Origin of the sequence: Diaphorobacter caeni (genome assembly GCF_015354245.1) — a bacterium.
Taxonomy (GTDB): Bacteria; Pseudomonadota; Gammaproteobacteria; order Burkholderiales; family Burkholderiaceae_C; genus Diaphorobacter_A; species Diaphorobacter_A caeni.
In genome coordinates, this window is record NZ_JADKYZ010000003.1 from 1 (window position 1) to 56771 (window position 56771).

General features: G+C 61.2%; 53 protein-coding genes (1 of these 53 running past the window's edge). 38 read left to right on the top strand and 15 right to left on the bottom strand.

Annotated features, from left to right (window positions below):
- The first annotated feature begins 139 nt into the window (after positions 1 to 139).
- The 10 genes from ISG32_RS07755 to ISG32_RS07800 all read left to right on the top strand — a co-directional run bounded on the left by ISG32_RS07755 (position 140) and on the right by ISG32_RS07800 (position 9166).
- Entirely contained in the window at positions 140 to 418 is a 279-nt protein-coding gene (locus ISG32_RS07755; protein WP_194770470.1) for a uridylate kinase, read from the top strand.
- Positions 419 to 698: 280 nt separating this feature from the next.
- The gene (locus tag ISG32_RS07760) at positions 699 to 1511 is read left to right on the top strand and encodes a GTPase (RefSeq protein ID WP_194770471.1); all 813 of its coding nucleotides are present in this window, start codon (positions 699 to 701) and stop codon (positions 1509 to 1511) included.
- Between the two features lie 379 nt (positions 1512 to 1890).
- Complete coding sequence (locus tag ISG32_RS07765; protein ID WP_194770472.1) at positions 1891 to 2805, top strand: DUF3577 domain-containing protein; 915 nt, start codon at positions 1891 to 1893, stop codon at positions 2803 to 2805.
- 54 nt (positions 2806 to 2859) lie between these two features.
- Complete coding sequence (locus tag ISG32_RS07770; protein WP_194770473.1) at positions 2860 to 3558, top strand: DUF3275 family protein; 699 nt, start codon at positions 2860 to 2862, stop codon at positions 3556 to 3558.
- A 94-nt stretch (positions 3559 to 3652) separates the two neighbouring features.
- Positions 3653 to 4060 carry a hypothetical protein gene (locus ISG32_RS07775; RefSeq protein WP_012205969.1) on the top strand — a complete coding sequence of 136 codons (408 nt, stop codon included), beginning with the start codon at positions 3653 to 3655 and terminating at the stop codon, positions 4058 to 4060.
- Between the two features lie 84 nt (positions 4061 to 4144).
- Positions 4145 to 4795 carry a hypothetical protein gene (locus ISG32_RS07780; protein ID WP_194770474.1) on the top strand — a complete coding sequence of 217 codons (651 nt, stop codon included), beginning with the start codon at positions 4145 to 4147 and terminating at the stop codon, positions 4793 to 4795.
- 40 nt (positions 4796 to 4835) lie between these two features.
- Positions 4836 to 5981 (top strand): DUF6094 domain-containing protein, encoded by a 1146-nt coding sequence (locus ISG32_RS07785; protein ID WP_323745921.1) that lies wholly within the window; start codon positions 4836 to 4838, stop codon positions 5979 to 5981.
- A gap of 100 nt (positions 5982 to 6081) precedes the next feature.
- Positions 6082 to 6393 (top strand): hypothetical protein, encoded by a 312-nt coding sequence (locus tag ISG32_RS07790; RefSeq protein WP_106685122.1) that lies wholly within the window; start codon positions 6082 to 6084, stop codon positions 6391 to 6393.
- Between the two features lie 69 nt (positions 6394 to 6462).
- Entirely contained in the window at positions 6463 to 6768 is a 306-nt protein-coding gene (locus ISG32_RS07795; protein WP_194770476.1) for a hypothetical protein, read from the top strand.
- A gap of 118 nt (positions 6769 to 6886) precedes the next feature.
- The gene (locus ISG32_RS07800) at positions 6887 to 9166 is read left to right on the top strand and encodes a helicase-related protein (protein WP_194770477.1); all 2280 of its coding nucleotides are present in this window, start codon (positions 6887 to 6889) and stop codon (positions 9164 to 9166) included.
- A gap of 102 nt (positions 9167 to 9268) precedes the next feature.
- Here ISG32_RS07800 and ISG32_RS07805 read toward each other — a convergent pair whose 3' ends face one another.
- The 3 genes from ISG32_RS07805 to ISG32_RS07815 are packed head-to-tail and all read right to left on the bottom strand — an operon-like array spanning position 9269 to position 13852.
- Positions 9269 to 11233 (bottom strand): hypothetical protein, encoded by a 1965-nt coding sequence (locus tag ISG32_RS07805; protein ID WP_194770478.1) that lies wholly within the window; start codon positions 11231 to 11233, stop codon positions 9269 to 9271.
- 7 nt (positions 11234 to 11240) lie between these two features.
- Positions 11241 to 13208 (bottom strand): large ATP-binding protein, encoded by a 1968-nt coding sequence (locus ISG32_RS07810; RefSeq protein WP_194770479.1) that lies wholly within the window; start codon positions 13206 to 13208, stop codon positions 11241 to 11243.
- A 14-nt stretch (positions 13209 to 13222) separates the two neighbouring features.
- Positions 13223 to 13852 (bottom strand): hypothetical protein, encoded by a 630-nt coding sequence (locus tag ISG32_RS07815; protein WP_194770480.1) that lies wholly within the window; start codon positions 13850 to 13852, stop codon positions 13223 to 13225.
- Positions 13853 to 14181: 329 nt separating this feature from the next.
- Here ISG32_RS07815 and pilL2 point away from each other — a divergent pair, with 329 nt between their 5' ends.
- Genes pilL2 through ISG32_RS07850 form a run of 7 tightly spaced genes read left to right on the top strand, consistent with a single transcriptional unit; the run spans position 14182 to position 20183 of the window.
- A complete protein-coding gene (pilL2, locus tag ISG32_RS07820; protein WP_194770481.1) occupies positions 14182 to 14748 on the top strand; it encodes a PFGI-1 class ICE element type IV pilus protein PilL2 in 567 nt (188 codons plus the stop codon).
- Entirely contained in the window at positions 14745 to 15386 is a 642-nt protein-coding gene (locus ISG32_RS07825; RefSeq protein ID WP_194770482.1) for a hypothetical protein, read from the top strand. Before pilL2 ends, ISG32_RS07825 begins: the two co-directional genes overlap by 4 nt.
- Before the next feature lie 14 nt (positions 15387 to 15400).
- Positions 15401 to 16126, top strand: coding sequence for a TIGR03759 family integrating conjugative element protein (locus ISG32_RS07830; protein ID WP_194770483.1), 726 nt, complete (start codon positions 15401 to 15403; stop codon positions 16124 to 16126).
- On the top strand, positions 16108 to 16698 hold the full coding sequence (locus ISG32_RS07835; RefSeq protein ID WP_194770484.1) for a transglycosylase SLT domain-containing protein: 591 nt from the start codon (positions 16108 to 16110) through the stop codon (positions 16696 to 16698). The genes ISG32_RS07830 and ISG32_RS07835 overlap by 19 nt, the downstream gene beginning before the upstream one ends.
- Entirely contained in the window at positions 16695 to 17234 is a 540-nt protein-coding gene (locus ISG32_RS07840; protein WP_194770485.1) for an integrating conjugative element protein, read from the top strand. The genes ISG32_RS07835 and ISG32_RS07840 overlap by 4 nt, the downstream gene beginning before the upstream one ends.
- A 4-nt stretch (positions 17235 to 17238) precedes the next feature.
- Positions 17239 to 19425, top strand: a complete 2187-nt coding sequence (gene traD, locus ISG32_RS07845; RefSeq protein ID WP_194770486.1) for a type IV conjugative transfer system coupling protein TraD — start codon at positions 17239 to 17241, stop codon at positions 19423 to 19425.
- The gene (locus ISG32_RS07850) at positions 19422 to 20183 is read left to right on the top strand and encodes a TIGR03747 family integrating conjugative element membrane protein (RefSeq protein ID WP_194770487.1); all 762 of its coding nucleotides are present in this window, start codon (positions 19422 to 19424) and stop codon (positions 20181 to 20183) included. Before traD ends, ISG32_RS07850 begins: the two co-directional genes overlap by 4 nt.
- Positions 20184 to 20254: 71 nt before the next feature.
- Here the strand turns inward: ISG32_RS07850 and ISG32_RS07855 are convergent, their stop codons facing one another.
- Positions 20255 to 23581, bottom strand: a complete 3327-nt coding sequence (locus tag ISG32_RS07855) for a DEAD/DEAH box helicase (RefSeq protein WP_194770488.1) — start codon at positions 23579 to 23581, stop codon at positions 20255 to 20257.
- Positions 23582 to 23590: 9 nt separating this feature from the next.
- Positions 23591 to 24364, bottom strand: coding sequence for a hypothetical protein (locus tag ISG32_RS07860; RefSeq protein WP_194770489.1), 774 nt, complete (start codon positions 24362 to 24364; stop codon positions 23591 to 23593).
- Between the two features lie 240 nt (positions 24365 to 24604).
- On the opposite strand from ISG32_RS07860, the gene ISG32_RS07865 reads away from it, so the two are divergent.
- The 20 genes from ISG32_RS07865 (at position 24605) to ISG32_RS07960 (ending at position 42161) form a co-directional block, all read left to right on the top strand.
- The gene (locus tag ISG32_RS07865) at positions 24605 to 24991 is read left to right on the top strand and encodes an integrative conjugative element protein, RAQPRD family (protein ID WP_194770490.1); all 387 of its coding nucleotides are present in this window, start codon (positions 24605 to 24607) and stop codon (positions 24989 to 24991) included.
- Positions 24988 to 25221, top strand: a complete 234-nt coding sequence (locus ISG32_RS07870; RefSeq protein WP_194770491.1) for a TIGR03758 family integrating conjugative element protein — start codon at positions 24988 to 24990, stop codon at positions 25219 to 25221. Before ISG32_RS07865 ends, ISG32_RS07870 begins: the two co-directional genes overlap by 4 nt.
- Positions 25222 to 25237: 16 nt before the next feature.
- On the top strand, positions 25238 to 25597 hold the full coding sequence (locus tag ISG32_RS07875; protein ID WP_071038049.1) for a TIGR03745 family integrating conjugative element membrane protein: 360 nt from the start codon (positions 25238 to 25240) through the stop codon (positions 25595 to 25597).
- Between the two features lie 13 nt (positions 25598 to 25610).
- Positions 25611 to 26009 carry a TIGR03750 family conjugal transfer protein gene (locus ISG32_RS07880; protein WP_194770492.1) on the top strand — a complete coding sequence of 133 codons (399 nt, stop codon included), beginning with the start codon at positions 25611 to 25613 and terminating at the stop codon, positions 26007 to 26009.
- Positions 26006 to 26695 (top strand): PFL_4703 family integrating conjugative element protein, encoded by a 690-nt coding sequence (locus ISG32_RS07885; RefSeq protein ID WP_194770493.1) that lies wholly within the window; start codon positions 26006 to 26008, stop codon positions 26693 to 26695. The genes ISG32_RS07880 and ISG32_RS07885 overlap by 4 nt, the downstream gene beginning before the upstream one ends.
- Entirely contained in the window at positions 26692 to 27624 is a 933-nt protein-coding gene (locus ISG32_RS07890) for a TIGR03749 family integrating conjugative element protein (protein WP_194770494.1), read from the top strand. The genes ISG32_RS07885 and ISG32_RS07890 overlap by 4 nt, the downstream gene beginning before the upstream one ends.
- On the top strand, positions 27614 to 29041 hold the full coding sequence (locus ISG32_RS07895) for a TIGR03752 family integrating conjugative element protein (RefSeq protein WP_194770495.1): 1428 nt from the start codon (positions 27614 to 27616) through the stop codon (positions 29039 to 29041). The genes ISG32_RS07890 and ISG32_RS07895 overlap by 11 nt, the downstream gene beginning before the upstream one ends.
- Positions 29022 to 29471: a TIGR03751 family conjugal transfer lipoprotein gene (locus ISG32_RS07900; RefSeq protein WP_194770496.1), complete on the top strand. Its 450-nt coding sequence runs from the start codon at positions 29022 to 29024 to the stop codon at positions 29469 to 29471. The genes ISG32_RS07895 and ISG32_RS07900 overlap by 20 nt, the downstream gene beginning before the upstream one ends.
- On the top strand, positions 29471 to 32347 hold the full coding sequence (locus tag ISG32_RS07905) for a conjugative transfer ATPase (RefSeq protein ID WP_194770497.1): 2877 nt from the start codon (positions 29471 to 29473) through the stop codon (positions 32345 to 32347). Before ISG32_RS07900 ends, ISG32_RS07905 begins: the two co-directional genes overlap by 1 nt.
- 15 nt (positions 32348 to 32362) lie before the next feature.
- On the top strand, positions 32363 to 33148 hold the full coding sequence (locus tag ISG32_RS07910) for a DsbA family protein (RefSeq protein WP_194770498.1): 786 nt from the start codon (positions 32363 to 32365) through the stop codon (positions 33146 to 33148).
- Between the two features lie 181 nt (positions 33149 to 33329).
- Positions 33330 to 33824, top strand: a complete 495-nt coding sequence (radC, locus tag ISG32_RS07915; protein ID WP_194770499.1) for a RadC family protein — start codon at positions 33330 to 33332, stop codon at positions 33822 to 33824.
- Between the two features lie 162 nt (positions 33825 to 33986).
- On the top strand, positions 33987 to 34433 hold the full coding sequence (locus tag ISG32_RS07920) for a TIGR03757 family integrating conjugative element protein (protein ID WP_194770500.1): 447 nt from the start codon (positions 33987 to 33989) through the stop codon (positions 34431 to 34433).
- Complete coding sequence (locus ISG32_RS07925; RefSeq protein WP_194770501.1) at positions 34430 to 35377, top strand: TIGR03756 family integrating conjugative element protein; 948 nt, start codon at positions 34430 to 34432, stop codon at positions 35375 to 35377. The genes ISG32_RS07920 and ISG32_RS07925 overlap by 4 nt, the downstream gene beginning before the upstream one ends.
- Before the next feature lie 10 nt (positions 35378 to 35387).
- A complete protein-coding gene (locus ISG32_RS07930; protein ID WP_194770502.1) occupies positions 35388 to 36782 on the top strand; it encodes an integrating conjugative element protein in 1395 nt (464 codons plus the stop codon).
- Positions 36779 to 37147, top strand: coding sequence for a hypothetical protein (locus ISG32_RS07935; protein ID WP_194770503.1), 369 nt, complete (start codon positions 36779 to 36781; stop codon positions 37145 to 37147). The genes ISG32_RS07930 and ISG32_RS07935 overlap by 4 nt, the downstream gene beginning before the upstream one ends.
- A gap of 15 nt (positions 37148 to 37162) precedes the next feature.
- Positions 37163 to 38671 (top strand): conjugal transfer protein TraG N-terminal domain-containing protein, encoded by a 1509-nt coding sequence (locus ISG32_RS07940; RefSeq protein ID WP_181127536.1) that lies wholly within the window; start codon positions 37163 to 37165, stop codon positions 38669 to 38671.
- Between the two features lie 151 nt (positions 38672 to 38822).
- Positions 38823 to 38996, top strand: a complete 174-nt coding sequence (locus tag ISG32_RS07945; protein WP_181127537.1) for a hypothetical protein — start codon at positions 38823 to 38825, stop codon at positions 38994 to 38996.
- Positions 38997 to 39016: 20 nt separating this feature from the next.
- On the top strand, positions 39017 to 40228 hold the full coding sequence (locus tag ISG32_RS07950) for a leucine-rich repeat domain-containing protein (protein ID WP_181127538.1): 1212 nt from the start codon (positions 39017 to 39019) through the stop codon (positions 40226 to 40228).
- On the top strand, positions 40225 to 41130 hold the full coding sequence (locus tag ISG32_RS07955) for a JmjC domain-containing protein (protein WP_181127539.1): 906 nt from the start codon (positions 40225 to 40227) through the stop codon (positions 41128 to 41130). Before ISG32_RS07950 ends, ISG32_RS07955 begins: the two co-directional genes overlap by 4 nt.
- On the top strand, positions 41127 to 42161 hold the full coding sequence (locus tag ISG32_RS07960) for a radical SAM/SPASM domain-containing protein (protein ID WP_194770504.1): 1035 nt from the start codon (positions 41127 to 41129) through the stop codon (positions 42159 to 42161). Before ISG32_RS07955 ends, ISG32_RS07960 begins: the two co-directional genes overlap by 4 nt.
- Positions 42162 to 42260: 99 nt before the next feature.
- Here the strand turns inward: ISG32_RS07960 and ISG32_RS07965 are convergent, their stop codons facing one another.
- The 8 genes from ISG32_RS07965 to ISG32_RS08000 are packed head-to-tail and all read right to left on the bottom strand — an operon-like array spanning position 42261 to position 53406.
- Positions 42261 to 42896, bottom strand: coding sequence for a 4Fe-4S single cluster domain-containing protein (locus tag ISG32_RS07965; RefSeq protein ID WP_228529678.1), 636 nt, complete (start codon positions 42894 to 42896; stop codon positions 42261 to 42263).
- Positions 42850 to 44712 carry an AAA family ATPase gene (locus ISG32_RS07970; protein ID WP_194770505.1) on the bottom strand — a complete coding sequence of 621 codons (1863 nt, stop codon included), beginning with the start codon at positions 44710 to 44712 and terminating at the stop codon, positions 42850 to 42852. Before ISG32_RS07970 ends, ISG32_RS07965 begins: the two co-directional genes overlap by 47 nt.
- A complete protein-coding gene (locus ISG32_RS07975) occupies positions 44709 to 45854 on the bottom strand; it encodes a coiled-coil domain-containing protein (RefSeq protein WP_181127542.1) in 1146 nt (381 codons plus the stop codon). The genes ISG32_RS07970 and ISG32_RS07975 overlap by 4 nt, the downstream gene beginning before the upstream one ends.
- A 4-nt stretch (positions 45855 to 45858) precedes the next feature.
- Positions 45859 to 48258 (bottom strand): PIN domain-containing protein, encoded by a 2400-nt coding sequence (locus ISG32_RS07980; protein ID WP_194770506.1) that lies wholly within the window; start codon positions 48256 to 48258, stop codon positions 45859 to 45861.
- Entirely contained in the window at positions 48255 to 52214 is a 3960-nt protein-coding gene (locus tag ISG32_RS07985; RefSeq protein ID WP_194770507.1) for a DEAD/DEAH box helicase, read from the bottom strand. The genes ISG32_RS07980 and ISG32_RS07985 overlap by 4 nt, the downstream gene beginning before the upstream one ends.
- 18 nt (positions 52215 to 52232) lie before the next feature.
- A complete protein-coding gene (locus tag ISG32_RS07990) occupies positions 52233 to 52604 on the bottom strand; it encodes a DUF3742 family protein (RefSeq protein ID WP_181127545.1) in 372 nt (123 codons plus the stop codon).
- A 26-nt stretch (positions 52605 to 52630) separates the two neighbouring features.
- On the bottom strand, positions 52631 to 53089 hold the full coding sequence (locus ISG32_RS07995) for a type II toxin-antitoxin system YhaV family toxin (protein ID WP_181127546.1): 459 nt from the start codon (positions 53087 to 53089) through the stop codon (positions 52631 to 52633).
- Positions 53089 to 53406, bottom strand: a complete 318-nt coding sequence (locus ISG32_RS08000; protein ID WP_071038033.1) for a type II toxin-antitoxin system PrlF family antitoxin — start codon at positions 53404 to 53406, stop codon at positions 53089 to 53091. The genes ISG32_RS07995 and ISG32_RS08000 overlap by 1 nt, the downstream gene beginning before the upstream one ends.
- Positions 53407 to 53721: 315 nt before the next feature.
- Between ISG32_RS08000 and mobH the strand changes: the two genes are divergently transcribed.
- Positions 53722 to 55572, top strand: a complete 1851-nt coding sequence (gene mobH, locus ISG32_RS08005; RefSeq protein ID WP_181127548.1) for a MobH family relaxase — start codon at positions 53722 to 53724, stop codon at positions 55570 to 55572.
- Between the two features lie 32 nt (positions 55573 to 55604).
- Here the strand turns inward: mobH and ISG32_RS08010 are convergent, their stop codons facing one another.
- Both ISG32_RS08010 and ISG32_RS08015 read right to left on the bottom strand, forming a co-directional pair.
- Entirely contained in the window at positions 55605 to 56699 is a 1095-nt protein-coding gene (locus tag ISG32_RS08010; protein WP_181127549.1) for a hypothetical protein, read from the bottom strand.
- Positions 56699 to 56771 carry the 3' portion of a hypothetical protein gene (locus tag ISG32_RS08015; RefSeq protein ID WP_181127550.1) on the bottom strand. Its footprint extends 647 nt past the window's final position, so only the last 73 of its 720 coding nucleotides appear in the window; its start codon lies off the right edge, out of view — the gene reads right to left on this strand; the stop codon is at positions 56699 to 56701. Before ISG32_RS08015 ends, ISG32_RS08010 begins: the two co-directional genes overlap by 1 nt.

Here is a 56771-nt window from a genome sequence, read left to right on the forward strand (position 1 = left end):
ACGCCACGAATCGCAGATTTGAAAGTGAACAGGAAAGTCAATGAAATCAACGATCTACCAACACCACCTCCGCGCCAGTGCTAGCTTTTCGTACCGTCACTTATTGCACTGAAAACGAGGAGACCCCTAGGAGCACTTTATGTTCCCCGACCTCATCTCGCCCGCACGCGACTTCGAGCATCAGCTTGGAGCCTGCGTCAATGCCATGGGCCAGGACGATGCCATCGGCCAGATCCTGGTATTCGAGCGCCTGAGCGGCACGCTGCACATGCGCCATATCGCCAGCGCCGATCTGGCCGACACCGACATTGATGCCTACGAAATGCTCGTCTTCGACGGCGGCAACACCGGCGGCGACACGTGGAAGCACGTGTTCTTTCCACGTCAGCGTGAACACTACTTCGTGTACCAAGCCTGACCACCCAGCCCCTTTCGAGGGGCCTTTTCTTGTCGCGGCGCAGGAAAGCGGGTCCGGCGCGGTGCGGTTTCCTGCGCGCAGGCCACTCACTCCAGGGCCATCCTTGCCTCATGTTCGTCGGCGTTGCCGACACATGCCCAGGCAGCCAAGCCCTTCAAGGCTGCAAGCGCGGGAAACCGTGCTGGTTGTTTCTTCCTACGGACGCATCGCGCCCATTCACCCACAAGGGACCTATCCCTTGCGGGCGGGGAATCCCTTGTTCTTCCTCAAGGAGATTCACATGGATCGCTCTCTCATCAAGACCCTGATGCCTTCGCTGGTCGCAGGCCATGTGCCGCGCAACGTGCGGTCGTTCAAGTACCGCGTGTTCGATGATCAGCCACAGTCCTCGACACTGGGCTTTGTCATCGATCCCCAGCCCTTCGACGGCAAGGTGGTCGCAGCCAGCGAAGACGCCATCGTCGTCAAGCTCAAGCCCAGCGAGTTCGCGGTACTCGATCCCAACCTGGTGACCACCGTTCCCAGCGAGGGCACCAAGGTGCATGTCCAACCCTATGCCCGTCGTCGTTTCGACGGTCTGCGTGCGGACACGCCAGAAGAACGCACCGAGATGATGTCCGACGGCACTCCCTACACCGTCAAGACACACATCCTCGGCTCCGCGCCGGCCAAGCTGCCCATTCCCGAGCCGCAGTGCATGGAACTGGGTCATCTCATCGAGCAGTTGGAGGAAATGCCGGCGCCCGACGGGTTCCGGCGCATCACCCACATGCTGGTCGATGCGGGCGCCCACGACTTCACCTGGGTCGATCCGAAGCCGTCCAGGATCATCGAAACGCCTCCGGCGATCAGTTTCACGGTTTCGACCGCGAAGTTCGCCGGCCAGGTGACGATCCTCTACCAGCGCGGCAGCGATACCTATGCGGTGGAGCTGTGCCGCGACGGCGAGTTGGTCGATCGGCACGACGAGGTGTATTTCGACATGCTCGGCGAAGTGCTGGAGCGGCTCATCGACGACGGGCGCTGGCGTCTGATCGAGGTGAGCGTGATCGGCGCGGAGACGTCCCGACGGCGCCGCGCTGTACCGGCGTGACACCACGAAAAGAACTAGGCGACATGCCCCCCACAGGCTCTCCCTCCATTCGGAAGGAGGGCCTTTTTTCTGCCGCGTGAGATTTCATCAAAGGGAATCGCCCGGATGCCGATTGATGGCTGTCTCGCGCGCGAGGCCCGGCCATGCTGAGCCCATGCTTGCTGACGTTGTCAGCGACATGCCAGGCAACCATCGGTCTTCGAGGTTGCGGCGCAGTTCCCACTGCGTGACCGAGCCAGCTCGCACCGCATCCATCCGCGGGCGGCCACCAGTCTCTGGTGGTGGATGCTTTCGCCTTATCAACCCATCGCGGGGTTACGCACCTTTCCCCGCAGCGTGGGGCCGGTGTGTCTCCGCTTCATCCCTATGGAGATTCACCATGAGCACCACGTCCAACGAGAAATCGTATTTCGACCTCCACACCTCGGGCATCGGTTACATCCAGCGTGCCCGTGAAGTGCCTGTCCGGGGCGGCCGCCGTGCGCAGCCCTTCCTGGCATGCACCATCGCCGCGCTGGTCGGTTCCGCAAAGGACCCCAGCTATCGCTATTTCGACGTCAAGGTCTCGGGTGCCGAGGCCAAGAGGCTGGTCGAGCGCTACATCGGCGTTGACGATCCCAAGCAGCGCCCACTGGTGCGCTTTCGCCTCGGCGACCTGTGGGGCGATGCCTACATCCGCGACAAGGGTGAGCAGAAAGGCCAAGCCGCCGCGTCCCTCAAGGCGCGACTGCTCAAGGCCGAGCCGCTTGACCGGGCCGAACTGGCTTCGATCAGGCAGCACGAGCTGATCACCCGCGGCATCGGCTACCTCAGCCGTCCGAAGGACGTCACGCCCAAAGATGGCGACCCGTTCCTCTCTTGCACCGTCGCCGCGCTGGCCGGGCCTGTCGATGAACCGGAGTATCGGTACTTCGACACCATCGTTACCACCCCTGAAGCCGAGCATCTGGTTCGCCGGTGCGTGCAGGCCATCGAAGGGGACTGCAAGGTGCTGATCGCCTTCCGTCTCAACGACATGAAGATCGATCCGTACATCCGCACCAAGGGTGAGCGCGCTGGGGAACCGGCCGCAAGCTTGGAATCGACACTGATCCACATTGGCCTGATCAAGATCGACGGCAACAAGGTCTATCCGACGAGCCCCGCGCAAGCCGATACGCCGCCGGCCCAGGACGCTCCCGCGCCCGAAGCCGAGGACGCCGACACCGCTGCAGATCAGCCTACCGAGCCCGCCGAGCGCGAGCCCGAAAGCGAAGTCGAGGAGCAGGAGCCGGCATTGGCTGCTTCGTTCTGATCGGCAAGGCCCTCGCGGGCCTTGTCGTTTTCCCAATCGCTAAGGAGAACCATCATGGCTGCCACATCGGCATCCGAGAAATCGGTTTCGCCCATTATCGTCCCCGGTCAGCTCACGCTGCGCACCATCCGCGGCAAGAACGGCCCCTTCACGGTCGGTCGCCTCGCCACGCACCTCGGTACGTTCGAGGTCAAGGACCCGGAGTTGGAGCAATACCCCGAAGGCAAGTACGACGGGGAATTCATCATCAGGTACATCTTCCCGAAGTCCTACCCGGTCGGTGGCGGCATGCGCTTCGAGATCCGCGCCAGCCTGGACGGAATGACGCTCTACGACATCGACAAACTGAGCCGTGACGAGGCGCGCAGCTTCGCCACCCAGGACCTCGATCCACTTGATGAAGAGCTGGGCGCACAGCCTGCAACAACACCGGCAACACCGGCCAAGCCCAGCAAAACCTCCAGGCCCGCCAAGCCCGCACCCGTACAGGCATCCACAGACCCGCTGGTCGATACCACGCCCTTCGGCGTGGATGCGCCGACGCCCGCTGCGGCAACTGCTCCCTGCAGTACCGAAGATGGCGACGCCGCGCTGTTCAGCTTGCTCTGGCCGCTGGGCGAGTCCGTGAAACTGGATTCGACCATCGACCGCCGCACCCTGCGCGCGCAGATCGTCCGCCTGGGCGAACTGGGCTACGCGCTGGACTTCAAGACGCAGGAGTGGAGCAGCCAGGCCGAACTGCAACCTGCGTAGTACTGGGCACCGCATCTGCGGTGTGCTTCATCCACCCGCCGGGGGTCTTCCCCACCGGGGAGGCTTCTGGCTCAATTTTTCCAGGAGGCCTCTCATGGGCTGGTATTTCTCACCCCAATCGCGGTCTGAACTGATCGCGGAGTTGATCGCACCGCAAGAGACCGAACGCGCCAGCGTGAAGGTCATCGCCCACGCGCTGCGTGGCAACGTCCTCTGGTCTGTTGTGCAAGTGACGGCCAAGGCCGAAGGCGTACACCGTGATCTCGCACCGGGCCAGTCCCTGTGCACCATCCGCTGCGATCTGCTGGAACGCAGCGGCGGCCAGTGGGGCTATAAGCCACTGGACGAATCCATGCACCCGTACTACTACTCGTGCCCGCTGTCCTATCTGAACCTCGCACCGGAGCAATCCGCCGACTGGCGTGCAGGCGTTCGCGCCTACCACGCGCGGCGGCGCACATCCAAGGAAGCCACAGCTCCAGCTACGGCGCTGACGGTCTGAGTCAGGGACGCCTTTTTTCCACCCCAAGGGGCAGTGCTTGCCCCCTGCGGGCGGTGCTGTTCCCGTTCATCCGAGGACACCACCATGCCCGCAAACACTTCTTCCACCACGCTGTACCGCATCGACGAATGCCCGGACGTGATGGCCGACGCTTGCGTCGGCGATGACCAGGGCAACCTGATCTTCCTGTCGATCTGGGCGCGGGACACCGCCGTCCAGCAGTTCCTGGCTCGCCTGACCCTCGGGCGCGACGAGCAGGGACTGGAGCAGTTCCACCTCATCACCGACCAGGGTGGCAGCGTTCCGGTGTTCGTCGGCAACGTCGATCGCCTGGAAAAGCGCATGACCCGCGCCTACCGGCGAACGCTGTTCGGTTCGCTGTCCAACGTGTGGCTGTTCGATCGGCGCTGCGTCAAGCCCGACAAGGCCAACGCCAGCGCACTGGGATTGCTGCCCCGCGATAGCGACCACCGATTTGACCGCCTGTGGCCGTTGGTGCAGGACACCTGCCCACTGCCACTGCTCGACCACTGGCGCGAAACCGTGCTGGAACTGCTGCAAAGCCGCGAGATGCTGACCCGTTTGCCATTCGCCCTCGGGCCTTTGGTGGGCCATCGGCTCGCCATCGACGTGCCGGCGCTGACCCAGGCGCTCGGCTCGCTGATCCGCAGTGACGTGCTCACCGCCTACCCATACCCGGCCAAGATTTGGACGCCGGAAACGGTAGCGGCTTGAACCACCTGCGCAGGTACGCCAAGGCCCGCCTGCGCCATTTATCCCCGCCAACCAGGAGACTTCCATGGCTCTCATGTTCCCGCGGCTCGCCCGCAATTTCGTGAAGAACGGGTACTTCCCGACCGACGAACCGACGCTCGAAAGAGCACTCAATGCACTGATGCCCAGTGCGCCTGAATCCAATGGACCGATGTGCATCCTCGATCCCTGCGCCGGCGAAGGCGTGGCGATTGCCGAAGCGGCTCATGCCCTCGGGCGCGAGCAGGCCAAAGCGTTCGCCGTCGAGTTCGACGCAGAGCGGGCGCGCCATGCCCGCAGCCTGGTCGATCACTGCCTGCACGCGGATCTGATGGACACGATGATTTCCAAGCAGTCCTTCGGGCTGCTCTGGCTCAATCCGCCATATGGCGACCTGTCCAAGGACGTCAACGGCAACATTGGCTATCAGGGTCAGGGCCGTGCCCGCCTCGAAAAACTGTTCTACCAGCGCACGCTGCCCATGTTGCAGTACGGCGGCGTGCTGGTCTTCATCGTTCCCGGCTACGTGCTCGACGCCGAGCTGGTCGGCTGGCTGACGCGCCACTACACCGACCTGCGCATCTACCGAGCGGTGGAAACGCAGTTCAAGCAGGTGGTGATCTTCGGACGCCGGGTGCGCCAGCGCGAGCAGACGCCCGATGGCGTCAAGGCCGTGCGCAATCTGCTGCTGCAGGTTGGGCTTGGCGAAGTCGAAGCCGAGGAGCTGCCGAGCGAATGGCCGTTCCTGCCGTACATCGTCCCCACCAGCCCGGCAGAGCCGGGGCATTTCTTCCGCGTGACGATGGAGCCGGAGCAGTTCGCCGATGAGGTTGGCAGGCTGCAAGGCCTCTGGCCGTCGCGGGATACGCAGTTGGGAGCCGCGCAGCAGACGCTGCGTCCTCCGGCGCGAGCCTTGTCCCACTGGCATCTCGCCCTCGCTCTGGCCGCGGGCGCGATCTCGGGAGTCGTGCAATCCAAGACGGGGCGCGTACTCGTCGTCAAAGGTGACACCCACAAGGACAAGACGCTCCAGCGGGAATTCACCGAACGCGAAGACGGCTCGATTGCCGAGACGCGCATCCTCACCGACAAGTTCGTTCCCGTCATCCGCGCCTGGGACATGACGCCTGGCTCCCCGACACGGGGCGAGGTGTTGACCATTCGCTGATTGTTTTTCACCGCCGACGGTTCACCGTCGATTTTTCCACCCACCGGGGTCCAGTCGCCCCGATGGGGTGCCGTGGCCCCTCCATATCCAGGAGCCTTCCATGGCAGCCCAAGCACTTTCCATCAGCCAGACACCGAGCCTGCGCTTCTCGCCAGGCCAGGTGGTCATGACCTGCGGCGTCGATGACCTGCTCCAACAGGGCCAGCTCAACCCGACTCCCTACCTGCGCCGCCACCTCGGTGGCGACTGGGGCGACCTCGACGACAGTGACAGGCGGCAGAACGATGCCGCGCTGAAGTCCGGTGAGGATCGCCTGTTTTCTTCTTACCAGGTCGCACCCGGCCTGAAGCTCTGGATCATCACCGAATGGGATCGCAGCGTCACCACGCTGCTGCTGCCCAGCGAGTACTGATCTTCTCCAACGAGGGGCCACCGACACCCCGCAAGGGTGCTGTAGCCCCTTCACTCTGAAGGAAGCCACATGACCTCCAACCAACATGACAAGCATCGCCGCAAACGGCTGTTCGAGATCGGTGCACTGGAGTTCAGCGAAGGCGTCGAACGCCTGATGAACGAAGGCCGGCTCGATCCCATGCCGCTTTTCGAACGCCACATGCGTGGCGACTGGGGCGACGTCGCGGACTACCAATGGCAGCAGAACAACGCTGCGTTGGAGTCTGGCGAACGCATCGACTCGTTTTACGTCGTCACCCGTGACCTGAGCATCCGCATCTTCACCGAAGCAGATCGCAACGCGACCCACATCGTGCTGCCGTCCGAGTACTGACCCTGAGTTGTCACCGCAGGCCACAAGCGCCTGCAGGTTCGCCGTCTCTCTTCCCACCACGGGGCATGCCATCGCCCCGCTGGGGTGGTGCATGCCCCATTTTCTTTGGAGCATCACCATGTCCCTCGATCTCGAAACCACCGCCGCCGAAGCCACGTCCGTACAGGGCGAACTGCTCGACGCGGAATCTTCCCCTCTGACCCTGAGCCTTCAGGATTTCGTCGGCGAGTTCGGCGACGAACTGCTCGACTCCCTCAACCGCGCCAACCCGCCGGTCTATGCCGGCCAGCCGCAGGCGCATCGCCAACTCGTCGTCGCCAGCCTCAAGCGCAAACTGTTCCAGGCCCAGGCCGAAGTCGTCCATGCCGCTGCCGAGCTGCTGGTCGATCGTGGCGAACGCGCCGCGATCGTCAATGGCGAGATGGGCTGCGGCAAGACGACCGTCGGCATCGCCACGGCCGCCGTCCTCAACGCCGAAGGCTACCGTCGTACCCTGGTTCTCTCGCCGCCGCACCTTGTTTACAAGTGGCGCCGCGAGATCCAGGAGACGGTGGCGGGCGCCAAAGTGTGGGTGCTCAATGGCCCCGACACCTTGGTCAAGCTCATCAAGCTGCGCGAGCAGTTGGGTGTGCAGCCCACGGGCCAGGAGTTCTTCGTCCTGGGCCGCGTCAGGATGCGGATGGGGTTCCACTGGAAGCCCGTCTTCACCCAGCGGCGCACCCGCCACGGTGACGTGGCAGCGTGCCCGGACTGCGGCACGGTCATCACCGACCTCGACGGCGAGCCGGTCAACCCGGTCGCGCTCGAAGCCGAGGAGTCCCGCCGCAAGTGCAGCCATTGCGCCGCACCCCTGTGGACGCTGATCCGCCCGCGCAGCCTGTCTGGCAGTGATCAGTCGTCGGCCGTGCTGAAAGCCCTGAAGCGCATCCCCACCATCGGGGCAGTCACCGCGCAAAAGCTGATGCAGAAGTTCGGCGATGGCTTCCTGGCCTCGATGCTGGGCGACAACATCCATGAGTTCATCAACCTGATGGATGGCAACGGCGAGCTGGTGTTTTCCGACCGTCAGGCCACGCGCATGGAACGTGCGATGGCCAACATGGAGTTCGGCTTTGGCGAGGGCGGCTATCAGCCGTCCGAGTTCATCAAACGCTACCTGCCGCAAGGCACGTTCGACCTGCTCATCGCCGACGAGGCGCACGAGTACAAGAACGGGGGCAGTGCCCAGGGCCAGGCCATGGGCGTGTTGGCGGCGAAGGCTCGCAAGACCTTGCTGCTGACCGGCACGTTGATGGGTGGCTACGGCGACGACCTGTTCTACCTGTTGTTCCGAGCCCTTCCCGGGCGGATGCTCGAAGACGGCTATCGCCCGACCACGAGCGGCAGCATGACGTCGGCCGCGATGGCGTTCATGCGGGACCACGGTGTCCTCAAGGACATCTACTCCGAGAGCACCGGCACGGCGCACAAGACGGCCAAGGGCACCAAGGTATCGGTGCGCACGGTCAAGGCTCCCGGCTTCGGGCCGAAAGGGGTCTTGCGGTGCATCCTGCCATTCACCATCTTCCTCAAGCTCAAGGACATTGGCGGCAACGTCCTGCCGCCGTATGACGAGGAGTTTCGTGAAGTCCAGATGGACGTGGCGCAAGCCGCGGCCTATCGCGACCTGGCGGGCCGGCTGACCGCGGAGCTGAAGCAAGCTCTGGCGCGACGTGATACGACCTTGCTGGGCGTGGTGCTCAACGTACTGCTGGCCTGGCCGGATTGCTGCTTCCGGTCGGAAACCGTGGTGCATCCGCGCACGCGCAACACCTTGGCGTTCGTCCCGGCTCAGTTCAACGAGTTCGAGGTGACGCCGAAAGAGCGCGAGCTGATCGACATCTGCAAAGAGGAGAAGGCACAGGGCCGCAAGGTGCTGGCCTACACGGTCTATACCGGCACACGCGACACCACGTCGCGTTTGAAGGTGCTGCTGGAGCAGGAAGGCTTCAAGGTGGCGGTGCTGCGCGCAAGCGTGGATGCCAGCCGCCGCGAAGACTGGATCGCCGAGCAACTGGATCGTGGCATCGACGTGCTCGTCACCAATCCCGAGCTGGTCAAGACGGGATTGGACTTGCTGGAGTTTCCGACGATCGTGTTCATGCAGAGTGGCTACAACGTGTATTCGCTCCAGCAGGCGGCACGCCGCTCCTGGCGCATCGGGCAGACGTTGCCGGTGCGCGTGATCTACCTCGGCTACGCCGGTTCTTCGCAGATGACCTGCTTGGAACTGATGGCCAAGAAGATCATGGTCTCGCAGTCCACCTCGGGCGACGTGCCCGAATCGGGACTGGATGTCCTGAACCAGGATGGTGATTCCGTCGAGGTCGCACTGGCCCGGCAACTGGTCGCCGCCTGATTTCCTCCCGCCTTGCAGCCATGCCCACGTTTGTCGTGGGCATGGCTGTGTTTTTACTAACTAATAACATTTCCACGGAATCCAGCAAGCGCAGAGCAGCTGCTATCGGTTGGTTCTGGCAAGCTTTGTAAGATCGCTCGGTCTCTTGCGCCGACCTGGAACCTTGACAATTAAGATAAATCGAGATTGATTCTCACCTAGGCGACGGACACTGCGGACCTCAAACAAGCTCGTCAGATGCGGGGTGCCTTCGCGGTTGGGTGTCGCCAAGTCGAGCACCAACAGCACGCCCAATCGGATGCTGACGTTCTGGTAATCCGCTGTTTGTGCTGCGTACGAATTGAAAAGCGCATCAAAAGAGCAGTCCCTTTCCTCGCGTTTCACCTCGACAACGAGACGTTCTGGGCCAGATTTCAGGCGTATATCGGCTCTGCCACTCGCGATGTTTGTCGGTTCGAGGTCGCTCCCTGCAGCAAACGTTGCCACCCAGCGAAAAAAATCCTGCTGTAGTTCGTCCTCGTGAGGCAGTGCGCCGTCATCGCGTTCGAAGAGATAAGCTCCAGTTGGGTCGTCGCCCTTAGTCAATTCCAAGCGATTGAACATAAAACGGACCAACCAGAGAAGCACAGTATCGAAGAGACGTGCCCCGTTCGTGTTCGCGCTGTAGTCGTTGTGTCCCCGAACTTCGTTACAGCAGCGTTCGATGACATCGGCTTCGGCACTTGTCATGTTGGCAAGTTGCAGAGACATGGCGTTTGCGACTACACCGAGAAGGACATTCCTCTGTTCTTCCGGAATGTTGGACCCTGTGATGATGGCGGCGAGCGAGGTCCGTTCACTCGCCGCCTCAGGAGGGTTTTCCGGACTGCCTGACTGTTCAATGAAAGCATCAATCTGTGCAATCAGATCTTGCGCTTCCGCGGTCCATTCGTGGGTCGCGTTTTGCTGGAGCCACGTGCGAACTTGATGCGCCTGTCCGGCCCGCGTGGCGACACTTGCGCGTATTCGAGGCCTGACCATCGCTTCGACACCACCATGCTGATCTCGACGCAAGATCGATCGACCTGCGCTGTACACAGACAGGAGACTTTCCTCGATGACAACTGCCGGTTCCCACCAACTCGGCTCGTCAAGTGCGCCTGCCAGTCCCGCAACGGCACTGGCCAACGCGCTCCAACACACCGCCTCGGTCTGTCTGGCCCCCAGCCACGGTGGGCCGGAGCTTCCGGACCAGGCGTGCAGCTCGAACGCGTGCTCCTGAACGCGGGTGCTCACGGCACTGAGCGATGCGCTTGCGGCACCGCTGTGGAAGCTCAGGAGTAGGTCGAGGCCATCGAGGTACAAGCTGGCTTGAGGACGGTAATCAGATACTCCGTCGGACTCACCAAACCAGTCTCTGGCGTCACGGAAGGCCGAGACTGCTGCGTTGCTGTCCGCTTTATCCATGGCTTCAGCAAGAGCCGCCATCCCCAACTCGAATGCTGCCTCGGGCCGGACCGCTTCGAGTTGAGCCAGTTTGTGCAAAACCTCGACCAGCTCCTTGTCGCGCCAGTGCGAAAAAGCGACGCCGACAATCTTGGCGGCCCGTCGCAGGAACTCTGTGTCGTCGCCTGGTGCAAGACCAAGGAAGAAGTCCAGTAAGCGAAGCTGCCAGCGTCTGTTGTCGCCGGCCCAGCGAAACGCACCATCAAGCGCCGCGCCGCGCGATAGCCCAGAGAGCGAATGGTCGTCAGTTGCTGCCTTTGCCAGGAAGAGCATGAAGCAACACTCATCTCCATCGTCCGGCAGCGGTCGATGATGTTCGAGGATATCGACCGTCTCAAGAAGTACGAAATCTGTTGTCGCAACCTCCAGCAGATCGCGCAGGACACCCTTGTGCACGTCTCTATCAGCTGCCTTGGCATCGCTCCACCCTGACAAAAGCGGATGAAGCAGCTCGGGCATTATGGGCGTACTACCGAGCGATCGTGCAACCGGCGCTAGCTTCGTGATCCCGCCAAGATCTTCCAACTGCCAGTCTCGCCCACTCTTCACAACCTCTATGAGTTCGGCTTCGATCGGGTGCATGCGGCGGTTACCATAGGAAGGCATTACCGGCAACCTCACGGCGGTTCGCTTCCGGTATGTGATCGGTTATCGCCTTGGATGAGATACCGGCAACAAACACCTGAAAATGCGGAAGCTTGGCGGAAACGGTCTGAAGCCCGGAAACAAGGTGATCCACGTCGACGGGGGATACCTCTTGAGCAGCAGGGGAATCAATCATGAGCAATCCCGGGTGCCGGCCAATACCGCGAGCTTCGGCAATTTCAATCATCGCAAGAACTGCAGCCACCTTCAGACGCAGCTTCTCGCCTTCCGTCACCTTGCTGTAGCTCGTGGGCACTCCCCCTTTGACCAACGACAGAGCTGCGTTTCCTTTCAGTGATGCGTCCGACAAGTTCTCCATCCCGAAGGCCTTGGCATATTCGACCAAGCGTGCAGAAACATCGGTGAGCAATCCGTCACGAACGGCCTTAACACGAGCCTCTGTTTCCGCCACGACAGCAGACAGAATTTTCAGTTCGTCGCTTCGGTCGTCAGCTTGGGCAACTGGGCTAATTGAGGCCTCTTCCAGCCGACCTTCCAGAGCCGCCACGGCCATTGCGGCCTCTTGCCGCCGCACTGCGGAACCTAGCTCCTTGGAAGCCGACTCAAGGCGGCTTTGTAGGAGATCAATTTTTCCTCGAAGAGCGACCAATTCATTTTCCGCTTTTTCCTTCTTGGCCGAAGCGCTAACTACTGCAGCCTCGGATGCCGCAACCCGCTCCTGCAGTTCAGTCTTGATCGCCTCGCCGTCTTCGGAGTCCGTGATTGATTCACCGCAAACAGAGCATGAGTGGGTGGAGCTTTCAAGCTCCTTCTTCGCCTTGGAAATCGTATGATCGCAGCGAGGGCAGCACTTCGGCTCCAGGCGACGAAACACTGCCGTCGCGGACATGGCATCCATGTGTGTCTGGAGGTCCCGCCGATCTTCCTGGTAGACGGTGGTTAGTTGGCGGAGCGAGGCAACGGCGCGTTCCGCATATTCGATCACGGCTCGCTCTTGGCGCCGAACATCAGTCAGTTCGGTCGCATCGGCATCAATAGCGTTGCGCACGGCCTCATCGCTTGGAATCTTCGCTAGCTCGGCACGCTTCTCTGCCAGTTGGGCGCTAATGCTTGCAATACGCGCTTTGGTCGCTTCATGTCCCTGTTGATTTTTTTTCGCAGAAATTTGAACAGCTTGTTCAACGATCTGGTGCGCGGTCTTTGCAGCAGCGAGTGTTGAAACCCACGGGACGCCGAGGTACATCTGCATCAACCGCGATGTGATGCCCGTAGTGACCGGCATGTCACCAAGGAGTACCTCGTAGTTTGTGCCAATGAACATGGCACCTGAAAACGCTACCCAGCTATGTGTTACCGACTGACCCTCGTCTTCTTTTCCCTGTCGCCAAGTCGATATCGGATCCATCGCGAACGTGCGCATGAAGAAATCCGCCATGACTGCTTCGAATTCACCATCGTTGGCAAAGTTGGCAAGAACGGTTCTTCCCGGCTCTCCTCCGTTAGGGTTAGCCGCGCGAATGCGGTACAGACTGCCGATAGGCTCGCCCTGAGTCTTGGCAACGATCTCGTATTCGTCTGAATCAAGGAAGAATCCCAGCCGTACGGCATGGACCCATCGCCGCACATCATCTTGCAGGTTGCTTGACGGTCTTCCTCTTATCATCCATCGAACGATTTCGATGATGGTTGATTTGCCCCGCAGGTTGTGCTCAGAAAGCTTGGCCCACAGTCCGTGATCGAGGGCCGTCCATGAAAACGCGAAGGCGCCAGCATTCGCGACGCCGTCTTTCTCGCCAGAAAACTCGATCTCTCGCAGAACAAGCCTGCGAGGTTGGGCTAGTACAGGTGAAGGTTGAATTCGGTGGGCGGAAAGGACACCCTCAACTGCGGCAGTTTCCACTTCTGCTCGAGTTGCTATCGCGTGCAGCCATTCCTCCTTGGGTTGCGCCATCTTTTTCCCCCTCGCTACACGAACTGCAGCTGTATTAGACGAACTCGTACATCTTCTGTGATGGCCGGAATAACCCCGCCCAACTTGGTTTCCGCATAGCTCGCACGCTGATATTGTTTTTGTTTCAAAGCTGTTCCGCCCATAGGGCCCGCAACCTTGGCGACCAACGCTGCTCTATCCGCATACCATTGAAGAATGGGCTCCTGCGACACTGCAGTCGAGCAGGTGTCATAGCCAGCCTTCGTAAGAACAAAGTCTGTCTCCAAGACCTTATTGTTGGCTCCCTTGGTGCCAGTGATGCGAATGAGATCCCGAGACCTCAGCAGCGAGAGCGCATCATCCAGGCGTTCATAGGCGCCAAAGAAGTAGCGGACCATAGGAACACGGCGAAGGTCAGGCTCCTCATCGGCCAAGATCGCCTGCGCTGCTTTGTAGTAGCTCTTGTCCTTTGTCTCTGCGAACAAATCGAGCAACTCCGCTGCAAGATAATCTGGGTTTCGCATCCAAAAGTCGAACGCTTGTAGACGTGCTTCGCCTTTGAAGATGAGAGCATGCTCTGCCGTCGGTGGCTCGACAGGACTACCTCCTGCCCTTAAGACGAACAAGATTCGCAGTGCATCGCGATGAGGTGACCGAATCGTCATGCCGGTTTGTTTCTCCTAGAACCTAACTTAGCAGTCGGCCAAACTCCATCGACCCACAACAGCAGGCGGGCAGTGGCTCTGTGGGCATATATCCTGACTCTCGATCCTGATCGACTCCATGGCAAAGCAAGGCCAATCAAGATACACACCAAGTCAATGTAACACAAAGTAAGTCTGGCCAGGCTTGATGGAGACGCTCTCCGCCTCCGATATGCCGCACCCCGCGCTACCCCGAGGCAAAAAAGGGGCACCCCCCAGTTCGCATTCCTGACTGACCGCGCAGCCGCGCGCCGCCAAGGTATCGGCATCGCAACAGAAGAGCCGATGCCATGCCTGCAATCCATGTATCCCGGTGTCTGGTCGGTGCCGGCCTCCTGGCCGCAGCTTTGGCCAGCGGCTGCGCGACCACGCCACCGCCGCTGGCCGACAGCACCGTCGAGGAGGTCCCACCCGCGCCCGAGGCTGCAGCGCTCGAGTTCATTCCCGTCGTGCGCTATGGCCGCTACACCCTGGTGGAGCTGGCGCCGATGGCGGCGCAGCGCGATCTGCTGGTGCAGACCATCGACGTGTCCATGCCCGAGGAGGTCCGCGCCACGGTCGGCGACGGGCTGCGGCATGTGCTCAAACGCAGCGGCTACCAGCTTTGCGAGACCGCGCATGCGGTGATCGAGCTGTACGCGCTGCCGCTGCCGGCGGCGCACTTGCATCTCGGCCCCATGACCTTGCGCGATGCGCTGCTCACCCTGGCCGGTCCGGCCTGGGAACTGCACGCCGATGACCGGACGCGGCAGATCTGCTTCGAGCGCCCTGGTCGCGACAGCAGTGCCAAGCCGGTGCCCGAACCGCCTGCTGCCGAGTCCGTGCAGACGTTCCCGCTTGCGGGAGGCCAGCCATGAACGCTGCGCCATCTCCCCGTCGCCCGACCGCCGCCGTGGTGTTGCAAAGCCTGCTCTGGCTTTGGCTGCTGGGTCTCAGTGTCTTCGCGATCCTGGGCCACCAGACGATGACCGATCAGGCCGACCAGCAGCAGCTCGATGTCCGGTTGCAGCGCCTCGAAGCCCAGGTGACCGGGCTGGCCGAGACCACGCGGGCCTTGCAGCAGCCCGCAGCCGCCACCGCCGCAGGCCTGCAAGACGCTCGGCAGGCACTGGAGGCACGCATCGTTCAAGCCGAACAGGCGCTGGGTGGCTATGCCACCGCCGAGGACGTTCAGGCGCTGCGTACCGAAGTCGAGCAGATCAAGGTGCGCCAAGCGACTGCGCGTGCAGCGGCGCCTACCCAGCGGCGCACCCCGAGCCAACCGGCCACCGCCAAGTCCGAACCGCCGCCGCTGCCATTTCGTGTCGTCGGCGCTGAGCTGCGCGCGGGTCAGCGCAGCGTGTCCGTCGCCCCGAGTACCGGAGATTTCACGCCCGATCAGCTCCAGGTACTGCTGCCGGGTGATGCGCTGGGTCCGTGGCGCCTGCAGGCGATCGAGGGCAATGCCGCGGTGTTCCAGGCCGGCGACCAAACCCGTCGCGTGGCGATTCCTTGACCGGAGCCCACCACATGAAGCCGTCAATCATCCTGTACGCGTTCCTGCTGGGCTCCATGCAGTTGCCCGCCTGGGCACAACAGCCCGCCACAACCACCGCCCGCAACGCGCAGAGCCAGGAGCGCCCGCTGGCCGCCCGCATCCTGGACGACCGGGTGGCAGGCGAATGGGGCCTGCAACCGCAGGAATGGGCGCGCTATCGCGAACTGATGGACGGGCCGCTGGGCATCTACTCGCCCAATCTGGACCCGCTGTCCGCCCTGGGCATCGAGGCGCGCACTGTAGAAGAGCGGCGGCGCTACGCAGAGCTGCAGGTGCAAGTCGAAGCGCGCCGCGTGGAAAAGCTGCTCGCGTACCAGCGCGCCTACGACGAGGCCTGGCAGCGCCTGAACCCCGGCATGCAGCGGGTGAACCTGCCTGACGACAGGCCAGGCGCCACCGCTGCGCGGGGCAGCGGTCGCACGGCGGTGTTCATCAAGGACGGCTGCGCGGCTTGCGGGCAACTCGTCCAACGCCTGCAATCCTCGGGTGCCGAGTTCGACCTGTACATGGTCGGCAGCCGCCAGGACGATGCGCGCATCCGCGACTGGGCCAAGCGCGCCCAGATCGACCCGGCCCGGGTGCGCAGCGGCGGCATCACGCTCAACCACGACGGCGGCCGCTGGCTGTCGTTGAGCCTGCCCGGCGATTTGCCTGCGGTTGTGCGCGAAGTGAACGGCCAATGGCAACGCCAGCCGTAGCGGCGCTGCTGCGCACACTGGCGCTCACTGCGGGCCTGCTCGCCTGCGCCGCCCATGCCCAAGAGGTTCCGCCACCGGCCTACCAGCTTGCCGCACAGCGCGCAGGCATTCCCTCGACGGTGCTCTACGCCGTGGCCTTGCAGGAGAGCGGCATGCGACGCAATGGACGCATCGTCCCATGGCCGTGGACCCTGAATGTCGCCGGCCAGTCGCGGCGCTTCGCCACCCGTGCCGATGCCTGCGCCGGCTTGCAGCAGGCGATGCGCTCCACGCCGCACACGCGCATCGACGCGGGCCTGGGCCAGATCAACCTGGGCTATCACCCGCACCGCTACACCCATGCCTGCGACTTGTTGGACCCGTACCGCAACCTCGCCATCGCCGCCGAGATCCTCAAGGAGCAGTACACCCCCGGTGAAGACTGGCTGCTGGCCATGGGCCGCTACCACCGGCCCGCGGGCGGTGAGCCCGCCGCCCGCTATCGACGCAGCGTATCCCGACACCTCGCCCGCGTGCAGGGCACGCACTCAATCGCCACGGCGCGTGCCGTGCGTCAGGAGACGACCCCATGACGAAACCGCTCTGGACCCTGCGGGGCCTGCTTGTGGTGCTGACGGCGCTGCCATGGATTGCGCATGCCACCCAATCGCTGATCGTGGTCGAGGAGCGCGGCGGTGCCTCGGCGCTGCCGTACTACGAGGCGCTTAACCTGCAGCCACGCGCCCACAGCGCGTTGCGGCCTCCCATTCCGATGCCGCAGATTCCCGCCACCCCCGCTGACGAGGCAGCGATGCTGCCGGTGCGCAGCGCGAAGCTCACGCCCGGCACCGTCGCCCGGCGGGTGATCGAAGCACCGGGCCTGCGGCCCTTCGTGGTCGTCGGCGACGATGAGGCATCGCAAGCCTGGCTGCGCCGCCATGCGGCCTCGCTGCGCGAGCGCGGCGCGGTCGGCCTGGTGGTCAACGTCGAGACCGTGCAGGCCCTGGCGCGGCTGCGCGTCCTGGTTCCGGGCGTGCCCCTCGCGCCCGTCGCCGGCGATGACCTGGCCGAGCGCCTGGGCCTGCGGCACTACCCGGCGCTGATCACGGCGACCGGCATCGAGCAATGAAACCATGTCGGGGAAACAGCCCGTCGAAGTCCTGCTGCGCCCAGCGGTGGAGCTATACACCGTCGCGGCATGTGCGGGCGCCGCGTTCCTGTCCCTGGTGGCCCCGTGGTCGCTCGCGCTGAGCCCGGCCATGGGCGTCGGTGCCGCACTGGCGTTCGGCGCCTATGGCGCGATCCGCTATCGCGATGCGCGGGTGATCCTGCGCTACCGCCGCAACATCCGGCGCCTGCCGCGCTACGTGATGACGAGCAGGGACGTGCCGGTCAGCCAGCAGCGCCTGTTCGTGGGGCGCGGTTTCCTGTGGGAGCAGAAGCACACCCACAGGCTGATGCAGACGTACCGGCCGGAGTTTCGCCGCTACGTCGAGCCGACACCGGCATACCGGCTGGCGCGACGCCTGGAGGAGCGGCTGGAGTTCGCACCGTTTCCACTGTCTCGCCTCGTACGGCTCACGGGCTGGGATGTGTCATTGAACCCCGTGCGGCCACTGCCACCGGTAGGCGGCCTGCCGCGATTGCACGGCATCGAACCCGACGAGGTCGACGTCAGCCTGCCACTGGGTGAGCGCGTCGGCCATTCGCTGGTGCTGGGCACCACGCGCGTGGGGAAGACGCGGCTGGCCGAGTTGTTCGTCACCCAGGACATCCGTCGCACGAATGCAGACGGCGAGCATGAGGTTGTGATCGTCATCGACCCCAAGGGCGACGCGGATCTCTTGAAACGCATGTACGTCGAAGCCAAGCGCGCAGGTCGCGAGGGCGAGTTCTACGTCTTTCACCTCGGCTGGCCCGAGTTCTCTGCACGCTACAACGCGGTGGGGCGCTTCGGGCGCATCAGTGAAGTCGCCACGCGCATTGCCGGGCAACTCTCCGGCGAGGGCAACAGTGCGGCGTTCCGCGAGTTCGCATGGCGCTTCGTCAACATCATTGCGCGCGCATTGGTGGAACTGGGGCAGCGCCCGGACTACATGCTGATCCAGCGGCACGTCATCAACATCGACGCGCTGTTCATGGAGTACGCCCAGCACTACTTCGCCAAGACCGAGCCCAAGGCCTGGGAGGTGATCGTCCAGATCGAGGCCAAGCTCAACGAGAAGAACATCCCCAGGAACATGATCGGGCGCGAGAAGCGCGTGATCGCGCTGGAGCAGTACCTTTCCCAAGCGCGCAACTACGACCCGGTGCTCGATGGCCTGCGATCGGCGGTACGCTACGACAAGACCTACTTCGACAAGATCGTTGCCAGCCTCTTGCCATTGCTGGAGAAGCTCACCAGCGGCAAGATCGCCCAACTCCTGGCGCCGAATTACTCCGACCTGTCGGACGCGCGCCCGATCTTCGACTGGATGCAAGTCATCAGGAAGCGCGCCGTGGTCTATGTCGGCCTGGATGCGCTGTCGGATGCTGAAGTCGCCGCGGCGGTCGGCAACTCCATGTTCTCCGACCTGGTGTCGGTAGCCGGGCACATCTACAAGCACGGGATCGACGACGGCCTGCCGGGGGCTTCGGCTGGCACGCGCATTCCCATCAACGTCCATGCCGACGAGTTCAACGAACTGATGGGCGACGAGTTCATCCCCCTCATCAACAAGGGCGGCGGTGCCGGGCTGCAGGTGACCGCGTACACGCAGACGCTCTCGGACATCGAGGCTCGCATCGGCAATCGCGCGAAGGCCGGCCAGGTGATCGGCAACTTCAACAACCTGTTCATGCTGCGGGTTCGGGAAACCGCCACCGCGGAACTGCTGACCCGTCAATTGCCCAAGGTCGAGGTCTATACCACCACCATCGTCTCCGGCGCGACCGATGCCTCGGACATCCGCGGGACGACGGACTTCACCAGCAACACGCAAGACCGCATCAGCATGTCGAGCGTACCGATGATCGAGCCGTCCCACGTCGTCGGCCTGCCCAAAGGCCAATGCTTCGCGCTGCTGCAGGGCGGTCAGCTCTGGAAGGTCCGGATGCCACTGCCAGCGCCTGATCCCGACGAAGCGATGCCGCAGGATCTGCAACAGCTCGCTGGTTACATGCGCCAGAGCTACAGCGAGGCCACGCAATGGTGGGAGTTCACCAGTTCCCCAGCCTTGCAGGAGGCGGCCTTGCCCGAGGACCTGCTCGATGAGGTCGTCGCCGCCGGCGCTCCCGACAACGGCACGGATGACGTGGCCGGAGACGAGGCCGTACCATGAGCGATGCCGCCGCCGCCACGAGAAGGGAGCAAGGTCGCCGCCAGGGTCTGATCATCGGCACGGTCACGCTGCCCCTTCGCCTGCTCGGGGTACTGATCGTCTCGCTGCTGTTCTCGATCCTCATGGAATGTGTCGGCATGCATTTGTTCTGGAAAGATCAAAGCTGGCGGCATTCCCAGCAGATGCTGCAGTACGAGCTGGGGCACCTGTCCAACCACTTCACCCGCAGTGTGGTCGTGCAGGAGCCAGGGCGCACGGCACACCAGTTGGTGGATACCGGCTATGAATGGGTGTTCGTGCGATCGGGACTGTTGGAACGCATGAGCCAGACTGCCGAACGCGCCCGTATGCCCAGTCAGGGGGAGAGCCATGGCGGGGTGCGGAACTTCCGCTACTTCATCAGCCAGGTCTATGTTTGGAGCGAGAGCTACCTGATCACCGCAGCATTCACGACGCTGACGTTCCTCGTTCGACTACTGGTGCTGCTGCTCACGCTACCGCTGATCTTCACGGCGGCATTCGTCGGCTTGATCGACGGCCTGGTGCGGCGGGATGTGCGCCGATTCGGCGCAGGCCGCGAGTCCGGCTTCATCTACCACCGCGCAAAGGCGAGCCTGATGCCGCTGGCCGTGCTGCCCTGGATCACCTACCTGGCGCTGCCGATCTCGGTGCATCCGTTGCTGATCCTGCTGCCGAGCGCCGCCCTGCTGGGAATGGCTGTGAGCCTGACTGCGGGCAGCTTCAAGAAGTACCTCTAAACCTTGACCTCCAGTTCGTAACAATCACGGAACGGCGGATTTCGTCCCCCGCATGAAAGCATCGATCTCCGCTAAGCTCCGTCGTACTCCTCTGTATTCCGTTTGACTCGCTCAAACAGCTCCTGCCAAGTCTCTCCAGGCACCTTTAGGTCCATCCACCAGTCCATCTCGTCCCACTGACGATGGATGCGAATGCGCGATGCGGTCTTGCCTCGAACCTTCGCCAACGCAAGCTTCTCAACTGTGTCGTACCCCTCGCGAACACAGTTTCCAAGCTTTTCGAGTTCGACCGAGACAAGCTCACCAATCTCCAAAGATAATTCTTCCTCCGTCAAGTATCGGCGAACGAGCTCTGGAAGAGAGAAGATATAGGCGAGTTCCGGAAGTACCCGCAGGACGAACCGTCGAGCATGCTCGCAGTGCTTCCGCTGTTGGGTCGTGGGCTTCAGCTGCTGAATTTCTGCCAGCGTCCGCCCGGCAACCCAAGCCTTTAGCGCTTCAAGCACAACGTCTACGGCGAGCTTGCCTCGCTCCTCATCGCCTTCTATCGACTTGAACGGTTCGCCCATATAACCATCCAAGCTCTCGCGCCTAGTCATCTGTGCGATGAGGGTGGGGCGTTCGGTCAACCATGTTGCAGTCCACGTGAACCAGTCCAGCGTCGTTCGACCAAAAGGAGGCGACTTCTCAAGCCGAACCTTGAGTTCGCGCAATACGTCCGATGGTGCGCCATAGTTGGCGGCCATCTTATCGGCCCAGTCGGGCTCTTCATCCAGCTCTTGAAGCTTCCTGCGCGCGCGCAGTGCATGATTGATACGATCGTTCAGCAGATTCTCTCGCGCTTGCTTCCTTAGCTTGAAGGCCGCGAATGACTTGCTTAGAAGCGTCTTGGCAGGGCCATCGACGTCTGCGGCCTGTGTTGAGATAGGGAGCCGACGTAGAAGGTAGTCCGCATCGCCTCCGGCATGCTCGCCAAGCTCCTGGATACGGTCGAGGATGGCATCCAGCGGGTCTTCGATGGCCAAGCATTGATCGCTCTGCGAGAAGATGCCTTGAAGATCCCTCCAATGTTTGCCAACCCGATTATTCGAGTCATCGATTTCTATGACTCTACTGGGAATAACTAGCACGAGACCATACGAACTCTGACCTGCCCGCCCAGCCCTGCCGGCGGCGTTGAGCAGGTCATGCGCCTTCATCTGCGCCAACTGCTTGTTCTCCTCATCAAACTTGCTGTCACCTGCGATGATGACAACGTGGCTTGGAAGGTTCATTCCCTGCGCCAGGGTGGATGTAGCAACGAGCACGGACACGCCGTCCGGACGCTTGAAGAGAGACTCATGTAACTGCCGCTCAGTCGGCAGCAGAAGTCCGTGATGACAGAGGCTTGCCCACCGCACGCGCGTGCCTTCGACAACGTCGATGTAGAGCGCCGAGTCGTCGCCCAACTCATCCCGCGTCAGGTCGTACAGATGTTGCTCTTCTTCCGTGAAGGCAATATTTGCTTCTCCGAGATGCTGGCCTGCTATCTCCTGAGCGCTCATAGCGTATGGTACTGTCTGGGCGAAGATCAGCGCTTTGCTGCCCTCACTGCGGGATGAGAGCGCAGCAAGCTCAGCGGCCACTCTATTCACATTCGGAGTGAGCCTCCAAGTTGTTGGGCTGACCGAAAGTAGCATTTCGTGGTCTGAGAGTGGAAGCAACGTGTAGTCGTCTCGACGCATCGAATCCCATCGAAATCTCAGTCCAATAAACCCCAGCGGTCGAGCTTTGAGTTCGCGCTTTAGCGCAGCTGGCGGTCCGGACTTGCGCTTGCCTGCCGCCACCAATTCACGGCGCTTTGCCGACAGCCTGTTGTGTAAATTAGTGATTTGGTCGCTCGGAAAAACCACTGAGCCACGCACTTGTCGCGTCGGCTTCCATGCCATGTTCAGCGATAGACATTGCCGACCGGTGAGCTCCGTCAACCAAGCTGCCACCTCCTCAGCGTTGCTCATCATGGCCGAAAGCAATAGGTAGTCCGCATCCGGAGCGTGCGTAGAGAGGTTCAAAATGCATAGCATCGCATCAACGGCACGCCGGCTACGGTCGTTCACGCCCGCGTGTAGCAGGTGACACTCGTCAAACACGAGCAAGCCAACATTCTGGAAAAGTTCCTCTTGAAACCCCATCAACGCCAAGCAGCGCTCTGGCGTCATCACCGATATCGGCGGAAGACGATCGCTTACGTCAAAGTCGAAGGGGTTGTCATTCCCCCGCTCACGGCTCAGCCGCGCGTCAGGAAAGGTCTTCTGGAGTGCGCGCGCGGTCTGGTCAACTAGCGCCAATGTCGGCGCCAGAAAGATAGTGTCCTTCCCTTGACATAGGTTCGAGAGAATCTTGAGCTCGGATAGTGTGGATTTCCCGGCCCCCGTGGGAAAGCTGATAGCAGCCGAAACACCAGGGGTGAGATACCCCTGCGCAACAGCGCTCCGGTGATTTATCCAAAGATACGGCCGGGTATTAGCAATGAGTGTTAAGCCCGAAATCCAAAGAGAGGCGCTGACGTCAGGCGGCGCCGGCAGACGGGCCAAACTGTCGGCTGGAAGCTCACGACCTACGGCCCTCAACAAAGACGCCAAGTGGCGAGGACCAGGGAATCCGCTATTGCCAAGTCGATCTTGGAACTGCACAACCGGCTGCGTGCAGATGGCTTCAACACGCTCAAGCTCGGGTAGTGACGGCTGATATCCGGGTCGTCCGAGCACCTCAGCCGCGATGCTCTGAACGCACCGCTGCAACATTAGGTAAAGCGCACTCGCTCCAACCTCGGCCATCGTCAAATGACTATCCAAGGATGGCGGTTCAGGAACGTTCGAGTCTGCAAGCAGTGCGGCAAGATCGCCCGTTGCAAGCCGTTTGATGTCCTGCAAGAGCCTCCGCTCGACTTGCGGCAAGCCATCAGGAAGATGAATTTGGAGCGACATCTCGGCGGCGTCCGGACTAGCGCCGGCAGCAAGGAATAGAAGCGTCGCTGAGACCTCCGGCGCAATTCCGCCGACCGTAAGCGGACCATAATCGTCTCGCTCATCCGGGGCCGCCAGCCGCTGCGCTTGCAGGGTCACATAATGCGCCGTCGCTGCCAAAAAGGCCGCACCACGTCGTTGAGATCCTTCAGGATTTACGGAAGCGATGGCTTCTTGGGTAAATGCAATCTTCCGGAGCCGCTCAAGCTCAGGTCGTAGCGCCTCCAGCAGATCAGCGGCGTTGGACGCCCCGTTCGCCATCTTTCGGAGGCGCAGCCGTACTGCAACGATTTCGGCGAAGGCCTTGGTAAGAGCCTTGGGCAATGAGTCGGGATCTAAGCCAGACAGTTCTGGGGCAGATCGGATGAGCTCGGAGGTGGGGTCATCAAACACGCGTCGCTCTCAGTCAGTAGTTGCCAAAGACTCAGCCTTCTTAATGGCCACCTTCGCCAAGTCATCCATCCATTTGCGAAGGCCCATCACTTCAAAAACTTCAGCGCGCCGCCGCTCCACCCCGCCAGGAACATTTTTCTCGTACCCCTTGAACAGCTTGGCCTGTGACTGATCCGTACTCTGCCCGTCCGTGATGCTCAAGCGGTAGCGACGGGCCTGCTTCCACATAATGTCAGCTACCGCATGCTGGGGGTCAGAGTGCCCAGAGCTCTTGAGGAGCAGAGTCACCTCGGCAGCAACAAGGTGCTCGTTTTCGCCAGTTTCGAACTCCATGAATTCAGGCCACACCTTGCTGGTCACCATAGACCGAGGGTTTTCCGTCGCCTTATCCTCGAAGAGTACGACGGCAGTGACCTTCTCGGCTCCGTCGATGGACACCTGCAACCCATCCAAGCCCTTGTGGGCATGAATCATGTGAGGGGTGTTCATCAGCGCACCCGGGGTGCGCAACTGGGCAGCAAGCCAGGACATGACCTGGAACATCCAGCCATCCCGGTGCGCGATATTGCCAGATGAGGTAAGGAGCTTGATCGCCCCCTTGACCGCGCCTTTGGTGGTGGGTTTTGCAGCCAAGCCTGCAGCGTGCAAGATGTTAGCGACATGAAGGGCTTGGCCTACCGCGATAATGGCGATGGCGTTTGCAAGCTCGTCAACGGAGGGCACGCTCCACGTACAGCCCTCCCATTCTTTCTGAACAGTAAATGCTGTCAGAGTAATCGGCATATGTCCCCCTTTACGGCACTACGTGCCGCTCTGACGTTTTCCTTGAAAATTGTAACCCGCAGAAACAATCTAGGTAGTGCTCTATCAAGCGCTACACGCAAGATCTTTGGACACATCGAAAGTGCCGTGTGAAGCTATTTAACGTATGAATCCGGTGATGCTTGGATTCCTATTGTTTGCGGCCTGAAGTCGCCCTGATGTCCACGATCAAGCCATTGCTGATCACACAGGAATGGCGCGATGGTGGCTTCGATCTGGCTGCGCGCCGCGCATCGCGGCGTGCCCCTTCTTCCCCTTGTTCTGGTGACGGCCCTCCTGCTGGGCCAGTCGCCGATGGCCCGTGCCGAAACGCCGGTACAGCGGCAGGAATTGACTGCGGCGCTGCGCCAGCTCGACGCGCTGGAGCGCAGCGTCGCGCACAGCGCCGCGCATGCCCCCATCACACCGGTCGAGCGCTACCACTTCGACTACCCGAGGCTTCTGGCTGATCTGGCGCGCGTGCGCGCCGGCATCCAGGGCCATCTCACGCCGTCGCGCGCCCAGCCGCGCGACCCCTCCGAACTGGCCGGCGACTACCGCACCGAGCGGGTCGCCGAGCCGACGACGACCACGGAGGGCAAGCCATGAACGGCGCGCAGCTCTCCGCATTCCAGGCCAACAGCGGCGTCTCGCCCAGCGCGATGGCGGTCGTGCTGGTCGGCACCGTCTTCGCCGTCCTGCTCGTGTGGGGCGTGTGGGCCATCCGCACAGCGTATGTCGGCTGGACGGAGAACCGCCTCAACCAGCGCCAGTTCCTCGGCGTCTGCATCCGCTTCGTCGCGATGTACCTCGTGCTGAGTTTCTTCCTCCTCTCCTGATCTGAAAGGACTGACCATGCAACATCGTATCCTCACCTCCCGCCTTGCCCAGCGTGCCACCGTGGCCCTGGGTGCCGCCATGCTGCCCGCGCTCTCGTTCGCGCAGGGTCTGCCGACGATCGAGAACCCGACCCGCGGCACCGGCAGCGGCATCATGGAGACGATCCGCAACTACGGCTACGACATCATCATGCTCGTGGCCCTGCTGGTGGTGGCCTCCATGTTCATCGGTGTCTGCTACCACGCCTATGGGACCTACGCGGAAATCCACACCGGCCGCAAGACCTGGGGACAGTTCGGCCTCACCGTTGCCATCGGCGCCGTGCTGCTCGTGATCGGCATCTGGCTGCTCACCGAAGCCACCGGCATCCTGTAAGCAGGTGCTGGCCATGTCCGAGCACCAGCACATCCGTGCGGACGGTACGGTCACGTTCCTGCCGCACCGGCTCAACCGCCACCCGGTGGTCGTGCGCGGCCTCACGGCGGACGAGCTGTGGGTCTGCTGCGGCCTGTCCGGCAGCGCCGGCCTGCTGGTCGGCGCGCCGCTGTCATGGGTGTTCCGCACGATTGCGATCGCGCCTACGTTCGTTGTCCTGGGCGTGGCCTTCGGCGTGTTCGTAGGCGGCGGCATTCTGCGCCGGCTCAAGCGCGGTCGCCCCGATACTTGGCTGTATCGCCAGCTTCAGTGGCGCATCGCGACACGCCATCCGCTGATGGCGGGCTGGGTGGGCGGCCATGTGCTGATTTCGCGCTCGGGCTTCTGGACCACACGCAGGGGCACCCGATGAGCCGTTTCAAGAACGAGATCACCCACCTGCAGGCGCACATCAAGACCTTGCGCCTGGGCGCTGGCGCTCTGGTCATCGTCGCGCTGGTGATGGGCGGTGGCTGGTGGAGCGCGCCTCGCGACCTGACGGTCCACGTCCCGCCGGATCTGCGCTCCGGCAGTACCCGCAAGTGGTGGGAGGTACCGCCCGAATCGGTCTATGCCTTCACTTTCTATGTGTTCCAGCAACTCAACCGCTGGCCGACGAATGGCGAGGAGGACTACCCGCGCAACCTGTACGCGCTGTCGGCCTACCTCACGCCGTCCTGCCAAGCCTTCCTGCGGGCTGACTACGACTATCGGCGCAGCACGGGCGAGCTGCGGCAGCGCGTGCGCGGCATCTACGAGATCCCCGGCCGCGGCTACGGTGATGACCCCACCGCGCGCGTGCGTGTGGTGTCCGATCGCGACTGGGTGGTGACGCTGGACATCAGCGCCGATGAGTACTACGGCGCGGAGCAGGTCAAGCGCGCCCTGGTGCGTTACCCAATCAAGGTCACGCGCGTGGACATCGATCCCGCCCGCAACCCGTTCGGCTTGCTGCTGGACTGCTATGAGGGCGCGCCACAGCGCATCGGCTCGCCGGAACCGACACGCCCGGCACCCGGTGGTCTGGCGCCGCAAGCGCCCCAAGGAGAAACCCCATGAAGCACCCTGTACTCGCATTGCTGGGGCTGCTGGTCGTGGTCACAGCACCTGTTGCCCATGCGGTGGAGGTCCTGCGCTGGGAACGCATGCCGCTAGCGGTGCCGCTGAAGGTGGGCCAGGAACGCATCGTGTTCATCGACCGGAACGTCCGCGTGGGCGTGCCTGCCGGCGTGGGCGAACGCCTGCGCGTGCAGAGCGCGGGCGGCGCGGTGTACCTGCGAGCCAGTGAGCCGATCGAACCCACGCGACTGCAACTGCAAGACGCCGACACGGGCGCATTGATCCTGCTGGACATCGCCGCCGAGCCGGCCAGGGACGGCGAAGTCGAGCTGGAGCCGGTGCGTATCGTCGAGGGCAATCGCACCTCGGCACGCTATGGGGATCGGCCGGAAGGTGCCGATGCGGCCCCGACGCGCACCCAGGGGCAGGCGAACGCGCGGGCAGCGCGGCGTGAAACCCCGGTGCCGGTCGTGCTGACGCGCTTCGCCGCGCAGAATCTCTACGCACCGCTGCGCACGGTCGATCCGCTGCCGGGCGTCATGCGGGTCAATCTGCGCCGCGACCTGGACTTGGGCACACTGATGCCGACACTGCCGGTGCGTGCGGTCGCGCTCGCATCGTGGCGGCTGGAAGACCAGTGGGTCACCGCCGTGTGTCTCACCAACGGCAGCAGCGGCTGGATCACCCTCGATCCCCGCGTGCTGCAAGGCGAATTCCTCACGGCCACCTTCCAGCACGAGGCCCTCGGCCCGCGCGGCACGCCCGAGGACACCACTGTCCTGTACCTGGTGACGCGCGGGCGCGGACTCGCACAGTCGCTGCTGCCGGCCATCCACCGCTTCGATCCGGCTGTGCATCTGCCGCATGCGCAATTCGATGTACGGGACAGCGAGGCGGTGGATGGCAAGGAGGCTCGCCATGCGCAGTAACGGACTCCTGAAGTGGCTGATGATCCCCGTGGCCCTGCTGGTGCTGTTCGTCGCCATCCGGCTGTTCTCAGGTGGCAGCACCTCGGCACCACCCGCCGCCGATGCCGGTGCCCAGCTCACGCCCGAGGAGATGAAGGCGCTGGGCATCGAGGGCGATACCCCCCGGGACACGGTGGCGACCCTGGTGGCGCAGGTGAAGCAGTTGCGCACCGAGCTTCAGACCGCGCTCTCGGACAACCGGTCCCAGCGCGAAGAGAACCAGCGCCTGCGCCAGCGCGAGAACGCCATCGACCAGCGCATCAGTTCAGCGCTGGAGTCCGAACGCTCCAACCTGCGCCGCGACCAGCAGCACGTGGCCAGCGAGCGCCAGCAGACCGAAGGGCTGCTGGCCGACCTGCAGCGGCGCCTTGACGGCATCGGCGGTCGCGGCGGCCATGCCGACTTGCCCGTGGGTCTGGGCCTGCGCGACGGCGACGAGGCCGGGATGGAGGGCGGCACGCGTTGGGTCGAGCCGGACGACGCGAAGCCGTCCGATGGGCGCAATGGCAGTCGCGGCACAGGCAGCGGGATGAACTTTCCGACGAGCTTCGGTCCCGCGCAGAGCGCGCTGGAAGCGACGGTGGAAACCGTGGCGAGCACCGGCTCTCGCGCCGCTGGTGTCAAGAGCGCCAAGGCCGTCTATACCGTACCGACCAACTCGACGCTGATGGGGTCGGTCGCGATGACGGCGCTGATCGGCCGCGTGCCGATCGACGGCACGGTGAATGACCCGTATCCGTTTAAGGTGCTGGTCGGCCCCGACAACCTCACCGCGAATGGCATCGACATTCCCGACGTGGCCGGCGCCGTGTTCTCCGGCACCGCCTCGGGCGACTGGACGCTCTCGTGCGTGCGCGGCCAGGTGCGCAGCATCACCTTCGTCTTTCACGACGGCACGATCCGCACCATCCCCGAGGACAGCGAAGGCAACCAGCAGAACAGCCAGCAGCAGAACTCGCACAGTGGGGGCCTGGGCTGGATCAGCGATCCTTACGGCATTCCATGCGTCAGCGGCGAGCGGCGCAGCAATGCCCAGCAGTACCTCGGCTCGCAGGCCCTGATTACGGCGGCCGGTGCCGGTGTGGCATCGCTCATCGAAAGCGACAGCGGGCGCATGTCCTATGTCGGCTCGGACGGCACCATCGGCACCGTGGGCATCAGCGGCCAGGAAGCGGTCGGCCAGATTCTGGCGGGGGGCGTCCGGGACATGTCGAACTGGGTCAACAAGCTCTACGGCCAGGCCTTCGCCGCGGTCTATGTCCAGCCCGGCGCGAAGATCGCCGTCCACCTCGAAAAGCCGCTCGCCATCGACTTCGATCCCGAAGGCCGCAAGGTCGATCACCGCGCAGGAGAAAGCCATGCTCTCGAACTTGACTAACCTGGCCCGTGGCCTGGCGCTGGCCCTCTCCGTCGCGGTGCTTGGCGGCTGCGCCACCAGCAAGGAAAAGCTGCTGACCCACGGGGACCGCACGATGATGGACATCTGGCAGCAGGAGGCCGGCGACGGCGGTGGCGCAGCCGGACGGAATGCCGGCCGCCAACTGCTCGATGCGCGCCAGAGCCTGCGTCGGCCGCTGACCGATGTGGACGTGCAGGCCGCGCCGGCCGAGCAGATGCGCTACACGCGCACCGCCCGCAACGAGGTCCATCGCCAGTTCCAGCGCCTGCCCAATCCCGATCTCGTGATGTACGTGTACCCGCACCTGGCCGGCACCGATCCCGTGCCGGTGCCGGGCTATACGACGGTCTTCCCGCTGTACCAGCGCGTGCAGTACGCGATGCCGGGCGAGCGCGTGGAGGACTACTGATGCGGTGGAAACTTCCCTGGCCGAAGCTGGCCGCATCCGGCGCTGGTGATGATGAGCAGCCGGACGGCTGGCAACGCCACGTCGAGGCCTTGCAGCAGGTCGGCATCCCCGAACCCGGCGCCGCGGTCCAGGGCCGCAGGCCGGCGACCGTGGCCGACGAGCAGGCGCTGTACGACGTCGCCCCGTCCTTCGTGGAACTGCTGCCCTGGGTGGAGTTCATGCCCGAGTCGAAATCGATGCTCCTGGAGGACGGCCAATCGGTGGCGGCGTTCTACGAGCTGGTGCCGCTGGGCACCGAGGGCCGGGAGCCTGGCTGGCTCGCCCATGCCCGCGACGCCCTGGAAAACGCGCTTCAGGACAGTTTCGATGAACTGGATGAGAACCCGTGGGTGCTCCAGCTCTATGCCCAGGACGAACCGAGCTTCGACCAGTACATGCAGACGCTGCGCGACTACGTGCAGCCACGTGCGCGCGGCTCGGCGTTCACCGAGTTTTACCTGCGCTTCTTCGGCCACCACCTGCGCGCTGTGGCCAAGCCCGGTGGCCTGTTCGAGGACACGGTGGTCACGCGGCTGCGCTGGCGCGGCCAGACGCGGCGCGTGCGCATGGTGGTGTACCGCCGCGCGAGCGGTCAGGGACAGGCAAACCGCCGAGGCCAGACACCCGAGCAGATGCTGGGCATCGTTTGCGATCGCCTGTGCGGCGGGCTGGCGAATGCCGGCATCCAGGCCCGGCGCATGGTTGCAGCGGACGTTCACGACTGGCTGCTGCGATGGTTCAACCCGCGCCCCACACTGCTCGGTCCTGGGGCGGAGGACCGGGAGCGATTTTACTCGCTGGCGCGCTACCCGGACGAGAATGAGGCCGGCGAGATCGAGTTGGCGAGCGGGCGGGATTTCAGCCAGCGGCTATTCTTCGGCCAGCCGCGCTCCGACGTAGCGCAAGGGGCCTGGTACTTCGACGGCATGCCGCATCGCGTGCTGATCACCGACCGGCTGCGCATGCCGCCCGGCACCGGGCATCTGACCGGCGAGACCCGCAAGGGCGACGCGATCAACACGCTGTTCGACCAGATGCCCGAGGACACGCTGATGTGCCTCACGATGGTCGCCACGCCGCAGGACGTCCTCGAATCGGACCTCAATCACCTGGCGAGGAAAGCAGTGGGCGAGACGCTGGCGTCGGAGCAGACGCTCAAGGACGTGCACGAGGCGCGCTCGCTGATCGGCAGCGCACACAAGCTCTATCGGGGCACGCTGGCGTTCTACCTGCGCGGGCGCGACGAGGCGGAGCTGGACCGGCGCGGGCTGGATCTCGCGAACGTGATGCTCAACGCCGGGCTGCAGCCGGTGCGCGAGGACGACGAGGTTGCACCGCTCAACAGCTACCTGCGCTGGCTGCCGTGCTGCTACAACCCCGGCAAGGACCGGCGCCGCTGGTACACGCAACTGATGTTCGCCCAGCACGCGGCGAACCTGTCGCCGGTGTGGGGCCGCGCCCAGGGCACGGGGCACCCGGGCATCACGATGTTCAATCGCGGAGGCGGGCCGATCACCTTCGACCCGTTGAACCGGTTGGACAGGCAGATGAATGCCCACCTGTTCCTGTTCGGCCCCACCGGGTCGGGCAAGAGCGCCACGCTCAACAATCTGCTGAACCAGGTCATGGCGATCTACCGACCACGTCTGTTCATCGTGGAGGCAGGCAACAGCTTCGGCTTGTTCAGCGATTTCGCGAAGCGCTTGGGCCTGACCGTGAACCGCGTGAAGCTGGCGCCCGGCTCGGGCGTGACCCTGGCACCGTTCGCCGACGCGCGCAGGCTGATCGAAACGCCGAGCGATGTACAGACGCTCGACGCCGATGCGCTCGACGAAGACCTACCGCCGGATGTCGCAGCTATGGAAGCGGACGAGCAGCGCGACGTGTTGGGCGAACTGGAGATCACCGCGCGACTGATGATCACCGGCGGCGAGGACAAGGAGGAAGCAAGGATGACGCGAGCGGATCGCTCGCTGATCCGCCAGTGCATCCTGGATGCCGCCGAGCACTGCGTGGCCGAGAAGCGCACCGTGCTCACGCGCGATGTGCGCAATGCATTGCGCGCGCGCGGGCAGGACTCGACGCTGCCCGAGATGCGCCGCGTGCGCCTGATGGAGATGGGGGACGCGATGGATATGTTCTGCCAGGGCAGCGATGGCGAGATGTTCGATCGCGACGGCACACCGTGGCCCGAGGCCGACATCACCCTGGTCGATCTGGCGACCTATGCCCGCGAGGGCTACAACGCGCAGCTCTCCATCGCCTACATCAGCCTCATCAGCACGGTGAACAACATCGCCGAACGCGACCAGTACCTGGGCCGTCCGATCATCAACGTGACCGACGAAGGTCACATCATCACCAAGAACCCACTGCTCGCTCCCTATGTCGTGAAAATTACCAAAATGTGGCGCAAATTGGGCGCCTGGTTCTGGCTCGCCACGCAAAACATTGACGATCTGCCGCGCGCCGCGGAGCCCATGCTCAACATGATCGAGTGGTGGATCTGCCTGTCGATGCCGCCGGACGAGGTGGAGAAGATCGCGCGGTTCCGCGAACTCTCGCCTGCGCAGAAGGCGCTGATGCTGTCCGCGCGCAAAGAGGCAGGGAAGTTCACCGAGGGCGTGATTCTGTCCAAGAGCATGGAGGTGCTGTTCCGTGCCGTGCCGCCCAGCCTGTATCTCGCGCTGGCGCAAACCGAGCCCGAGGAGAAGGCTGAGCGCTACCAGCTCATGCAGCAGTTCGGCGTCGGTGAGCTGGAGGCGGCGTTCAAGGTCGCACAAAAGATTGATCAGGCACGGGGCATCGAGTCCCCGGCCCTAGACCTGCCGCAGTAGCAGCCGGAGAACGCCATGGAACAGAAACGTCCCGCCATTCCCATGCAGGTGCAGGCGTTCCGCCGCAAGCGCTCGCGGCCTCTGTGGCCCTGGGTACTGGCCGCTGCGCTGGTTGTGCTGCTGTTGGTTTGGCTCGTGTCGCGCTCGCCCGGAGAGTCGCCGTCGAAGTCTCCCGCACCGGTCAGCATGGCTGAGGTGGCCGGGCCGCCCTGGCAGATGGGCAACCCGGAGAGCCGTTTCGTGCTGACGTTCTACGCGGACCTCGAATGTCCGTTTTGCCGGGACTACTTTCCGCTGCTCAAGCGCTGGGTGGGCGACAACACGGACGTGGCGATGCAATGGCACCACCAGCCGCTGGCCGCGCACGAACCGGCTGCGTCAGCCGGGGCTCGCCTGGCGGAATGCGTCGCCGAAGCAGGCGGGCATGCCGCGTTCTGGCAGTCCATTGAATGGGTCTATGCGCACACGCGCAGCGGAGGCCAGGGCGTGCCCGATGGCCTGCGCTATCCCGGCGCCACGTCAGCCATCGAACAGTGCATCGAGAGCGAGCGGCCGGATGCGTTCGTCCGTGCACAGGCCACAGAAGCCACGAACAGCGGCGTGACCGCCACACCATCGCTGCGTCTGCAGGATCGGCAGACAGGCCGGGCGATCCTGCTGCAGGGGCCGATCGAGGGCGATGCCTTTCTGTCGGCCATGGACATGCTGGCTGCCGAGGAAACGGCCAGCGACGCGGCCATCACGCCCGCCACTCCCACATCCGAAATGCCTGCCGACGTTGTCGGCGACATGCCCAGGTAGCCCTCGGTCTTGGAGGCTACGGCGCGGCTTGCCGCGCTGACCGCTACCCGTTCGCTTCGCATCCCGGCGGCGAACAACCATCGCTGCGCGGTGGTGGATGCAACTTGTTCCGCTGTTTCCATTCGCAGGAGGGCTTGCCCTCCCTGGGTGGCGTCCTCCGTTCACATTTTGGAGGTTCGCCATGTCTCTCATCGTCAATGACTCCTGCGTGGAGCCACATTTTTCCCCATCGTCCCAATCTGATGATTGGATCATCCGGCAAGCCATCGCGCTGCTGGAGCAACGTGTTTTCAAGGCTGGACCGCTTCTTGACCAGCCTCAGGCGGTGAAGGACTACCTCCGCCTGAAACTCGTCGCCGAGCCAAACGAAGTGTTCGCCATTGTGTTCATGGACAGCCAGCACCGGGCCCTGGCCTACGAGCCGATGTTCAAAGGCACGCTCGATTCGACTGCGGTTTATCCGCGTGTTGTCGTGCAGCGGGCATTGGAGTTGAATGCGGGCGCGGTGATTCTTTCGCACCAACACCCCTCGGGATGCACTGAACCGTCGAGCGCAGATCGCGTTCTGACAGACCGACTGAAGGCAGCGTTGGCGCTCATCGACGTACGCGTGTTGGACCACATCATCGTCGGTCAAGGTACGCCGTACTCGTTCGCGGAGTCCGGCGTGCTGTAGCGACGGCATCGGCTCCTTGATCCACGCGGAGGCTTCGACCTCCGCTTTTTCATGAGGGTGAGACAAGCAGGTATGCGGGCAGTCCACGATGCGCATTGTTTGTTGGAATCGCATCGGCTTCGCGTTTGACTATGACCCTGATCCACTTCCGGGGCGCACGTCATGCCAGCATCTTTCTCCAGGTTCGCGTCGGGCTGGCGAACCCTTGGCCTTGCCGTTGCGCTGCTGGCGGCCCTGGCTGTTTTCAGTCCATCCACTTTTGCCGCCGACGTGGTTGTGGTCACCGACAGCCACCATCCGGTCAAGACCATGGGTGGCGAGCGGCTGATCGAGCTGGACGAAGCGCCCCGGCTTGAAGCGGACCTATCTGCGCAACTGCCGGCTGATCCCGAGCAGGCAGCAGCCATCGTCAAGCGCCGGATCAACGACGGCGGCGCGGGTCTACAGCGTCGCATCGCTTCTGCCTACCAGGGTGTCACCGACGCATGGAGTCTGGGGATCACCAGCATCCCGGCGGTCGTGGTGGATCAGCGCTACGTGGTCTATGGCGAGCCGGACGTGGCCCGCGCTGTCGCGCGCATCGAGCAGCATCGGAGGAATCAGCCGTGACCCGTCCCTTCGATCTGATGCGCCGCCTGCGCGTCGCGGTGGCCTCGCTGCTGCTCTTCAGCGCCACAGGAAGTTACGCCATCAATACCGCAACCATTGTCGGCTCGGTGGCGTCGCCCGATTGCCTGGAGTATCGGGTGGTCGGCATCTGCTACTGGCTCTACTGCACCTGGACAGGCTGCACCGTGCGTACATCCGTCAAGGTGCGGCACTACGTACCCGATGCGGTCGTCTCCAGCTACAGCAACACGGGCGAGAACCCGTGGCTGGAAGTGCGTGCCATGAGCATGCCCAACCCATCGGCCCAAGCCGGTGGCGATGGCACCACCAACGAAGACCACGAGAACAATCTCGCCAAGTTCAAGAACGCGGACGTCATCGGCCATCCCGGTGGCGAGGTGTTCAACCAGTTTGCGTCGTCATCGGGCTACTTCTGCGAGGGTGCGGGAACGGCGTTCATGCCGTATCTGCTCAGCACCCTGGATACGCTGGCCTGGCGCTACAACGTGCCCGAGATGGTCTACCCGGAGGCCTTGATCCCCGGCCTGCGCGAGATCGGTGCGCGCACCAGGCTCAACCTGTGGGGGAACGTCTATCCGCGCGGCGGCTTCCTGCACCAGGTTGACGACCACAAGGCTGGCGCGGTCGTGGCACAGCGCGCGGGCGATGTCGTCACGCGACGCGGGCAGATCCATGTCTACCAGCCGCTGCTGGCGAACTCGCGGCCCGGCTACTGGCCTGCCGGTGCGCTGATGGAGGGCGATGCCTCGACCGGCAAGTGGCAAGAACTCACGCCCGTCCTGTCCTCGTCCTGCACGGTATTCCCACGCAGTGGCTTCCTGACGCAGGCCCAGCAAGGCGACTACGCCTGGGCGTTGTGGCGGCCCTATGCGTGTTGCCAACGCCGCGGTCAGGTGTTCCTCGGCAGCGTCGATTTCCAATAGGGGTACAGCGATGAAGCGTCCCGAACTGATGAACCTTCCCAGCAAGGCATGCCGCCTGCTGCGCCCCTCGGTGATGGCCGTCGCGCTTGCTCTGAGCAGCGGGCTTGTGTGGGCACAGCCCAGCTACCAGACCAGCGGCACAGTCCTCGGCGATGAGGTCATGTACTCCATTGGTGGAGGCAGTGCGGTGTCCATGGGGCGTGCGGCCGGCATGCACTCGATTGGTGTCGGCGTAGGCTGGAACAGCAATCTGATCTGCGGCGACATGAGTATCCAGACGACGCTGCGCAACCAGCTCAACGGCATCACGAATGGCTTCCAGCAGATCATGAGCAACGTGATCCAGAGTGCCACCAGTGCCGTGGCGTCGCTGCCTGCGCTGATCATCCAGCGCGCTGATCCGGGCCTGTACAACCTGCTGACCAATGGTGTGCTGCAGGCGCGGCTGGACTTTGATCGCTCGAAGCTAACATGCCGCGCGATGGCCGAAAAGATGGCCGACACGGCGGGTGGCCAGCTTGGCTGGAGCCAGGTGGCCGAAGGCATGGCGCTGCGCGATGCGGTGTTGAGCACGGATGCCGTCTCTGCGATCGAACAGGCCGAAACGCGCCGCGGCAACGACGGCGTGCCCTGGGTGGGCGGCAGCAATGCCGGTGGCGCGGGACAGCCTGCCGTCCGGGTGGTTGGCGACGTGACCCGCGCGGGCTACAACCTGGTCAACGGCCGCGGCGTGACCGACACGTCCGCCATCTCGCCCAACAGTTGCGCGAGCCTGTCCTGCCAGACCTGGACGTCGCCGCAGCAGGCCACTGAATGGGCGACACGGGTGCTTGGGGAACAGGTGCAGCGCACCTGCGATGCCTGCACCAAGACCGAGACGGTGCCCGGCGTCGGACTGACGCCGCTGATCCAGGAAGAGTACGAGACCAAGCTGGAAGCCCTGCAGGAACTGGTTTCGGGGGCGCGCAACACGACGTTCGAGCACTTGCGTGCGGCCGGCAGCACCTCGCTGCCCATCACGCGGGGCGTGATCGAGGCGCTGCGTGACGAACCGGACAAGGAGCTGCTGGCGCGGCGCCTGGCATCGGAGGTGGCGCTGTCGTCGGTGTTGGAGAAGGCGTTGCTGCTCCAGCGCACGCTGCTGACCGGCAAGAAGGAACCCAACGTGGCGGCGAACCAGCTGGCGGTCGCGGCGGTGAACCACGAAAGCGACACGCTCGACCAGGAGATCCGCAACCTCAAGACCGAACTGGAACTGCGCCGCGAGCTGGCGAACAACTCGCCGATGGCCATCATCCAGCGCCACGGCACGCGTGCGGCCGGCTCGCGCGGAATCTACGAAGGTGATCCGGTGCCCGATCGCCTCGACCGGCTCCAGAAGGGCAATCCCGGAGGCACGCCATGAGCCCGATGCGCGCAACCTGGCTGCGTCAGCACGGGTTGTTCAGCCGCCGCGCGGTGAAGGCGCTGCTGTGGACGGTGGCGATCGTCGCTGCGGCCCTGGGTGCCAACATCGCCGGGATCTATCTCGTCGGCAGCGTTGGCGGCTGGGAGCGGTGGCTGATGGCGGCCGCGGGCTACTTTCTGGTGTGGCGGTTGTGCCTGTACGGCGCGACGGCCTATGGCTGGGTCTGGATGCGGCGTCGGCTGCTGGCGCGCGAGGCGCAAAACGGAACAGAGGTTCAGGCACGACGCCGCCTGCTGCGCAGCGAGATCGCCGGCGTCGTCGCCATCGTGGCGCTGGAAGCCAGCCTGCTGATGCAGGGCTGAGGGGAGATTCGGGCCATGACTCTTTTCACCACTGACTACCTGGAGTACTACCTCACCCTCGTGTCCTGGATCGTCCATAACGGCATCTGGGCGGTGCTGGTGTCCAGCGGCGTCTTCGCGCTGCCGTTTGTGGCGATCATCGTGCAGGAATGGCTGAAGGCGCGCGCGGAAGGCGCCGACGAAGGCAACAAGGGCGTGCTCTCGGCAGCGCGCATCGAGAACCGGGTGTTCGTCGCCATCGTGGTGGTGATGTTCGCCGGCATCCCGTTCATCGACGTGGATCTCAACACCATCCGGTACGACAACTCGCGTTCGGCCCAGTGCCAGGTCAGCGTGCCGCAGCCCACGGACACCGGCTGGTCGCAGTCCTTCAGCACCATCAACAACCAGAGTGCCAAGGTGCCGGTCTGGTGGGGTTTCATGCATGCGCTCTCGCGCGCCGTCACGGGGGCCTCGGTGGCCGCGATCCCGTGCGGCACCGACCTGCGGCAGATGCGCATGGAGATCGACGCCACGCGCATCGACGATCCGGTGCTGGCTCAGGATGTGGCGGATTTCTCGCGCGACTGCTACGGGCCGGCGCGCGCCAAACTGTTCATGCAGCGCCCGGACCTCGATGAGACGCAGATGCACGACGTGACCTGGATCGGTTCGCGCTTCTTCACGGACACGGGCGGTTACTACGACACCTACCGCTCCAGCACGCCGCGCGACGACTGGCCCTACGACAGCACCCGCGATGCGGGGCTTGCGCAGGTGGCCAGCGGTGGCGGCTACCCTAACTGCAGGCAGTGGTGGGCCGATGGCAGCAACGGCCTGCGCGCGCGGCTGCTGGGGCAGGTGGACCCGAGCCTGTTGAATCGGCTGGCGGGCTGGGCCGGGTTCCTGAGCCGCGCCGAAGTGGACGATTCCGTGATCCGCGCGATTGCCTCGCCGCGGCAGCAGAAGCTCAACCAGGGTGCGGTCTATACCGACTACGGCGGCCAGATCGACAAGACCTTGCCGAACATCGTGACGCGCGCGGCAGGCGATGTCGGGATGGCCGTGGGGGCGATCGCCGCGTTCCCCGCCATGGACGTCGTGCGCCAGGCGTTGCCCATGGTGCTGGCCTTGCTCAAGATGGCGCTGGTCATCTGCATCCCGCTGGTGCTGGTCGTGGGCACCTATGACCTGAAGACGGTCATCACCGTGAGCGTCGTGCAGTTCGCGCTGTTCTTCGTGGATTTCTGGTTCCAGCTCGCTCGCTGGGTCGACAGCACCATCCTCGATGCGCTCTATGGCTGGGGGTTCGGCTGGAACCGGCCGCACAGCAACTTCGACCCGCTGGTGGGACTGAACAATGCCTTCGGCGACATGCTCCTGAATTTCGTGATGGGGACGATGTTCCTGGTTTTGCCGACGTTTTGGGTCGCAGCCCTGGGATGGGCAGGCGTAAGAGCCGGTGCGCTGGCACAGAATCTGGCGACGGGATCAAAAGAAGCGAAGGACGGTACTTCGTCGGGAGTCAACAAGGTAACGCGGTGACAAGCTCTATGACCGTGGCGGGGGACTGCTCCACCATAAAATCGACAAAACCCCGTAATTTTGATACAAACTCTTGCAGAGATGCCGCAACTGCCTTGTTGGCACTACTACGTGCGCAGGGCTGTCAATAATCAATACGAAGGAAATGACCATGCAATTGATTGAGCTGAATAACAATGTAATGCCGAACGGCGCTTCTAATGAAAATGTCTTGCGTCGGGAGGTTTTGAAACTGAGTGATCTGGATGCTGAAGCGGTGTCCGATCTGTCAGGCATGTTCGGCATGTGGAAAGAGGCCGACCACTGCGACAAGGACTTTAGCTGATCTGCTGCTCGCAATTTCGCATGGATGAATCCCTGCTGCTCGTCTCGGGGCTGCCCAGGGAGACCGAGGGGGAAGCTTTACTCGTCGAGGCCCTGAGCGCTCAGGGCGTCAAGCCTCATCTTAGTCGACTGTCCGATCACGAGCTTGCAACGCGCGATGGTGCTAGCTATCCGGTTGTTGTGCTGCTGTTGCCGATTTTTGGCGACAACGATCTTACGGACAAAGTACACATTCACCTCGCCCGCCTAGCGTCGTGCGATAGTTATCGTGAATGCGCCATTGTGGTGGTCGCGCATGGCGATCGTCATGCATCAGACGAATTCGTCACTCCCGAAACGCCATTCAGCATCAAAGTCAGTCGTCTTTTCAGTGGTGTCGGCATCTTTGAGATGCTGGAGATCAAGCTCGATCGGTTCACCGCTGTCGCCCTGGCTAGCGAGATTTTGAATCTAGCCGATGCGACGAGCTTTAGCGATGTATTCGAATTGAACTGCATTGCCCGCCTCTTGCCGCGAGCGCCCCAGTGGAATGCGCGCAAGCGTATGCTTGACTTCTACGACTCCTGCGCCGGAATCAGCCTTTTGAAGCCTGCCGAGCGTGCAATTCGGAAGCGTATCGCAAGCCATATTCAAGTAATCTCTCCACGCATCCTGAAGATGACTCACGCCGGTCTCGGTGACGACGCGCTAGATGATCTGGGGGATACGCTTCATGCTGAAGTAATCGATCTTGGCAGTAATGCTTTTTCATGGGATGGACTTGTGTCGAAGTTGGACACTTGTCGGTGGCTTGGCTTGGCGGCAAACGGCATCAAGCAGATGCCCCTCACGCAGCTGCCGCGAGGACTAGAGTATCTCTATCTGCAAAAAAATGATCTTCATGAATTTGCAGCGATGCCTGTGGAAGTGGCACGAATTAAGTCGCTCAGCCTTTATCGCAATCGACTGACTACCTTTGATTGGCCCGCAGGGCACTCGGCCCTTTCTCGACTCAACCTTGGTGCGAATCCGCTCGTATCCCTGCCCGAAACGCTAAGTGAGTGTGCCGCACTGGAGTCTCTTGGCTTGGCCAGAACGCAGATCTCGTGTTTGCCTGAGTGGGTCTTTTCCATTCAGAATCTGCGCGAACTAGATATCAGCTACATCGAAGACCGGATTCCGCCAACACAGATCGCGCATCTGCGCGCACGACGTGTATCGTTAATTACACGGCCCGGTTTGGTAATGCCATGAGTGAAGAAACCAATTCCCTCCTTCAGTTCCTGCTGGGCGATATGCCAACGCCACGCTTTTTTAGCGAGGCCTATGGTAAGCGCCCGCTGCATATCACTGGTTCGCCAGACAAGTTTGCGCATCTCTTTGCGCTGAGCGATCTCAATGCCATCCTCAACTTTTCGTCGCTACTGTACCCCCGCGTCCGAGTCACCGATCATCGCAACACGCTCCACAAATATGATCTGATCGACGACAAGGATCGGTACAGCAATAACCTCAACAACGAACTGAATCGGAAGAAGATTCTGCTGGCCATCGCCCGTGGCGGCACCCTCGTATACGATCGCATCCAGGAGTGTCACCCGCCGCTTGAGTCATTTGTCGACCAGCTCAGTGAAGAGACTCAAACCCGCGTAAGCGTCAACGGTTACTACACTGCTCGGCGTACGCAGGGGGTTAACGTTCATTTCGACCGGCACGATGTTTTTGCCATCCAGATCCATGGCAGCAAGCGTTGGTTTTATCGCGAGGACTCGCATGTGCTGTCTCGCTCGATGCGCCACCAGTCTGTACCGCCGGTGGATGAAAATTTCACTGGCTGGCAGTCCGTGCTCTTGAAGCAGGGCGACGTGTTCTATTGCCCGCGGGGGATCTGGCACTTTACGCAGACAGAGGAAAATCATTCCGCCCATCTGGCGCTCGGTTGGTATCCGTTGACGCTCGGGGATTGGATCAAGAAATTAGAGTCGTATCCGGAGATTGGGGAGCTGCTGGAGGAGTATGTGCAGCAACCATGCATGAAAGGCACTTCAATGCAAAACACCACCGCGCTCGACAACCTGATTAATGCGTTGCGTAACGAGGCCAGTCGCCCCTTTCCCCCGCTCACGCGGCCACGACCATATCTCGAGCTGGAATGATGGAGCAGTTCTATTTCGTTATCACGGAACGCTGCAACCTAACGTGTTCGCATTGCATTCGCGACTCATCTCCTTACCGCGACGAAACTGCGGAAACTGGCATGATCAAAAATGCGTTAACGCAGATTGCGCGCAGCCATCCAGAAAGCCTGGTGTTGCTGAGCGGCGGAGAGCCGACGCTGCATCGTCGTTTCCGGGAGCTACTTGATTTCGGGCTGCAACTCGGACTGTCCATTACCATCAATACGAATGGAGTGACCTCGTTCTTCAACGAGCGGACGCTGAAGGAGCTGCCACGACATGCACGTCTATCCGTGCAAGTATCGTTGGATGGCGACGAGGCGATGCATGACGCAATTCGCGGCCCTGACTCCTACCGTAAGGCCGTGCGAACTCTACGAAGACTCGTAGAACATGGCATTCGCTGCAGCGTCTCAACCACGGTCGTGGATGTCGACTTCATGGCACGTGCTGATGCTTTCATCGCCTCGTTGGACGTGCTCGGATTGGCCCATATTGCCATCAAACGGGCGACTTATGCGGGCAGGGCTGCGAGCGGTGTACACATAGATGGGAGAAAGTGGAACGAACATGTCTACCGTTTGCGAGCGCTACCGACGAAGACGCGCCTGAAAATGATGCCAATGTACGACTTTGATCGACTCGATGAGCTTTCAGATGATGTACTGGCCGCGCTTGAATTGCCCCCGTCGGCAACAAATTGCGGGGCAGGTACGGCGAAGGTCTATATCTATACCAACGGAGACGTGTGCTCGTGTACCTGCTTCAAGGATCGGCCGATGGGAAATCTGTATCGATCAGACCTCGACGTAATTCTCACTAAGCCGTCGAGCATTCAGGTCAAGCATCCCGCTTGCAACACTTGTCGCTATTTCAGGCTGTGCCGCGGTGGCTGCTTAGGCAGCGGCTATCAAACTACGGGGATAATCGGAATGCCCGACCCGCGCTGCCCCAAGGTCGCCAGCCCAGACGGGCGTCGCGAAAAAATCATAAATTTACAGCACCTTTAACCAGAACGGGAGCCCACATGTGTTTACTGAAATAGCGCTTAGCTGCAAGGATTTATATGAAACATGTGAGCCAGAGTTGGAGCTCACCGGCGAAATCAATTAGCGCACAACCCTTTCTGGCCACCCATTTATAAACACCGACCCATCTGTTTTCAGGCGAATCTCAAGCACTCGCTCGACTTTGTCGTTGGATTCAATTCGCACATCATAACGCTCCGTCAAATAATGAAATTGTTGATTGGTAGAGCCAACCCAGCGGCGATTCCGATCTGGTAAATCCGCCTCATACGGGCCATCCACTAGCACATCCGTATAGCGAAGAAGTTGATCAACGCCAGGTAGTCGCATCGCATCAAGCTCATTTTTTGTATACCCACTGAATACCATCACCGATAGCCCCAGTGACTGGACTCCTTGAGCAACGACAGCCAAACCTTGTGCTTGCAACATGGGCTCGCCACCGAGAAAGGTCACCCCTTCAAGATCGTGCGCATGATGCGCATTCCTCAGCCAGTCGAGAACCGATGAAGCCGAAACAAGCTCACGCTCAGCCAGCTGCAGATACGCCGGGTTGCAGCAGCCATGACAACGTTTGTTGCAACCTTGCACCCACAATGCAGCTCTTCGCCCCGGCCCTTCGGCTTCGGTGCAAGGTAGGCGAGATGCCATGTTTAACCAATGCACAATTTCACTCCAGCTCAAATAGCAATTTGCCACCTGCAATATGAATTTCAATTGCTTTCCCCCGAATCTGATCAGGGGTGGCCATTTGTGCAAACAGAAAATCGGCCAGTGGATCAATTAGCTTATTGGTAAGCGCATTGGGGACGCCGCGACCACCCGCTCCCCGATCCACTTCTCTGATCAGTAAAGCTAGTATCTCGGCCTCCTTGACCAGTCTCAGTTCAGAAACACCCCATTTATCCTTCAGCCCTTTGCGTAGCGGCTCCAACTTGGCACGGGCAATGTCAATCAAAAAGCCATCGTCACGCATGAAGTTGAATGGAATAATGTTGGCCTCACCAATTCGCCCTAACAATTCTGGGCGCTTCAGCTCGTGTACGAAGTGATGCCGAACCTTTTGGATGAATTCATTGCGCACATCCTGACTTTCATAACTGACCTCGGCTGCGCCAATGTTCGAGGTGAAGACGATGACAGTATCCGAAAACATCACCGTTTCGCCCTTGCCATCCGTCAAGCGCCCGTCTTCTAGAATTTGCAAAAACTTGTCGAGAATGCGGGGATGTGCCTTCTCAATTTCATCAAACAATAACAGAGAAAACGGTCTTTTTTTGACCGAATTGGTCAACTGCCCACCAGCCTCGTAACCCACGTAACCTGGCGGTGCACCCACCAATCGCTGGTCAGCATGCTCGTGATTGAACTCTGACATGTCGAAGCGAAGGCAGGCCTCTTCGTCGCCGAAGAGAAACTCGGCAATTGATTTCGCCAATTCAGTTTTACCGACGCCCGTTGGGCCGACAAAAAACAACACCCCCTTTGGAGTGCGTTGCCTGTATGAGTGTTGAAGCCCCGATAGTCCCGTGAAGGCGCGCACGAGAATGCGGCGCACCGACTCAATGGCTTCCCCTTGACCTTTGACGCGCCGCCCCAGCGTTTCGACAATGGTCTGAAGTTTTTTGTGATCCAGTTGCTCCCAAGGACTGTGCCTGCGGCCATGGCGATACAAATTGAGTAGAGACAGCGCACTTGAGACTTCGGTCTCTTGTCGTGAAAGTCGTGCGAGATTGTGAATGTCGCGAATACTCTGTCCCTCCAGTCCATCAACGAAGTCAGCCAACTCACGCCCGCCTTGCTGCAAAAGGGGCTGTAGTCGAAACACTTCTTTCAATCCCAGTACAGCAGACTCGCGAATTTGCCTGGTCGGCAAGGGAATTGCTATTTCCCCAAATAGTGGATTGTTCAAGTAGAGCGATGGTGGCAACACATTCAAGCCCCCACACAACAGCACCAGCAGTGATTGAGGCTGCCCAATGTTTTCAACATTTCTAACCACAGCAGCATCACGGGTAGCCTGCCCTAGGCGCAGCAACCATCCGCGCTCATTCTCACTCAACGAGTTGGCGCTACCAAACAAGTATTGCGTCCAATCCAGCACAAAAGCGACTGGCTTTTCGGCACGAGGTTGTCGTAGCCATTGCGCAGCAACAGCCAGAAAGTCATCCGCGCTTGCCGAAATGCCGCTGGATGCGGGGCTCGGCACAGATGTAGGAGGCAATTCGCCCATGTCATAGGCGCTCCCCTCGGACGTGCTGCCTCTCACTGCATGTGGCGTAACGGAGCTTTGCAATTCTCCCCAAGTCCTCGCATCAATGCCACTGACACCATTGATGCGGTTCCAGAAAACCACATGCTGGTACCCGCGCTGACCCAGTAGGCTCTTCAACGCGGTCGGCAAAGCAATCCATTGCCCTGGCGCTTCGGGATCAGATGTCAAATCACCCGTGTTGCCATGCAATATCACACCGCGCCGTATGCCGCATTCGCGACGAAAGTCTTCCTGCCACGGCAACAAAACTGAACTCATTTACTTCTCTCCTGTGTCGCATCAGGGTAAGGGCGAGCATCCTGATCCAGATCATCGGGGTTGACCCATATCACGCGCTTGTCGCTCAGGCTAATCCCGTAAGCATCTTGTAGCGTTGCCATGACAGGGGCGACATCTTTCTCGCACGTTTTGCCTTTGTACTGATGAAACTTGTAGCTGAGATGGCCGCTCAGGTTGACGCGGAAATCCGCCTGCGCGCCAGCAGGACGACGGGCGCGAATCAGTACTTCATCTTGCCCTTGTGATGTGAGATGTTCGGGGCCATCCACGACAAAGCCAGCTTGTTGCAGAGACTGATACACCGCCCGCACAACTTCACGACGCTGGCTTTCGCCCACGGCTGCTTCATCCTGTTCTTGCGCCAGTTGGTTCAAAGCTTCGGCCTGTTCTTCAGGAGCCAGTCCTGTCGCATGAGCCAACGCCTCGCGCAGCTTTGCGGCACGTTCGCCACCGCCCATATTCGCTTCATGTTCCAACTGCTGTCTTTGCAGCGTTAGCACATCGGTCACGGCATCTCGCTGCGCACGCTTTTTCATTTCCAATAACTGGCATTCAGCGTCCTCTTCATACCGTTGCTGAACTTCGCGCAAAGCGGATGAAATTTGCGCCGGGGTCATGTTATTGCCAGCATTGCCAAGTAGTCGCCCGCGTAGTTGCTGCAACTCACCGAACGCAGCATTGAGTGCGACTGGTGTGCTCCAACCGCTCAAGCCTTCGCGCCAGGCCGCCTCAAGTTCTGCCTTCAGCTGCAACTGTCGTTCGGCCTCAACTTGCTGCGCTTTGCGGAATGCCTCGACTGCGGCCAGCTCCGCTTCATGACGGGAACGGCGCTGCTCGCGCGCAAGCCGTGGGAACCCATGAAATCGACCACCCAGGGAACGACTCATATCTCTGGCGGCAAACGGGTCGGAATCCAGCAAAGCCTCCATGCGCCTGAGTTCAGAGCTCAGCTCACGAAACTCTGCTGGAATAACGTCGCTCAGCCCTTGACTAACGACATCATTCAAGATGCTCCGATAGCGCTCCACAAAAGGGCGTGTTGTTTCTCGCACACGCTGCCGATCAAGCTCTTGTTTACGCTGTCGTTCAATTCGATAGCGGTACTCATCAGCTCGGCTCATACTTTTATCTCCTTTTATTCTTTTGTTTGTTTTTCATCTGAACGTGCGCTTCCGAAGCAGCAGCTGGAGCAATGCGCGAAGACGCATATGACCTGGAATCTTGCGTATTCAAACCAAGAGACTTCGCTTTGTTGCGTAGGTTGATGTCATTACTCACAAACAAAACTTCATTCAGCCGGAAGAACAACGCAGTTGAAAGAATGGCATGATCGGGTTGCTTGGCATCCCACTCTGCGGGCAGCAAGGCCGTATATTCTTTTTCATGGCGGATGCGATATGAGGTCGCATCCAACTGGCGAATGGCTGCGCGCGCCTTGACCGCACGAGCATCATCTTCACTAGTCTTCAAGCCATCCAGCTCGCTCAGAACGCGATGAGGGACAAGCGGAATATCTTCGGAAGGAAGATCCTGTAAAAGCTCAGGACTTTCCATCAGAGCGCTGGTGTCGAACACCACAACGCGGTGCCCAATCTCAACCGGGGCCAGCTTGTCCTGAGCCAGAAAATTCCAGCTTTCCACTGCTTTATTCAACGCATCCCAGAGGGGCGATGATGTGTTTAAAGCGTGAAAATGCTCAGTCGCTTTACGCCAAGCGCGCACGGCATTCAATGCACCTGGGGTCAGGGTGCGTACATCCATTTGGCCATTACCAGCCGCTTTCAACGCCTGGTCGCCAATACTCCGGTAAATATCCTGGACGGCTCTCTCAATAACTTGCATTGGTTGCTGTACGGCGTGTGGGCCATACAGCTTCAAATCTTTGCGCTGCAATGCGTGCTCCAGCCACACTTGCCGCAACTCGCTGGAAAGCAATTCTTCTGGAATTTCAGTGGATGAAGGCAAAGCTGATCGCAGCTTCGCCAATGAGTCCAAGGCAAGAATGGGGGCCGCATGAGGCAGCAACGCAGCTTGCAACGACGCTGCCTTGTCGGCAGACAAGACCTGAGCTATCTGGATTAATAGAGATACGACATCATCAGGATCAAGCTGATTGGGCGTATGTCGCAACGACTCATCCATAGCTTTCGACAGAACCTCTTCCCAAGCAGATTTCCAGTCTTTCCTATCTGGCCGCCACAATCCAATTGCTTGTGTAGCGGGCTCGATCAACGCCACCAGATCATCCAGAGGCCGTTCGGCACGCGCGGCAAGCCACGGCCACACCGTTTCTCCGATTGCATCGACATCCCGCCATGCGACGGGCATGAGGGCAATACGTGGATCATCGGAGTGCTCGCAAGCCCCCTCCAAATCTCTGCGCAGCTTGGCCCAAAGCACGGTTGCAGCATGGTCACTCAATGTCACCGCTAGGCCACACAGGCGCGGCTGTCCAGCCCAATAGAGGCGGAGGTTCCCGGCTACTTCTACTTGAGCGTTCGCTACGCCGCTCTGTGGCAGAGACAAGCTACGAAATCCCGTCATAATTTCTGCTGGGGTGGGCACGAGCAGTGTGAGCACGGTCGGCTGTTTGCCACTGGCAACCAGTTCTGGTGCGTTCACTTCAGACGATAAAACGATGGTGGGTGTTGCCGCATCCGCCGCAACGCCTTGCGTAACGATGCACAACCGCGCTCTGACTGCACCCCTATTAGTTGCTGTAATGGGACGGGCAGTACGGGCATCGCGTAAAACAGAAGAGCCAATGACGGGCAGAGAAGCATTCGGTTCGCTTGTCAGTGCGCCAGCAAGCAGAATTTCCCATGCCAGTTCGGATTGTGCTTGCTCCAGCCAGCGCTGCAATGCGGCATCACGCGGAGCACTCGCGGACAGCACACCATCCTCGCTGCACGAGATTTCGAGCCTGCGCTCTCCCCATCCAGATAGCTGAACCACGGGCGCAATGCGGTCTACAACTGTCGCAGGGTTTTTCCAGTCATAAGTTTCCTGCGCTATGGCGCGTTCGACTTGCGGCAACGGATTTTGCGGCCTCAAAGCGTTGTCGACGAAGCTCATGCGGCTCATGTTGCCTTGGCTCTGCAGCCCACCATCCCTCTTGGCCGGTTTGATCTCATCACCGATAGGATCGTAGTGATGACTGACTTTGATCGTGCGCGAGCGCACCGGCAGGCTGTCGCTGCGCAAGAATTGCAAGCCATCGGCAGTCAATTCAAGCTCAGTTAGACGCACCTCGAGCATATCAAGGGCGTAACGCTTGGGCAGAGCACCCAAAGCGGAAAGTTCAGATACGCAGCCCTCCAGCAGTTCACGCACATCGCCTGCGCCCAATTGATCCCGGAAAACACCAAGTAAGGACAGGCTCTGTTTATCAGGTAAATGGAGCCCAGGATCACACAGTCGCAATACCATCCGTTCAAACACCGTGGGTTTGCGCTCGGTGTGATAGGTCACCTCGGATTCAATGCGATACAAGGGCAAGGGAACGGAAATTTCTGCCAGCTTCATGCGCGCGCCCCCCGATTACCGCCCTTGTCGCCCAGGGGCGTAGCCGCTCGGTTGGGTGGGGCATTGAACCTGCCACGTTGCTGTTGTGGCTGCTGGGGCAGCATATCCGGTGACATCAACTGCCTTGCCGGAACTAGCCGTGCATCGCGCTCCAGTTGATCCAGAATGTCCTTGTAAACGGCTCGCTTCACGCTGCCTGCGCTGTCCATACGCGGCAAATCCACCTCGTAGGACGCATACATGCTTTTCGCGCCGAAGACGACCAGCAGCGCCTGCGCGCGCGAAAAAGCCACATTGATAAATTCAAATCGAGCGACATTGGCCTTGCTGGAGCGACGCCGAGGCTGATTGCCCGAGCGCAAAGGATCGTACCCATCGTGGCGCACCATGCTGACCAGCACGATTGACTTTTCCTTTCCCTGATAGCGAATCACGGTATTGACCTCAACATCGAGGCATTCGAATCGACCGTTGGAACCCTGTGGACGGCGGCGACGGATGGCGGCACGAATTTCTCGGCATTGGTTGGCATAGAAAGACACCACGCCGACTTTGCGTTTGTTTGTACGTGAGTAGCCTTGCGCAGCGGATTGCTGTTCGATTTTCTCTAGCGTTTCGGCAATCAACTCCGCTTCCAGCTTATTGGTGCGCCGTGGCTGGTTGCCGTCCATGTCTTCACGGTGAATCTGGTTGTGCAGGTTGTAGGTTGTGTCCACCCACAACGCATGGTCATCCGGGGTGAGTAAAGGTGAGCCGCCGTCCACATTCCTCAATGTCAGTCCGTGAACACGGCGAAGCTTCTGGTCTGGATCATCGTCAGGTCGAAGGAGGCCGCATTCCAACTGCCCTTCGTAAAAGTGGTTCACCATCGCCATGATTTGCGGGTGCATGCGGAACTGCACATTGAGGCGTGCGCGGATGGCATCGTCCGCCATCTCGAAATGCGACTTGAACAACGAGGCTGTAACCATCTTCTCAAAGCGGCGCAGGTTGTCGCGGGTCAGCAAGGTTTGCGCGTCGGCAAGCTTGCCAACGCTGTTTTCCTCTGCGTTGGCCGCTTCGCTTTCTTCTACTTCATCCATGAAGCTACGAGCTTCGTCGCCCTCCTGAAACAGCGGCGGCAACTGGCGGTGGTCGCCGACCAACACAGCGCGGCGCGCACGCATCAAGGGCATCAGCAATTCAAGCGGCGTGGCCTTGCTCACCTCATCAATGATGGCAACATCAAAACTCGCCTGCCCAGCATCGTCCAACGTGCGTTCGTTTTCATTGCAGCTAATGGCCACCACATTGCAGCTCGCCAGAAAATCCGCGCCCAGATGCTGCCAGTCCTCTGCTGAAGCGTTGTTGCGGCTCAAATCACTTTTCCAATCATCCAGCAACGGCCCCCATGTCTGGCGTTGGTATTGCTGGCTGGCCTGACGTTGCTCCAAGACTTTGATGATTTGGGCGACGGTTTCGATGCGCTGCGACAAAGTCGCAGCAGGCTCCAGCGGCAAGCGATTGCCTTGCGTGATCGCCTCATCTTGCAACAAGGCCTGAACCTTCTGCTCATGCTGCCTGTGCTGCTCGACCCAGCCATCGATCTTGCTTTGGGCGTTGCGCTCTTGGTTTCGCGCGGCTCGCACAAGGCCATCGTTCGGGGCTTCAGGTGTGGGCTGAGACAATTGAGCCTGCGTGGATTGCTTCACGATTTCGATGGCCTGATCGATGACCGTCCGCGTCCTCTCCAATGCTGTTAGGCTGACATCCATTTCGTCTGCCAGTTGAGTCGCGTTCTTAATCGGAGCGCACCATTCGGACGCTTGGCGAAACAGGCCGTCATAACGGCTGCGCTCCAAGCCCACGCCAGCCTGCTCCAAATCTTTGAGCTCCTTGCGCGCGGCTCTCCAAGCATTTACGTAAGCGTCGTCCTTCTCCATCTGCTCCTCCAAGGCTTTGACCTCACTTCGGAGCGATTCAATACGTAACCGGGTGCTGGCATCCTGAATCGGGCCGCCCGCTGCTTCGCGCAGGCGACGAATGTCCGCATCAATAGCTTCTCGCTCATTCGTGAAACGCCGCCACGCAGCCAGCATATGCGCCAGCATTGCGCCCCGACTGCCTGGATGGGCCAGCCAATCGTCCATCGAAAATTTCACGAGCAATCCTGCAGCCTCGCAGGAAGCAAGGCCTTGCGCCAGATTTCTGGCAGGCTCATCCACATACCGCAAGTCGCCATGCAACGTTTCGGCTTTGCCATGCAGCAAGGCCTGAATGCTGTGCAGGCGCTGACGTTTGGCCTTGTCCTCATCCAGCATCGCACAGGCAGCGTCATACGCCTGCTGCGTCTGCGTTGTCTGGCTGCGGGCCGATGCAAAGTCCGTTTCAAGCTGCCCACGTCTGGCGCTCAACTCCTTCTCGTCGTGCAACACAAAAGCCGCGCGCTCATGCCACTCCAGCAAGAGACGCAAGTCTTCGTCACCGCGCTTCCACACTGCAAGACGGTCTTCGGTTTGCCCGGCCAAGGCCTTGTAGTAACGCTGCAAGGCTGCCTGCCCCGCGAAGGCCGCTCCATCCTCTGTCACCTTGCGTTCATTCCGCGCCAACCGCACTACGCGCAAAGAACCGTCATGCCCCAACCTGTCCAGCGCATTGTCCACTGCGGTATGCGCCTGGGATGCTAGCAGCACCCGCTGCCCGCGCCGCGCCAATTGGACGATGGCTTCCGCGATCACAGTGGTCTTGCCCGTGCCCGGCGGCCCTTGAACCAAGCACAAATCCGGTGCAGACAGAATCTTGACCACGGCTTCTTTCTGGGCCGGATTGAGCTTGTCATTGGCCCACTGGGTCACCGGCTCCAGACGTTGCGGTACGGAAACCTGTGCAGCCTCGAACAGATAATCAGTTAAATACGGCGCATAGCCACCCTGTTCTTGCAACTGTCGCAACGCCTGTTGATGGCGCTTGATCAGACTCATGTCGCCTGCCGTTGAAATGGACAGAAAACCGGACTCCGGGATTTGACTCAAGATGCGCTGGCGCAGGGCATCCGGCTCCTCGGCATTGGCGAGGTCATTCGCGTCGTCTTCGGTCAGTGAGACGGTCAGCTCGGCAAATACGGGCGCAGGCCAAGGACACTCCGGCAAGTTGCCGTCCTTGGGTAATTGCCTGTCTTTCGGCAACGATGCAGGCTCTGAGAGTTTGCCAGCCTGCCCTAGCCGAGGAAGGCGGCGCTCCTCCCTTTCAGGCAATCCGAACACCCACGGTTCTTTGGATTGACCAACCTGAAACGCCACCAGATCATCCCGCCCCAAAGCCTTGCGGTCTTTTTGCAAAGCCTGTGCGCTCTGCGCGACCAAGGAAAAAACCAACTGCTCGTCACGCCATTCACGGCTGATGTAGCGCAAGCCGCGCGCCTTGTGGCGGATGAGGCTTTCTTTCCATCGAAGAAACTCAGTCCACTCGGTCAACTGCTTTTCGGTTTGCTGCGTGATTGGCGGCAAGTCGGCCAACAGTTGCGGCGTGAGCAGGTTATTGACGCGCTGAATGCGCCGCTGACCGGGCGCGGATTGCAAGCTGTCATGCACGGCAAATGCAGTGACTTCGCGCTCGAAAGATCGCACAGGTAGGTCGGCAGTCTCGATGAAACCATTGATGAGAAAGAGCGGTGAAGAAGATTCGGTGGGCCAGCTTCCCGTGGCGATGAAGGCGCATCCGTCTGGGAAAGGCCAATCCCGCCCAGCGGCGTTTACCCGAATCGCCATCTGTGCGTATCGTGGATTCTGCTTGTCCCGCTGCCGATTGGAAACATAGCCCGTGATTGGCATATTGTTTGGGAAGAGCAGCTCATATAAAACTTCCATCCCTTCACGGCCGTTGCACCAGTTTTTGAATGTCTGATGGCGGCGCTGAATATCAGCGATAGCTCGATTAAGTCCTCTGTTGCCTAGGTCAAGCGCAATATACAAATTCATCAAAAAAACATAGCCTTGTTAGTCGTCATACGGATTGTTGGGGTCATGCGGGTCGAGGCGATACCCGTCCGACGAGTACAAGCCGAATCCTGCTTCACCATGGCGCAGTTCGTCGCGTGGTTGCGAAAAATCATCACTGCTTCCGCGAAAACCGTGAGAGACAAGTAGCAAGCCCACCAGCAGCAGCGTCATCCAGAAAGCCACATAAAACAGCAATCCCAGCACCACTAGCTTAATCGCCCACACGAACACAGAGGCACCCGCTTGCGGCACTCTCTTCGATACCAACCAGTTTGACGCCCGCCGTTCGCCACGCACATAGGCGCGCCATCCACGGCCAAGAGTGCGTCCGAGGCGTTCTGCGGTGCTGATGCGAGCTGTCGTGTTCATGATCGTCTGCTGCTACAGCGGCATACCTATTCCAGTTTGCTCCAATCCTGCTTGCTTGCCTGTACCAAGGCGTTCCAGTCGTCTGGCGGGTTTCCGCGTCCAAGCATCTTCTCGAACACGGCATACGGGTCGGACTTGCTGCCCGAAGACCGTAGGGTCTGCTCGTCGTTAACCCAGGCGTACACGATGACCTTCGCCTTCGAGTCGTACCGGAAGAACAGCCGGTAACGCCTTCCGAGCTTGGCCCGCCGCCAGTGGCGATAGGCCGACCCCATGGTGTTGCCTTGACGGTACTCGTCGCGTGCCGGATCACTCGGCACCACGTCTTGTATCAACTGGACCAAGGCTCGGAAGAACTTGACGTTGGCGTTGGACACGAACCCTTGCGGGTCGTTCTCTTGGGCACGCAGCACAGCTGCGCGCAGCTTCATCATCTGCTCGATCAGGTTGTCGTGGAACAGCAGTGTCCAGCCATGCTGTTGCATCAGATTTCCACGTCCTCAGCGAAATCATCGCCCAGGTCCACCTTGTGGCCCGCGTGCTCCAGCATCGTGCGAGCCAGATCCTCGGGCAGACCGCGAACATTCCGGCCTGCTTCAATGTCGCGCGCCAGCAGGGCCAGGAACGCGGCAATGGCCGGGTCCTCGTGCTCCGCATCGGCACGGGTCACGACCACTTCACCGCCGCGAAGCTCGAACGCGAGCTTGCTGCCGGTATCGGCACCAAGCGCCTGGCGGATGGACTTGGGCAGCGTGATCTGCCCCTTGGATGTCAGCGTGGCAACTTCGTGAATGGCAGGCATGGCGGCTCTCCTGATAGCAATGCCTGCATTGTAAGGATTATTCCTTACCAAATCAATGCAAGGTTTCATGATGTTCTCCGCATTCAACATTGAACCTCATCGTAGGGAGGGAACAGTGAGCCTTCCCGCATCAATCCGGCCTTGGTGAACCCCGCATTGATGCTGGACGGTCAATGCTCGCTGCCCTATACCCAAGGGATGTAACGGCCAAAGAGCCAAAAGGGCAAGGGAACGGGGGACAAGGGGAAAGGCTCTACCTCGAAAAGGCGAAAAGGCGAAAAGGCCTCCCGGTAAGCCCACCACCAGGACACCCGGATGCTCTCTCTGTTCCAACGAAAACGGGCCTCGGGGGCAGTCGCTCCGTTGCCAGCACCCGCTACCGATCTCCCGAAAGGGCTGATGCGGCCGCAGTCGGCCGCATCGCTGCTGGCCACGCCGCGGCGACAGATACTGCTGGAACACATTTGGCAGAGAACCTCGCTGTCTCGCCGTCAGTTCGCCACGCTGTACTTGGCGCCATTGCACCGCTATGCCGAGCTGGTCCAGGCTTTCCCGGCATCCGAAGCGCATCACCATGCCTACCCAGGCGGCATGCTCGACCACGGCCTGGAAATCGTCGCCTACGCGCTCAAGCTGCGGCAGTCCCATCTGCTTCCCATCGGCGCCAGCCCCGAAGACCAGGCAGCGCAAGCCGAAGCCTGGACCGCCGCCGTTGCCTATGCCGCACTGCTGCACGACATCGGCAAGATCGCCGTCGATCTGCACATCGAACTGGCCGACGGCAGCATCTGGCACCCGTGGCACGGCCCGCTGCTGCACCAGCCATACCGCTTCCGCTACCGCGATGATCGCGAGTACCGGCTCCACAGCGCCGCGACAGGCTTGCTCTACCGGCAACTGCTCGACCGCGAAATCCTGGACTGGCTCAGCGGCTATCCGTCCCTGTGGGCGCCGCTGCTCTACGTCTTGGCCGGGCAGTACGAGCACGCCGGGGTGCTGGGCGAACTGGTCGTGCAGGCAGACCGTGCCTCCGTCGCTCAGGAGCTGGGCGGCGATCCCACACGCGCGATGGCCGCGCCCAAGCACGCACTGCAACGCAAGCTGCTCGATGGGCTGCGCTACCTGCTCAAGGAAGAGCTGAAACTGAACCAGCCCGAAGCCTCCGACGGCTGGCTCACCGAGGATGCGCTATGGCTGGTGAGCAAGACAGTCTCGGACAAGCTGCGAGCGCATCTGCTGTCCCAGGGCATCGACGGCATCCCGGCGAACAACACCGCCGTGTTCAACGTGCTGCAGGACCACGGTATGTTGCAGCCGACGCCCGATGGTAAAGCGATCTGGCGCGCGAGCGTGACCAGTTCAACCGGCTGGTCCCATTCGTTCACCCTGTTGCGGCTTGCACCTGCGCTGATTTGGGAGCCTGGAGAGCGGCCGGCGTCGTTCGCTGGGTCGGTGGCGATCGACACGACACCGGTCGACAAAGATGCAGATGCCTCGGGGCAAACGCCGGCAATCGCGGCAATGCCTCCTGCCGAAGATCGGCAGTCCGCTTCGTGGAAGGACGTCGGCGGCGGCTCTGCCACGCTTCAACAGCCCGTTGCCCAAGCAGTGCCAGATGTCATGGAAGACATGCTCGCGATGGTGGGAATGGGGGATTTGCCTACCCTCCGGAAGGATGCAGAAGCCGCCTCGGTCGAAGTGCCTGCTGCAGGCCGTTCAACGCCTGCACCGCACCTGGCGGAGCCTTTGCCTCTTTCACCAGCGCCCGCGTACACGGCCGCGCAGCCATCCGGTGAGCACTTCGTGGCATGGCTGCAACAGGGCATCGCCTCACGGCGGCTCATCATCAACGATGCAAAAGCGCTGGTGCATTCCGTCAGCGATACCGCGTACCTGGTCAGTCCTGGTGTGTTTCAGCGCTACGCACAAGAGCATCCCCAGGTAGGCAGGCTGGCCAAACAGGAAAGCCAGCAGGATTGGCAATGGGTGCAAAAGCGCTTTGAACGGCTGCAACTGCATCGCAAGCAGCCCAACGGGCTGAACATCTGGACCTGCGAAGTCACAGGGCCTCGCAAGTCGCGGAGGCTGCATGGATATCTGTTGCTTGAACCTCGTTCGATATTCAATGATCAGCCGCCAAACAACCCATTCTTGAAGTTGGCATAGTCAACCAAGAAAGGCAGATTGCAGCCAATAATCTACTGCTGTGCAGCACTGCTGTCCGTAGCCCCTTGAGAAGATGTAGCGCCTTCTGCCTTCTTGGCGGTGGCGTCGCGTTGAGCGGCTTCCAGATCAGCGATGCGCGCCCCAAGGACGTGTACTTGTTCTCGAAGTATTTCGTTCTCATGTTCCGCTACAGAACGCTGCTGATTACCTTGCTCGACGGCGGTCAGTAGCTTCACTTGCCACTGATCCTCGGAGGAACTGCTGTCCCGGTCTTGGACGTAAGCGAAACCAGAGACGATCAAGGCAAACAAGGCCAAAACCGCCGAGATGCCAACCGACCACACCGCGATGGTGATCTGCGTGCGCGTGGACTGATCGGTTCTTCGGTCGCGCTCGTCCATCTGCTCCATCAGGGTCGTCGCTGCTTCCGCCAAGTCCTTGAGCGTCTTGGCCGACTCTGCAGTCATCTGTCCGGTGAGGCGCGTCAACTCCATTTCTTCGGCGCGCTCTTTCACGCGCTCGTGCGCTTGCTGCACCATCTGCCTGTTCAAAGCATCGAAGTGATCCGTGCGAATCGGCTGGATTTCCAATGGCGCTGGCTTTGAAAATTTTGTCAATTCCTCGTAGGCACTCAAGGTTGATCCCAAGACCGACGTGCTCTTACGGACTTGATCAAAAAGGCCACGATTGGAACCGAGCAACGACTCGTGCATTCGCTTCGCACTCTGGCGATAGTCATCGACTTCCGCCTTGAGTAGTCGCACCAGATAGGCCGACGCCGTTTCACGCGTTTCTCGCACGGCAGGTTTCCGCTCTTGCGAGTTTTCGCGAGTAGTCAGCAATGCTGACGACTGCGCATAGGCATCAGCAATCCGCTCGATCTCGTCGTTCGAGAGACCTGCAACAATCGCGGCATCAAGAGGGACGCGCTCCGGGGCCTCGTCGGATTCAACGGCCAAGCTGCCAATGCTCGGCAAGAAAGCCCTGATCTGGCTGACCACATCGCCAGGTTCGAGCTTCCCGAAATCGGTAATGTCGCGCACACGCAGCGGATACAAATAGATTCTTCCTGCTGATGTTTCGATATCGGTGACTGGCTTTGATCGAAGTAAATCTTTTATCTCCATCACATGCTCCGTAGCGCGACGAACTGGTTACTCGGTCCTTCCGCACGAAGACTCAGGCTCGCACTGTTCGAC

Excerpts from the sequence above, each read along its gene's own strand:
- ISG32_RS07755 (WP_194770470.1), top strand. The coding sequence starts at position 140 with ATGTTCCCCGACCTCATCTCGCCCGCACGCGACTTCGAGCATCAGCTT.
- ISG32_RS07760 (WP_194770471.1), top strand. The coding sequence starts at position 699 with ATGGATCGCTCTCTCATCAAGACCCTGATGCCTTCGCTGGTCGCAGGC.
- ISG32_RS07765 (WP_194770472.1), top strand. The coding sequence starts at position 1,891 with ATGAGCACCACGTCCAACGAGAAATCGTATTTCGACCTCCACACCTCG.
- ISG32_RS07770 (WP_194770473.1), top strand. The coding sequence starts at position 2,860 with ATGGCTGCCACATCGGCATCCGAGAAATCGGTTTCGCCCATTATCGTC.
- ISG32_RS07775 (WP_012205969.1), top strand. The coding sequence starts at position 3,653 with ATGGGCTGGTATTTCTCACCCCAATCGCGGTCTGAACTGATCGCGGAG.
- ISG32_RS07780 (WP_194770474.1), top strand. The coding sequence starts at position 4,145 with ATGCCCGCAAACACTTCTTCCACCACGCTGTACCGCATCGACGAATGC.
- ISG32_RS07790 (WP_106685122.1), top strand. The coding sequence starts at position 6,082 with ATGGCAGCCCAAGCACTTTCCATCAGCCAGACACCGAGCCTGCGCTTC.
- ISG32_RS07795 (WP_194770476.1), top strand. The coding sequence starts at position 6,463 with ATGACCTCCAACCAACATGACAAGCATCGCCGCAAACGGCTGTTCGAG.
- ISG32_RS07800 (WP_194770477.1), top strand. The coding sequence starts at position 6,887 with ATGTCCCTCGATCTCGAAACCACCGCCGCCGAAGCCACGTCCGTACAG.
- ISG32_RS07805 (WP_194770478.1), bottom strand. The coding sequence starts at position 11,233 with ATGCACCCGATCGAAGCCGAACTCATAGAGGTTGTGAAGAGTGGGCGA.
- ISG32_RS07810 (WP_194770479.1), bottom strand. The coding sequence starts at position 13,208 with ATGGCGCAACCCAAGGAGGAATGGCTGCACGCGATAGCAACTCGAGCA.
- ISG32_RS07815 (WP_194770480.1), bottom strand. The coding sequence starts at position 13,852 with ATGACGATTCGGTCACCTCATCGCGATGCACTGCGAATCTTGTTCGTC.
- pilL2 (WP_194770481.1), top strand. The coding sequence starts at position 14,182 with ATGCCTGCAATCCATGTATCCCGGTGTCTGGTCGGTGCCGGCCTCCTG.
- ISG32_RS07825 (WP_194770482.1), top strand. The coding sequence starts at position 14,745 with ATGAACGCTGCGCCATCTCCCCGTCGCCCGACCGCCGCCGTGGTGTTG.
- ISG32_RS07830 (WP_194770483.1), top strand. The coding sequence starts at position 15,401 with ATGAAGCCGTCAATCATCCTGTACGCGTTCCTGCTGGGCTCCATGCAG.
- ISG32_RS07835 (WP_194770484.1), top strand. The coding sequence starts at position 16,108 with ATGGCAACGCCAGCCGTAGCGGCGCTGCTGCGCACACTGGCGCTCACT.
- ISG32_RS07840 (WP_194770485.1), top strand. The coding sequence starts at position 16,695 with ATGACGAAACCGCTCTGGACCCTGCGGGGCCTGCTTGTGGTGCTGACG.
- traD (WP_194770486.1), top strand. The coding sequence starts at position 17,239 with ATGTCGGGGAAACAGCCCGTCGAAGTCCTGCTGCGCCCAGCGGTGGAG.
- ISG32_RS07850 (WP_194770487.1), top strand. The coding sequence starts at position 19,422 with ATGAGCGATGCCGCCGCCGCCACGAGAAGGGAGCAAGGTCGCCGCCAG.
- ISG32_RS07860 (WP_194770489.1), bottom strand. The coding sequence starts at position 24,364 with ATGCCGATTACTCTGACAGCATTTACTGTTCAGAAAGAATGGGAGGGC.
- ISG32_RS07865 (WP_194770490.1), top strand. The coding sequence starts at position 24,605 with ATGGTGGCTTCGATCTGGCTGCGCGCCGCGCATCGCGGCGTGCCCCTT.
- ISG32_RS07870 (WP_194770491.1), top strand. The coding sequence starts at position 24,988 with ATGAACGGCGCGCAGCTCTCCGCATTCCAGGCCAACAGCGGCGTCTCG.
- ISG32_RS07875 (WP_071038049.1), top strand. The coding sequence starts at position 25,238 with ATGCAACATCGTATCCTCACCTCCCGCCTTGCCCAGCGTGCCACCGTG.
- ISG32_RS07880 (WP_194770492.1), top strand. The coding sequence starts at position 25,611 with ATGTCCGAGCACCAGCACATCCGTGCGGACGGTACGGTCACGTTCCTG.
- ISG32_RS07885 (WP_194770493.1), top strand. The coding sequence starts at position 26,006 with ATGAGCCGTTTCAAGAACGAGATCACCCACCTGCAGGCGCACATCAAG.
- ISG32_RS07890 (WP_194770494.1), top strand. The coding sequence starts at position 26,692 with ATGAAGCACCCTGTACTCGCATTGCTGGGGCTGCTGGTCGTGGTCACA.
- ISG32_RS07895 (WP_194770495.1), top strand. The coding sequence starts at position 27,614 with ATGCGCAGTAACGGACTCCTGAAGTGGCTGATGATCCCCGTGGCCCTG.
- ISG32_RS07900 (WP_194770496.1), top strand. The coding sequence starts at position 29,022 with ATGCTCTCGAACTTGACTAACCTGGCCCGTGGCCTGGCGCTGGCCCTC.
- ISG32_RS07905 (WP_194770497.1), top strand. The coding sequence starts at position 29,471 with ATGCGGTGGAAACTTCCCTGGCCGAAGCTGGCCGCATCCGGCGCTGGT.
- ISG32_RS07910 (WP_194770498.1), top strand. The coding sequence starts at position 32,363 with ATGGAACAGAAACGTCCCGCCATTCCCATGCAGGTGCAGGCGTTCCGC.
- radC (WP_194770499.1), top strand. The coding sequence starts at position 33,330 with ATGTCTCTCATCGTCAATGACTCCTGCGTGGAGCCACATTTTTCCCCA.
- ISG32_RS07920 (WP_194770500.1), top strand. The coding sequence starts at position 33,987 with ATGCCAGCATCTTTCTCCAGGTTCGCGTCGGGCTGGCGAACCCTTGGC.
- ISG32_RS07930 (WP_194770502.1), top strand. The coding sequence starts at position 35,388 with ATGAAGCGTCCCGAACTGATGAACCTTCCCAGCAAGGCATGCCGCCTG.
- ISG32_RS07935 (WP_194770503.1), top strand. The coding sequence starts at position 36,779 with ATGAGCCCGATGCGCGCAACCTGGCTGCGTCAGCACGGGTTGTTCAGC.
- ISG32_RS07940 (WP_181127536.1), top strand. The coding sequence starts at position 37,163 with ATGACTCTTTTCACCACTGACTACCTGGAGTACTACCTCACCCTCGTG.
- ISG32_RS07945 (WP_181127537.1), top strand. The coding sequence starts at position 38,823 with ATGCAATTGATTGAGCTGAATAACAATGTAATGCCGAACGGCGCTTCT.
- ISG32_RS07950 (WP_181127538.1), top strand. The coding sequence starts at position 39,017 with ATGGATGAATCCCTGCTGCTCGTCTCGGGGCTGCCCAGGGAGACCGAG.
- ISG32_RS07955 (WP_181127539.1), top strand. The coding sequence starts at position 40,225 with ATGAGTGAAGAAACCAATTCCCTCCTTCAGTTCCTGCTGGGCGATATG.
- ISG32_RS07960 (WP_194770504.1), top strand. The coding sequence starts at position 41,127 with ATGATGGAGCAGTTCTATTTCGTTATCACGGAACGCTGCAACCTAACG.
- ISG32_RS07970 (WP_194770505.1), bottom strand. The coding sequence starts at position 44,712 with ATGAGTTCAGTTTTGTTGCCGTGGCAGGAAGACTTTCGTCGCGAATGC.
- ISG32_RS07975 (WP_181127542.1), bottom strand. The coding sequence starts at position 45,854 with ATGAGCCGAGCTGATGAGTACCGCTATCGAATTGAACGACAGCGTAAA.
- ISG32_RS07980 (WP_194770506.1), bottom strand. The coding sequence starts at position 48,258 with ATGAAGCTGGCAGAAATTTCCGTTCCCTTGCCCTTGTATCGCATTGAA.
- ISG32_RS07985 (WP_194770507.1), bottom strand. The coding sequence starts at position 52,214 with ATGAATTTGTATATTGCGCTTGACCTAGGCAACAGAGGACTTAATCGA.
- ISG32_RS07990 (WP_181127545.1), bottom strand. The coding sequence starts at position 52,604 with ATGAACACGACAGCTCGCATCAGCACCGCAGAACGCCTCGGACGCACT.
- ISG32_RS07995 (WP_181127546.1), bottom strand. The coding sequence starts at position 53,089 with ATGCAACAGCATGGCTGGACACTGCTGTTCCACGACAACCTGATCGAG.
- ISG32_RS08000 (WP_071038033.1), bottom strand. The coding sequence starts at position 53,406 with ATGCCTGCCATTCACGAAGTTGCCACGCTGACATCCAAGGGGCAGATC.
- mobH (WP_181127548.1), top strand. The coding sequence starts at position 53,722 with ATGCTCTCTCTGTTCCAACGAAAACGGGCCTCGGGGGCAGTCGCTCCG.
- ISG32_RS08010 (WP_181127549.1), bottom strand. The coding sequence starts at position 56,699 with ATGGAGATAAAAGATTTACTTCGATCAAAGCCAGTCACCGATATCGAA.